Raw genomic sequence first — 57,076 nt, forward strand, 5'->3', positions numbered from 1 at the left:
ATTCACCACCGCATCGAGCGCCGTCGAGAACCCAGCGATTCATGCGGTGAGCGCGGTCGTCAATTCGCGCGCCGCGCTGCGTGTCGCATCCACGAATTCCTCGCGTTCCACGCGCGTCGTCGCGGCACGCAACGGTCCCAGCTGAACTTCGTAGGACGCGGTCCCCCGAGCGTCGAAAACCGGTGCCGCCAGGTAACTCAGCGGCAATACCTCGTCCGAATCCAGCTCCGCCCGAGTAAACGGCCGGGACGTGAGCGCCGCGAGCTGGCGCAGAGCGCGCGTACGCAGATGCGGTCGCAGCAGTTCGGATCCGACCGCGCCGAGGAGATCGGCGAGCAGATCCACCATGCCCGCGTCATCGGCCCGCGGACGGAAGACCGCGACCCCCCGCTCGCGCACGAGCGTGAGCAGCGCGCCTGCCATGCGCTGATCCGCGTCGGAGGCGGTACGCAGCCAGGTGTTCTGCTCCTGCGCGGGCCGCCACGGCATCACGCTCGCTCCGGCCGGGAACTGCAGCGGAATGCGATGTCCCACCGGAATTCCCGGTACGACCCGGTCGACGCCGTGCCGGACGTCGAGCACAGTGAGCCGGTCCGGTTCGATGCGGCTGAAGGTGGCGCCGTACCCGGTACGCGCGGCCAGGCCGGCGAGGAGGTCGCCCACCCCCTGCGGAAGCGCGGCGCCGTGCAGTCCGGCCAGCGCGGGCCCGATGCCGTAGCCACGAGCCGCATCGCGGACGACCCAACCGGCCCCGTCCAATTCGGTGAGTATCGCGGTCGCCGTCGCGCGGGCGATACCGAGCCGTTCGGCGACGCCTGCGACGCTGATCGGCTCCGGTGACGTCGCCAGCAGCGACACGATGTCGACGACCCGCCGCGTGGGCGGCGACGCGGATCGGTCCGGCATGGCGGCACCTCTTGTCCTGGCTCGGGTGAGCGACTTACGATGACGAATATTACATCAGACGCCGTCGAATATTCGACGGTCGACGGGTAGGGAGCGCGGATGATTCTGGATCGGTTCCGGATAGACGATCAGGTCGCGATAGTCACCGGCGCGGGGCGTGGCCTCGGCGCGGCCATCGCTGTCGCATTCGCGGAGGCGGGCGCCGACGTCGTCATCGCCGCGCGGACGAAGAGTCAGCTCGATGAGGTCGCCGAGCGCGTGGTCGCCGCCGGACGACAGGCGCACGTGGTGCCCGCCGACTTGAGCGACACCGAGGCGACGGCCGCGCTGGCCGCGGCGGCGGTCGACCGCTTCGGACGCCTCGACATCGTGGTCAACAATGTGGGTGGCGCACTGCCGTGCCCGCTGCTGGACACCACCCCGCAAGCGCTGCGGGACGCGTTCGACTTCAATGTCACCAACGCGCACGCGCTGGTCCGAGCCGCGGTGCCGCGCATGCTCGAAACCGCGGGTGGCGGATCGATTCTCAACATCACGTCCACGATGGGACGGCTGCCGGGGCGTGCATTCGCGGCATACGGCACCGCCAAGGCCGCTCTCGCCCACTACACGAAACTCGCCGCCCTCGATCTGAATCCGCGAATCCGCGTGAACGCGATCGCGCCCGGCTCCATCCTGACCTCCGCACTGGAGATCGTCGCTGGAAACGAGGCCATGCGTACCGAATTGGAAACGAAGACACCGCTGCACCGCATCGGGGAACCCGAGGACATCGCCGCGGCCGCGCTCTACCTGGTTTCGCCTGCGGGCAAATACCTCACCGGCAAGATCCTCGAGCCCGACGGCGGCTTGATCATCCCGAACCTCGACCTCCCGATCCCGGACCTGTGACATGACATATCGCGTAGTGCAATGGGGCACCGGCAATGTGGGCAGGCATGCCTTGGCCGGCGTCATCGCCCATCCCGAACTGGAACTGACCGGCGTATGGGTCTCGGGCCCGGCCAAAGAAGGAAAGGACGCGGGAACCCTCGCCGGACTCGATCATCCGGTCGGCGTCACGGCGACGACCGACGTGGACGCATTGCTCGCGGCGCGTCCGGACTGTGTCGTCTACTGCTCGATGACCGACAACCGCCTCTTCGAGGCCGTGCAGGACCTCCAGCGCATCCTCGCCGCCGGAATCAACGTCGTCGCCTGCGCGCCGGTGTTCTTCCAGTACCCCTACGGCGTGCTCCCCGACGAGCTGCTGAATCCGGTGCAGGAGGCGGCCGCGCAAGGCGATTCGTCGCTGTGGGTGAACGGCATCGACCCGGGCTTCGCCAACGACCTGCTGCCACTCGCGCTCGCGGGGACCTGTCTGCGCATCGACCAGCTGCGCTGCCTGGAGATCGTGGACTATGCCAGCTACGACAACCGAGAGGTCATGTTCGACATCATGGGTTTCGGCAAGCCCGTCGACGAGATCCCCATGCTGCTACAGCCGGGCGTGCTCTCGCTCGCTTGGGGCGGTACGGTCCGCCAGCTCGCTGCGGGCATCGGAGTCACTCTCGATGCGGTCACCGAGACCTACGAGCGCGTCCCGGCGCCGGAGTCGTTCGACATCGCCACCGGGCACATCGCCGAGGGAACCGCGGCGGCATTGCGTTTCGAAGTGCGCGGCATGGTCGGCGACGCACCCGTCACGGTGCTCGAGCACGTGACGCGGTTGCGCCCGGACCTGTGCCCGGAGTGGCCGCAGCCCGCGCACGCCGAGGGCTCCTACCGGGTCGAGATCACCGGCGAGCCCAGCTACGCGATGGACCTGGTGACCTCGAGCCGCAACGGTGACCACAACCACGCGACCTTGCTGGCGACCGGCATGCGCATCGTCAACGCCGTCCCCGCGGTGGTCGCCGCACCCGCCGGAATTCTCACCGCGCTCGATCTGCCGCTGATCACCGCACCCGCACAGCGGTCGGGGCGGTAGACCCGCCTCGCCCCACGGCTCGGTCCCCACGTCTTCCCTGTTCGGATACCGGCACAGGCGAGCACCCGGCGTCTGCGCGGGGGACTGGGCGCCCGGCGCGGATGGTGCCGTCGCCCTTCAGCGAGTTCCGGCGCTCCGGCCCGAGCCCTGGTCGGCGTGCGGCAAGAGGCTGCCGATGGCTGTTCGGCGCAGTGCCCCGCCTCGAGCGGGGATACCGACCGGCTTCCGGTGCCAGGGCTTTTCCCTGACCGGAGTGCGGTTGGCTCTGCGGCGTCCCGCGTGATCGGGCGCGTTGGTCCCTGACCGGTTGCGCGGCCTGCGGCCTTCAGGGAACTGCCCCGTTCGGATCGGTTGCCTGTCCCGATATGTCTGCGCCCTACCCACTCACTCGGCCGATCCTGCGGATCCCCGGCGGTACGCGGCCGCGGAAGGGCTATCCGGTTCGCAGCGCGGACAGCGCCCGTTCGACGTCCTCGGTGCTGTTGTAGAGGTGGAAGGCGAAGCGCAGACCGCCGCCGCGCGCCGAGGCGATCACCTCGGCCTGCTCGAGGCGGGGCGCGAGGTCGGCCGCGCCCGGGACGGAGACGATGGGGGAGCGCGCCGCGACGGGCGCGAAACCGAGTTCGCGCAGTCCGTCGCGGAATCGGTCGGCGAGTTCGAGGTCGTGTGCGCCGATCTTGTCGACCGTCAGTTCCTCGATCAGCGACAGTCCTTGCAGCGCCGCCACGACACCGAGCCAATCGGGTGTCGTGTCGAAGCGCCGGGCCGTGGCGGGCAGCGCGGTGGGGTGGTACAGCTCAGCCCAGCGGTCCTCGGCGGCGTACCAGCTGGACCCGATCGGACGCAGCTGTGGGACGAGCTCGCGCGGCGTGGCGAGGAAGGCGACGCTGCGCGCGCCGATGAGCCATTTGAAGGTGGCGCAGACCCAATAGTCCGCGTCGGCGAAGCGCAACGGCAGCCAGCCCGCGGCCTGGGTGGCGTCGACGAGCAGGCGCGCGCCGTTGGCCCGGGTGACCGCGCGCAGTTCGGCCAGATCGGTGACGCGGCCGTCCGCGGATTGGACCACGCTCACCGCCACCAGCGCGGTCTCCGGGCGTACCTGCGCGGCCAGCTCCGCCAAGGGGACGAAGCGCACGACGAGGTCGTCCCGGTAGACGAAAGGCATCGAGACCGAGGCGAATTCGCCTTCCGGCAGCAGGACTTCCGCACCGGGCGGCAGAGCGGTGGCCACGGGGGCGATCAGGCCCGCGACACCGCTGCCGAGCGCGATGTCGTCGGCGGTCGCGCCATCGAGCAGGCGGGCGAACCCGGCGCGCAGGCCGGGCGCCAGTCGATCGACCTCGGAGGTCGGCGCGCCGCGGCCGGACGCCCAGCTCGCACTCGCGTCGCGCACCGCGGCCGAGGCCCGGGCGGACGGCAGGCCGAAGGAGGCGGTGTTCAGGTAGGTGGTTTCGGGCGTGAATTCGTCAGGCGCTAGGGAGGGCATGGTCGCAGCATCCGCCGGACGGCGCCGCACCGTCCAGCGCCACCGGGCCGATAGTGGACCGATTTCGCCCGGCGGCGGACGATCACGTCTTCGGCGACCACATGTTGGACAGCAACTCGAAGCTGGGAGTGTCCGCCAGCGATTGCATGGACTCGTAGATGCGGCGGTAGCCCGTGGAGGCGATGCGCCATGTGCCGTCGGTGTCCCGGCGGTAGGTGTCGGTGTAGTACCCGGCCCCACGAATCAGCACCCCGTATTCGGTGGCGATCACGGTGTCCTCGAAGGCCCACGAGCCCGTGGCCGTTTCGCCCTCGACGCGTATCTCGGGGTGGTTGGCGATATGGACCGTGACGAGCGAGGGACCGAGATTCTCCCGCATGAACGCGGTGATGGCGTCGCGACCGTCCAGGTGCAGCGGCTCAGCCATGGCGTGGGTGCCGTAGCGTCCTTTCGCGTCGACGGCGAGGGTGTCGGCGAACTCGTCCCACTGTTTGAGGTCGAGGGTCCGGAAGTAGCGGTACTTGAGCTGGCGGACGGCTTCGATGGCGTCGAGATCCATCTGTAGAGCCTGGCACGCGCGAAGCCGTCGGACAAGAACGTGTTCTACTTTGGCTCGAGTTCGATGCTGTCGGTTTCCGAGGGGACGGAGCCCGGCATCCGGCGTGGTCGGCAAGTGCGGTACCCGCGAATGGCTGTTCGGCCTTGCGGATTCCGCGCACGGCTCCGCCTAGCGGCCTCTAAGCTCTACGCGAGCGCGCGTGGAGGTTGGAATTGACGGTCGAGGTGATGACCGAGCCCGAGCCCGGGGAGTTATCCACCGGATCCGGACAGGCGGTACGGCCGGGCCAGCCTCCGGTGTCCATGATCGAGCGGATGACGCTGATCCTCGAAGCGTTCGACGGCGCTACGCCGACGCTCACTCTCGTCGAACTGTCCGAGCGCACCGGGTTGCCGCGCTCCACCGTGCATCGCATCCTCGATCAGCTGATCCGACTGCGCTGGCTGGCGCACGCCCCCGGCGGTTACCGGCTCGGCCTGCGCACGCTGGAGCTGGGCGGGCTCGCCGCCGACCACAACGAGATCCGCGACGCGGTGAGCCCGCTGCTGCACGATGTGTGTCAGCAGACCGGGATGGTCGGCCATCTCGGCGTGCTGGACGGGCGCGACGTGCTGTATCTGGACAAGGTGGGCGGCCGGGTCGCCGCGAGCGTGCCCACGAGGCTCGGCGGCCGGATGCCCGCGCACAGCACGGCGCTCGGCAAGGCGCTGCTGGCGACGTTGGACCCGAGCATCGTGGAGGCGTCCTTCCGGGATCGCCTGCCGCAGCTGACCGCGCACACGCTCGCCGACCGCGTCGAGCTGCATCGTGAACTCGGCCGCATCCGCAATCGCCAGGGCGTCGCCGTCGACAACGAGGAGTCCGTGCCCGGCCTCGCGTGCGTGGCCGTGCCGATCCGCGGACGTGGCGCTGCGATCGCCGCGGTGTCGCTGTCGGGCCGAGCCGGTGCCGATCATGTGGGGCCGGACACCGCGCGGCTGGCCCGCGCGCTGGCCGAGGTCGCGCAGGAGGCGGGGCGAAACCTCTTTCCCCGGCACGCGCGCCGACGGTGACAGTTCCGCGCGGCTCCGGCGAGCGGCGGAGTGCCGGATCGTTTCGCGCCGCCGCGACCGGTGCGACGCGGGCCGATCGAAAATTAGCGGTGGCCTTGCTGAATCGCGTGACTTGCACAGTGAAGAATTTCCGTTCGCGCTGCGCGCGAGCGGCCGGGCTGCTTTCCTGAAGAGGTCAGGATGGACAGTCCGCGAGCAGGCGAGCCGGAGTCGGGGAAGCGATGCACCGGGTACCGATCCAAGAGCGGCCATTCCGTTCCGAATGGCTGTGGTTTGCGGCAGGCGTGCTGGCCACCGTCGCGGTGGTCGTCTGGCTGGTGCGGCCGTCCGCACCGACCTGTGCTGCGGCGAATCCGCCGCACGAGGCGTCCGCGCCGGCGCGATTCCCGGTGTCCGTAGTCACTTTCGCGCCGATCGGACCGGACACGTCGGCCGAGGCGCGCTACTTCGTGGTCGGCAATCACGTGTCGTGTTCGTTCCGTGAACAGGCGGCGGACGGCTACTATGCGGGGCTGTCCACTTCCGACTACGGGCGCGCCGACCTGTGCGGGGCGTATCTGGACATCACGGGTCCCCGCGGTTCGGTCCGGGCGCTGGTGGTCGACCACTGCCCGGCCTGCGCTCCGGGACAACTGGCTCTGAGCTCGGCGGCGTTCGAGCGGATCGCCGATCCGCGGGAAGGAGTGGCGCGGATCGGTTACCGCTTGGTCCGCGACCCGCAGCCGGTGCAGGAGCTGACCTACGAGGTTCAGCCGGATTCGTCCGCGTCCTGGTTCGGCATCCTGTTCGGCGGTACGGGTAACCCGTTGCGCGAGGTCGCGGTTCGTCCCACGGAGGGCGGGCAGTGGCGACAGCTCACGCGACGGGCCGACAACTATTGGACCCTCTCCGGCGTGGGCCGGGGCCCGTTCACGGCGCGCGTGACCGATGTCTTCGGCAACGAGGCCGAGATCACCGAGGTGATGCCCGAGCCGGGCCGGTACGCGGCGGGTGCCCGGCTCTACTCCGGCGCACCGTCGTTCACGTCGTCGCCGTCGCTCGGCACTTCGACGGGCCCCGCAACGGTCGCGTCGGGCTGCAGGCGCTGACGATCAGGCGGGTTTCGCGGCCAGCGCGCGCCCGGCCGCCCGGCCGGAGAAGATGCACCCGCCGAGGAAGGTGCCTTCCAGCGCGTTGTAGCCGTGCACGCCGCCGCCACCGAATCCGGCGACCTCGCCCGCGGCGTACAGACCCGGGAAGGCCGTCCCGTCCGGCCGGATCACCTGGGAATTCAGGTCGGTCTGCAGGCCGCCCAGAGTCTTGCGGGTGAGGATGTTGAGCCGCACGGCGATGAGCGGGCCCGCGTCCGGATCGAGGATCCGATGCGGTTTGGCGACCCGGCCCGCCTTGTCGCCGAAATACCGGCGCGCGTTGTCGATCGCCATCAGCTGGCTGTCCTTGCTGTATTTGTTCGCCAATTCCCGGTCGCGCGCGACGATCTGGCGTTCCAGGTCGTCGTAGTCCAGCTGGGGCCCGCGAGCGATCTTGTTCATGCCCGCGACGAGTTCACGCAGCGTGTCCGCCACGACGAAATCGACGCCGTGCTGTTTGAACGCCTCGACCGGCCCCGGCGCGCCTTTGGCCACGCGGCTTTTCAAGGTGAGCTTGAGGTCCTTGCCGGTGATGTCCGGGTTCTGTTCGGAGCCCGACAGCGCGAACTCCTTCTCGATGATCGACTGCGTGAGGACGAACCAGGAGTAGTCGTAGCCGGTCTTCAGGATCTCCTTCATCGTCGTGTTGGTGTCGAATCCGGGGAAACACGGTGCGGGCAAACGCTTTCCATTCGCGTCGAACCACAGCGAGGACGGCCCGGGGATGATCCGGATGGCATGGTCGGGCCAGATCGGATCCCAGTTCACGATGCCCTCGGTGTAATGCCACATGCGGTCCCGGTTGACGATGGCGCCGCCCGCGGCCTCGGTGATGGCGAGCATCCGGCCGTCGACGTGTGCGGGCACGCCGGAAATCATGGTCTGCGGGCACGGGCCCAGCCGTTCGGTCGGCCAGTTGCGCCGGATCAGCTCGTGATTGTGCCCGATGCCGCCGGACGCCACGATCACGGCCTCGGCGCGGTATTCGAACTCGCCCACGACGGTCCGGGATGACGCGCGGCCTCGGTCCAGGTCGGTGTCTTCGAGCACGACGCCGCGCACGCCGACCACCGCGCCGTCCTCCACGATCAGCTCGTCCACGCGATGGCGGAAGCCGAAACGGACCAGCCCGCGGCGTTCGCCCTCCAGAACCGGCTCGGCGAAGACCCGGACCACTTCGGGGCCGGTGCCCCAGGTGAGGTGGAAGCGCGGCACCGAGTTGCCGTGGCCGTCGGCGCGGTCGCCACCGCGCTCGGCCCAGCCGACCAGCGGCGTCACCCGCAGACCGAGGTCGCGCAGGTACTCGCGCTTCTCGGTGGCCGCGAACCGCACGTACGCCTGCGCCCACTGCCGGGCCCACTTGTCCTCGTCGTCACGGTCGAACCCGGCCGAGCCGAGCCAGTCCTGCAGGGCCAGATCGTAGGAATCCTTGATGCCGAGGCGCCGCTGCTCCGGGCTGTCGACGAAGAAGAGCCCGCCCAGCGACCAGAATGCCTGGCCGCCGAGGTTGTTGCGGTTCTCCTGGTCCAGCACGTGCACGGTGCGGCCTGCCTTGACCAGTTCGTGCGTGGCGACCAGGCCGGCCAGCCCGGCGCCGACGACGAGGACGTCCGCCTCGGGGGTGCTCTGGGACATGTTCATCCTTCGGTTGCGGTGCTGTAGGCCAGCACGACGTGGTGGAAGAGTTCGGTGCGGCGCTCGCGCACGGCGGGATCGTCGGGCTCCATGAGGACCTGCACACTGGTGCCGTCGTGGACGGCGATGAGCGCTTGGCCGAACGCCTCCGGGTCCGGCACGGTGCGGCCGCCGCGTGCGAGCGCCGCGACGATGGTGGGCATGAGCGCCGCGACGATGGCCTCCTCGCGGGCGGCCATCACCCGGCGCAGCGCGGGGGTGCGCAGCGCGTGGGCGGTGAATTCGGCGGTGATCCGGTACCAGGCCTCGTCGACCGGGACCGCCCGCTCCAGTCGCTGGACCGCGGCGCGCACGTCATCGGCGCCGTCGGCCGCGATGTCGTCGAGAATGGCGCTCGCCCGGCTGAGCATCGCCGTCGAACGTTGCTCCCACATGGCCAGGAACAGCTCGTCCAGGGAACTGAAGTTCGAGTAGAACGCGCCGCGGGTGAATCCGGCGCGCTCGCACACCCGCTCCACGGTGGCGCGCCCGAAGCCTTCTTCGGCGAACGCCTCGTAGGCGGCGGTCAGCAGCCGGTTTCTGGTCTCGGCGCGGCGGCGGGTGACCCGGGCGGGTGCGGTCTGTGCGGCATCGGACGCCATGGGGCACCTCCTCGGTTCGGCCTCGATCGTCCGGATACAGGAATGTACTCGATACAGAAACGTATCAGAACGTGTTGTCCGGTGTGGCCGAATTCGCCGAGTAGGGTGATTCCGGCACACCCGACGCGGTCGGGATGCCCGGTCCGTGTCGATCCGATCGGTGCGAGGTGATCCGGCGATGAGCGAGGTCCGCGGCGGTAGCGGCGCGATGCGGTGCTGGCGGGTGCGCAGGCCGGGGCCGATCGATGGCGGTCCACTGGACGCGGAGCGCGCACCTGTCCCGGAACCCGGCCCGGGCGAGTTGACGGTACGTGTCCTCGCCTGCGGAGTGTGCCGGACCGACCTGCATGTGGCCGAAGGTGATCTTCCGGTGCACCGCGCCGGAGTGGTGCCGGGACACGAGATCGTCGGGGAGGTCGTCGCGCTCGGCCGGGGCGCGGAGGCGGAGGGTTTCCGGGTGGGGGACCGGGCGGGCATCGCCTGGCTTCGGCACACATGCGGGCAGTGCAAATTCTGCCTGCGCGGAGCGGAGAACCTCTGCCCGGGGTCGGCTTACACCGGCTGGGACGCCGACGGCGGCTATGCCGAATTCGCTTGTGTTCCAGCCGCGTACGCGCTGCGCCTGCCTGCTGGTTATGCCGATGCCGACACCGCCCCGCTGCTGTGTGCGGGCATCATCGGGTACCGGGCGCTGCTGCGCGCTTCCGTGCCGCCGGGCGGGCGGCTGGGCATCTACGGGTTCGGCGGCAGCGCCCACATCGCCGCTCAGGTGGCCGCCGCCCGCGGTGCGCAAGTGCACGTGATGACACGGGATCCGGCGGCGCGCGAACTCGCGACCGCGCTCGGCGCCGCCTCGGTGCAGGGTGCGGCGGATCCGCCTCCGGTACTGCTGGATTCGGCGATCCTGTTCGCACCGGTGGGTGACCTGGTGCCGCCCGCCCTGGCGGCGCTCGACCGTGGCGGTATCCTCGCCATCGCCGGTATCCATCTCAGCGACATTCCCACGCTGAACTACCAGCGGCATGTGTTCCAGGAGCGGGAGATTCGCTCGGTGACCGCGAATACCCGCGCGGACGCCCGCGAATTCCTGGCGTTCGCCGGCGAACATCGGATACATCTGACCACGCACGGGTATTCCCTGGACATGGCCGATCGGGCGCTGGCCGATCTCGCTCACGGGCGATTTGCCGGTGCGGCGGTTCTGCTGCCGTAGAACACGATTCGGCGCTGACTCCGTATCGGTCGGGTGGAGTTGCTTGACGGCTCTCAGGGCCGTTCTTACCTTCGCGGATATAGCCGAGAATTGTCACTGACAAGTGTCGCTCGGCTGTCTCACAACGGCGTGAGTAGGTGAGCACGATGGCCAACCGGAAGGTAATTCACTTCGAAAAGTGGCGCGTAGTAAGGGCATTCGCCGTGCTACTGCTCGTCGCGGGATTCGGGGCTGCGACGGGGTTGAACGCATGGGCGACGTCCTGTGCGGCAGTCGATGTCGTCGTCGCCAGAGGCACCCACGAACCCGGATACCTGGGCTCCGTGGTGGGCGACCCGCTGTACGACGCACTGTGGCAGGCGCTTCCGGTCGATTCGCAGGCGTACCGGGTGGACTATCCGGCCGATCTGCTCGACCCGTCCTCGATCAGCCGCGGCACCCAGGACATGACCGCTCATGTGCTGTGGCAGGCGGCGAGGTGCCCGGACCAGCGGTTCATCCTGGTCGGCTTTTCGCAGGGCGCCATCGTGACGCACGGGGTGCTCGGCACCGGCATCGTGACCGTACTCGGTGGGATGCACACATTGCCCGCGGATCTGTCCTCGCGGGTGGCGGCGGTGCTGTTGTTCGGTGACCCGATCCGGCTGATCGGCTGGAACGTGCCGGACCAATATGCCTGGCGGACCGGAAACTACTGCGCGAGCGGTGATCCCGTCTGCGAAGGCGGCATCCGTCCGGCCGCGCATACGGACTACCGGTGGGCCATGTGGCCCGCCGTGGAGTTCACGGTGAACCGGGTGTGAGGTCGCGAGACCGGGACGACGCGGGGGTGGGTCGACGGAGGTCGGCCCACCCCTCAGCCCTGCACAGCTACCACTGCAAGCCCGGAACGACGCGGGCGACGCGCGCCGCGGGAGTTGGCAGCGCCATGAGCGGCATGATCACCGGGGCCAGGACGGACAAGGCGCCGCCGCCGGACGCCGGCTCCGCGGCGGAGGCCGGTTCGGCGGGACGGCGGTCCGAGTCGCCTCGCGCCGCATCGGATTCCCCGAACAACCGGAAGCCCTGGTGCATGATCTGACGCTTCACCGACGGCATCAGCAACTCCACCGCCTGCGCGAAGGTGCCGACCGGCGTGTCGATGCGATGTGGCCGGTCCTCGAGCGCGCGCACCACGATCGCGGCGGCCTGCTCCGGATCCGGCACCGGAAGCGAGCGGTACAGATCGGTCGGGGCGATCATGGGGGTCCGCACCAGCGGCATCCGCACCGAGGTGAAGGTGATTCCGGCATCCCGGTTCTCCACCGCCGCGATCTCGCTGAAGTTGTCCAGCGCCGACTTACTGGCCACATACGCGGCGAACCGGGGCACCTTCGTCTGCACCGCGATCGACGAGATGTTGACCACGTGCCCGAAGCGGCGCGCCCGCATCGACGGCAGCAGTCCGAGGATGAGCCGCACGGCGCCGAAGTAGTTCACCGCCATGGTGCGCTCGAAATCGTGCATCCGGTCGGTGGAGTTGAGCACGGAGCGGCGGATCGAACGGCCCGCGTTGTTCACCAGGTAGTCGACGCGGCCGTGGTCGTCGAGGACGCACTGCACGAGCTTCTCGACCGCTTCGGAATCGGTGATGTCGCACGGATAGGTATGCGCGGCACCGCCTTCCGCGCGCACGGCTTCGGCGGCGGCCGCCAGGTCGTCGTGCCCGCGGGCGACCATCAGGACCGTGGCGCCGCGCCGGGCGACGGCGTGCGCGGTGGCCAGCCCGATACCGGAGGACGCGCCGGTGATCAGCACGACCCGGCCGGCGAGCGGGTCGTCGGTGACGGACACGCGTCCGCGCTGCGGATCCAGGTGGTCGCGCCAGTACTGCCACAGCCGCTCGGCGTAGCTGTCGAACGACGGCACGGTCAGGCCGGTGCCGCGCAGCTGGGCGCGGGTGGAGTCGCTGATGAACTCCGCGGAGAACGAGGTGTGCGGAGCGACCTCGGCCGGGATGCCCACCTGATCGAGCAGGAAATCGCGCACGGAGGTGACCCCGGGGAGGTGCGCCAGGCCGCTGAGCGCCAGCCCGCTGCCGGGCACCGTGCCCACGCCGGTCGGCGCTCCCGCCGCTGTGGCGAGCGCGCGATACACCTCGCCGAACGGCTGCGGCTCCGGGTTGACCAGGTGGAAGGTGCGTCCGTTCAGGCCGGGGCGGCCGATCAGTTCCGCCATGGCGGCCGAGACGTAATCGACGGGAACGATATTCGTGGCGCCGAGATCGGGCAGCGGCAACGGCAGATCCGACGGCAGCGCGGCGAGCTTGGCGATCGCGCCGAAGAAGTAGTAGGGCCCGTCGATCTTGTCCATCTCGCCGGTGCGGGAATCGCCCACGATGATCGCGGGCCGATACACCCGCCAGCGCACGCCGTGCGCCTCGCGGACGAGCTTCTCGGCGGCGAACTTGGTGCGGTGATACGGCGAGGTCAGCCGCTGTCCGAGGTCGAAGTCCTCCTCGAAGAACTTGCCTTTGTGATCGCCCGCCACCGCCACGGAGGAGACATGATGCAGTACCGCTCCCAGCTCGCGGGCCAGGGCCAGCACCGAGCGGGTGCCGGTGACGTTCGCCGCGTGTGCGGTGTCCTCATCGGCCGTCATGTCGTAGACGGCGCCCAGATGGACGATGTGGTCGGCCCGCGGCGCCTCGCACGCCAGGCCGAGGCCCTCGGCGGTGAGATCGCCGATCAGCGCGTAGACCCGCTCGGCGCCGCGCCAGCCCGCAGCGATGTCGGTGAATTTCGCCAGCGACGTCTCGCGCACCAGCACGTGGATGATCGCGTCGGCGTCGCGATCCAGCAGGTCCTGCACGACCCGCCTGCCCAAGAATCCGGTTCCGCCCGTCACGATGTAAGTGGCCATCGCATTCTCCTGCTGTTCACTCGAACCCTGTTGTCGCACAAGTCATCCGGCATGCGGCAATGGATGCGGACAGCGTGATTCGGCCCCCAGCGACAGACGTCGGGCCGAAAGTAGGAACACCTTCGTCCTGACTTATTACTCAACAGTAATCGAGCGCGCGTGGGCCCGGCAAGCGATCATGAGCCGTTCGGCGTGTGGGGCTGGTCACCGTCTGTGCAGGTCAAACGGTATGTGTTACAGAGATTTCCAGTTACTCGCGTTTTGGTCGAGTGTCCAGCAACTTGGCAGCGTCCGATCCGGGCCCGGTCCGGCTACTTCTTCTCGACGCGAGCGGGCGGCGCCTGCAGCGGGGGCTTGCCGCGCAGGAACGTCTCGAACGCGTCGAGGTCGGTCGGGCCCACCGCGGTATCGGCGCCCTCGGTGAAGACGGTGAATCCGTCGCCCCCCGAAGCCAGGAAGTTGTTGGTCGTGACGCGATACGTGGCGACCGGGTTGATCGGCTGACCTGCGATGCGGACGCTGTCGGTGATCACCTTCGCACCCGTGGGAGCGGTGTCGGAGTAGGCATAGCCGACGCCTGCGAGAGACAGGATCGTCGGTTTGCCCGCGCTGTTGCTCCACTGCTGTTCCAGCAGGCGCAGGATCTGGCTGCCGGTCAGGGTGAGCGTGACGACCTGGTTGCCGAACGGTTGAACGGTGAACAGGTCGCCGTAGGTGATCGGCCCCTGTTTCAGATCGGCGCGCACGCCGCCGGGGTTCATGAAGGCGGCGACGGCGGCGGCCGGTCCCGCGGTGACCGACAGCATGGAATCGGCGATCACGTCACCCAGCGGTGAGGTGCCCGCCGGGCCGGGATCGTGCGGCAGGGCGTTCGCCGTCGCGCCGACGACGCGGCCCGCGCGGGGCCGTGATTGCTCGGTGTAGAAGTCGATCAGCGCGGTCGTCGGGGCGTCGGGTGTGACCTCGCGGGTCACGACGCGATTGACCGCCGACGCCTGCGCGCCCTCTCCGCCGAAACGCAGCGTGACGTCGGTGACGAGCCGTCCGTACGAGGCCGCCTGGGTGATCACCTTGCCCGCGACGGTGCACACGTAGGGCTGGTGGCTGTGGGCGGTGAACACCGCCCGGACCGCGGGGTCGATCCGCTCGGCCAGTCCGGTCACGTTCGGGCTGATGTTCGCGCATCCGTTGTAGTCCACCGGCGCGTCCCGCTCGGGCCGCTGGGAACCGCCGTCGTGCACCAGAGCCACGATCGCCTCCGCGCCCGCTGCCTTCAGTTCCGGCACGTAGCGGTTGATCGCGGCGGCTTGGTCACTGAAGCGGTACCCCCGGATGCCCTCGGGCAGCACGATATTCGCGGTTTCGGGTGTGACCGTGCCGACCACACCGATCCGGTGCCCGCCCACCTGTAACAGCGTCCACGGACGCAACGCCGGCGGCAGACCGCCCTGCGCATCGGTGACGTTCGCCGCCAGATACGGAAACTTCGCGCCCGTGAACGCGGCGCCGGGCGAACATCCGTCGACCGCGCATCCGCCTTGCTGCAGGCGCGCCAATTCCGATACGCCGTCGTCGAATTCGTGATTGCCGACCGCGGACGCGGCCACTCCGGCATTGTTGAGGAAGCCGATCGTCGGCTCGTCGTGGAACAGGCTGGAGATCAACGGGCTGGCCCCGATGTTGTCCCCGGCCGCCAGCACGGCGCTGGACGGATAAGCGGCCCTCAGCCGGGCCAGATGGGTGGCCAGATACGCGGCTCCGCCCGCGTCGTAAGTCGCGATCTTGCCGTTGGACCCGCTCGGCGGCTGCAGGTTTCCGTGCAGATCGTTGAAGCCGAACAGGTGCACCTCGTCCGGTTGCGCCGGACGCAGGTCGTCGGTCGAGATCAGGGGCACGATCCTGGCCGCTGTCGACGAGCCGGGACCGGCGCCGGGATCGGACGTCGTGCCGCAACCCCCCACCAGGCCGACACCGACCAGACCGGCAAGAACCACGGCGATGCGACGGCGCGCTCTCATACCACGACTGTCCCATGTCCACGGCGTTCGCGCACGACGGCCGAAAGGCCGCGTGCGGCAGGAGGATGCGCGTGCCTATCCGGCTACTGCGCGGCCGGGAATTCGTCGGCCAGTTCCTCGAAGACCGCGGTGTTCATCGCGAAGGCCCGCCGGCCTTCGTCGAGCACGCGGCGGCGCTCCAGATCGTCGAGCGGCAACCGGTCGAGCAGGCCACGGTATTCCCGCTTGAACGCCGCGGGGTTGCCGACGCCGTCGAAGACGTAGAAGCGGACGCCGTCGCCGCGATGCGGCAGGTTCCACAGCTTCTCCGCGGTGCCGCGGATGACCTGGCCGCCGGACAGGTCACCTAGGTAGCGGGTGTAGTGGTGGGCGATGTACCCGGCCGGCCAGTCGCGCGCGCACTCGTCGATGCGTTCGGCGTAGGCCGCGGTCGCGGGCAGCGGTTCCAGGCCGGCACGCCAGTCCGGACCGAGCAGATGTGCGAGATCGCGCTCGAGTTCGGCGGTGCGGGCGAGCTCGGGCCGGATGAACGGGCCTGCGACCGGGTCGTCGGACAGCGCACCCCAGCGCTGTTCGAGCGCGCGATAGATGAACCACAGCTGACCGGTGTAGCGGTGATACGAGTCGACACCGAGGGCTCCGCCGAGCATCTCGCTCATGAAGCGGGAGTTCTCCGCCTCCGCGTGCTGTTGCGCGGTGGCGCTGCGGATCTGCGTCGAGAACGGCACTGCTTCCGACATGTCCGAACCACCTCACCTCACACCGGGGCCGCCACCGGATCGCGGCGCCCTGACCAGTTCGATAAGAGGTTACCGGGCGGCCGTACGGCGCGCATGCACCTCGCGGCTCAGTGCGCGGGCGACGATCGGCGGCGACGCCGGACGATCGGGCGGCGCAGTGAGCCGAACCGGCGCAGAATCCGCGGCCTGCGCACGGTGCGGTCGCACCACTCGCCGAGGGTGACTCCGGCCGCGAGCGCGCAGCCGATGCCGAAGGCCGACAGCAGCTGGTTGCCCCCGATCAGCAGTTCGTCGTTGAGCAGGGCGTAGAGCCCGCGGTAGACCTTCAGTCCCGGCAGCAGCGGGGTGATGCCCGCGACGGCGACAACCAGTGGGGGAGTCAGCGCGCGGCGGGCCATGAGACCACCGGCCAGGCCGACCAGCGTCGCGGCGGCGCCGGAGGAGATCACCGGGCCGAAACCCGCCTCCTGGATGAGGACGAAGCAGATGATGCCCGCGGCGCCGCTGCCTGCGGCGGCGGCCAGGGCCCGGCGTTCGGCGTAGCAGGCGAGCGCGAACGCCAGCGCCGCCACCGCACCGGCCAGGATCTTCACCGGCAGGTCGGTGAGGTCGCGGGCGGAGGTCAGGTAGACCGGCGGCACCGTGGCGTCGAGGAGATCGGCGATACGCAGGGTGAGCGCGATGCCCGCGATGATGCCGCCGGTCATCATCATCACCTCGAGCATGCGGGCGGTGGCGGTGATGGGCGCGCCGGTGATCGCGTCCTGTACCGAGCCGACCAGTTGCAAGCCGCTGAGCAGCACTGTGATTCCGGCCGCGATGATCAGGGTGGGGTCGACGTCGATCCGCAGGCGCGCGGCCAGGCTCGCCAGCACGATGGCCGGGATCGCCGCGATGGCGCCGCCCACCATGTGCTGGAAGAAGAACGGCAGCCCGTAGCGATTGAGGACGCGATTGGTGCGGTCGATCGCCGCGGTGGTCGCGAAACTGACCGCGGCCACGAGGGCGCCCGCGCCGAGCAGCGCGGCGATCGCCGCCGCCATCAGCGACCACGCGGCGGTGGCGGTCCACCGGTGATACGGGTGCGGCGCCGAGGTGATCGCGTCCAGGGCGGCGCGGGCCTGGTCCGGCGGGACCACCTCGTTGCGGATTCGGCGGGTCAGCCGGTCGACGGCGGCGAGCCGGGTGAAGTCCAGGGCGCGGTAGTGCACGATCCGCATGGTGCTGGCCGGCGGCAGCGCGGGCCCGCGGTCGGCCCAGATGCGAATGGCGTCGTAGGTGACGTCGATGCTGCAGCGGGACAGTCCGTAGGTGGCGGCGATGAAGCGCACCGTCGTGGTGGTGTCCACCACGCCGGTGCCGGAGGCGAGCACCACCTCGCCGACTCGGACCGCGAGGTCGAGGACCTCGGCGACCCTGGCGTCGTCGGTCAGATCGATCGGCTGCAACGGTGTCGGCGCGGTGACGATGGTGTCCGCGGTCGCCTGCCGGTCCGCCACCAGCAGGCCGACGGCCTGGGTGACGACCGGAATCGGCCGGGCGCGCCGCAGGCGAAGCCCGCGACGCCAGCCGAGGTGATCCACCGGTTCGGTGATGACATCGCCTACGGAAGATGCGTCAGGACTCATGGACGCGAACCTAGTCATCCGACGACTGCTTGGCATCCGCGCGGGTCGCGGCGGGCGCGCCGGCTTGCATCGACCCTTGGTCATACGGGCGAATCGTGGTAGAACTTGTTCTAATTTCGGCGATGGGAGTGCGTGCCGTGCGGTACGGAATCGTGTTGTTCACCAGCGATCGGGGCATCACCCCCGCGGATGCGGCACTGGCCGCCGAGCGTGCCGGTTTCGACACGTTCTACGTCCCGGAGCACACCCACATCCCGGTGGTCCGCGCCGCGGCGCACCCGCGCACCGGCGATGCGAGCCTGCCCGACGACCGTTACCTGCGCACGCTCGACCCGTGGGTCGCGCTCGGCACCGCGGCGTCCGTGACCGAGCGCATCGGTTTGTCCACCGCGGTGGCGCTGCCCGCCGAACACCATCCGATCACCCTGGCCAAGACCATCGCCTCACTGGACCACCTGTCCGGCGGCAGGGTCAGCCTCGGCGTCGGATTCGGCTGGAACACCGACGAACTGGCCCACCATGGCGTGCCCGCGGGCAAGCGCAGGACGGTGCTGCGCGAACATCTCGAGGCCATGCGCGTGCTGTGGACCGAGGAGGAAGCCGTCTTCGACGGCGAGTTCGTCACCTTCGGCGCCAGCTGGTCGTGGCCGAAGCCGGTGCAGAAACGCATTCCGGTGCTGCTCGGCGCGGCGGGCACCGAGAAGAATTTCACCTGGCTGGCCGAGCACGCCGACGGATGGATCACCACACCGACCGAGGACGGTCTCGACGAGAAGATCGCGGCGCTGCGCCGGATCTGGCGCGAGCGCGGGCGCGCGGACAGCCCCGCGGTCGTCGCGCTCGCCGGTCGGCACGACGCGGCGCAACTGGCGCGCTGGGCCGAAGCCGGTGTCACCGAGGCGGTTTTCGGACTGCCCGATCGTCCCGCGGAGGACGTGCGGGCGTACCTCACGCGACTGGCCGGGAAGCTCGGGATCGAGCACACCGGCTGACCCGCCGAGTGGGAGGTGGCCCGCGCGAATGGGTTCGCGCGGGCCACGTCGGGCGGTGTCAGCGCAGGTCGCGTCTGCGGAAGGCGGTGACGCCGACGGCGAGCAGCAGTGCCGCGATCGCGAGCAGCCACAGCACCGGCCGAGCTTGGAATTCGGCGCCGGGCACCTTCGGTGGATGTACGAACGGCACCAGATCGACCACCCTTTGCGGCAGTCCGTCCAGTGAGCCGACGAAGAAGATCACCACCATGGCGCTGAGCACGCCCCAGGCGACCGGGGCGAACCGGGGCGCGAGGCCGTAGAGGGCGACCGCGATGCCCGTGACGACCCACACCGCGGGCACCTGGACAGCGGCGGCGCCGATCGACTGGCCGAGTTTCGTGCCGAGGTCGCCGCCGGTGGCGCCGTACACGAGCCCGATCGCGACGCCGGAGACCAGCAGGGCCGCGGCGGGGCCGAGCAGCGCGAAGCCGATGTGGCTGAGCGCGTAGCGGACGCGGCCGACGGCGCCGGACAGCGTGGCCTCGGCCCGGGCGGTGGTCTCCTCGTCGTGCAGCCGCAGGGCGGCGGAGATCGAGTAGGCCGACGCGGCCGCGGCCAGCATCGTGATCGCGTAGGTGATGAACGACTGCTGCAGCTGCTGTGAGCCGCCCATCCGGGTGACCATGTCCCGGATGGACGCGCTGCCGTCGAGCATGTCGCCGACGCTGTTCACCGCGCCGCCGATCAGCAGGCCGTACAGAGCGAAGCCCACCGTCCACGCCAGCAGGGTGCCGCGCTGCAACCGCCACGCCAAACCGAAGGGGCCGGACAGGGCCGCGGCCGCGGCGGAGGGCCCGGGACGCTCGGCGATGAGTCCCGAACCGATGTCGCGGTTGCCGAGCAACGCGTACGCCAGCGCGGTGCCCAGGATCGCGAGCGCGGCGAAGGGCAGCAGTACCCACCAGCGTTCCTCGGCGTACGGGCGGATCTGCAGTGACCATCCGATCGGGGAGAACCACGACAGCACACCGTTTCCGGCGTCACCGACCGCGCGCAGGGCGAACGCCGCGCCCAGGGCGCCGAACGCCACCCCGCGCGCCACTCGCGCACCGGCGCTGACCTGCGCGGCGACCGCGGCGACGGCCGCCCAGACGATGCCGGAGGCCGCCAGGGCGGCGCCGAAGGCCACCGATCCCGCGGCGGGCAGGTCGGCGCCGTAGAGCGACGCCGCGCACACGACTCCGGCGAGCAACGCGCCCGCGTAGGTCATGATCAGGGTGGCGGTGAGACCGGCGAAACGCCCGATGCTGGTGGCGCCCACCAGTTCCGCGCGCCCGGTCTCCTCTTCGACCCGGGTGTGCCGGATCACCGTGAGCACCGTGGCGATGGCGATCATGGTGTACATGGCGCCGGCTTTCCAGGTCCCGATCGAACCGAGCGCGGAACTGAACACCGGCCCGTACATTGCGATCAGCGCGGGGCTGCCGGCCGTCGTGCGCGCGAAGCTGTCCAGCGAAGCCTGGTTGTCGTACAGATCTTTGATGCTGACGACCTGCAAGGCGGGCATCAGGCCGATGAGTAGCGTCCACAGCGGCAGCACGATCCGGTCGCGCCGCAGGTACAGCCGCAGCAATTGCCCGGTGCCCGCGAAATCGCCGGATACGCCGAAGGCCGGCGCCGCCGCGGCGCGGCCGGCGAGGGCGGTGGTCATGCTCGCACCTTCTCCCCGGTGGCCGCGGTGGACTCGGCGTCGTGACCGTCGACGTGGTAGTGCCGCAGGAACAGTTCCTCGAGCGTCGGCGGCGTGCTGGTCAGGCTGCGCACGCCGGCGTCACCGAGCACCCGGATCAGCTCGCCCAAGTGCTCGTTGTCGACCTGGCAGCGCAGCGTGTGGTCGTCGAGTTCGATGTCCGCCACGCCCGGGATGCGGCTCAGATCGCCCGCGTCGCCGGTCAGTTCGGCGGTGATCGAGGTGCGCGACAGGTGGCGCAGGTCCGACAGCGACCCGCTCTCCACCGTCCGCCCGGCCCGGATGATGGTCACGCGCTCGCACAGCACCTCGACCTCCGAGAGGATGTGGCTCGACAGCAGGACGGTCGCGCCGCGCTCCTGCGCCTCGTGCACGCACTCTCGGAAGACCTGCTCCATCAGCGGGTCCAGGCCCGAGGTCGGCTCGTCGAGCAGCAGCAGCCGCGCGTCGGAGGCCAGCGCCGCGACCAGCGCGACCTTCTGGCGGTTGCCCTTGGAGTAGGTGCGCGCCTTCTTGCGCGGGTCGAGGTCGAAGCGCTCGATCAGCTCGTCGCGCCGTTTCTCGTCGAGGCCGCCCCGCATCCGCGACAGCAGATCGATGGTCTCCCCGCCCGACAGTGACGGCCACAGCGTGACATCGCCCGGCACATAAGCCAATTCGCGGTGCAAGGCGACCGCGTCGGCCCATGGGTCGCGGCCGAACAGCCGGGCCTGCCCGCCGGTGGCGCGCAGGATCCCCAGCAGGACCCGGATGGTGGTGGACTTGCCCGCCCCGTTGGGGCCGAGGAAGCCGTGGATCTCGCCCTCGGCGACGGTGAGGTCGAGGCCGTCCAGCGCGGTGACGTGACCGAAAGTCTTACGCAGATCGCGGACTTCGATGATGTCGGACATCACTTCTCCTTGGTGAATGTGTCCAAGATCGTGGGATCGGTGAGCAGCCCTTGGGTGTAGAACTCCAGGGCCGGTGGGGTCAGTTCTTCGGTGAGCTCGCGAATCGCCTTGCGATAGTCGATCGTCTCGTCGCGGTGCTGGCGCATCTGCATGTACAGCATGGTCGCGCCGACGTTCAGCATCATCAGGTAGCGAGCGCGTGCCGCCGGATCGCGGCTCGGCTTGATCCTGCCCGCCTCGACCGCCTTCTCGAGATAGCCCTCGGCATCGGCGGCCATGTGCTCGAACAGTGATTCCGCCATCGGTCCGCCCGCCTGCAGGCTGCGCACCATATAGGCGACCAGCGGCGCGTACGACTCGACCTCGGCCAGGGCGTCGAGCATGCCCGCCTTCACCGACGACGCGGTGATCGCCTTGACCTTCTCGTCGCGAATCAGCTGCAGGACTCGGTCGTCGCAGGCGGCGCGCAGGCCGTCCTTGGAACCGAAGTGATGGTTGACCAACCCGGGTGAGACGCCGGCGGCGGCGGCGATCTTGCGGACTCCGACCTGGAATCCGTGTTCGCCGAACACCTCGATCGCGGTATCGCGAATGCGGGCCGCGGTGGTCAGATCCTCGGCGGATCCTTGCGGAACGGGCTGTTGGTTAAACACATGTTCAGTATATTAAACAGTCGTTCAACGGTCTAGCAAGGCCTGCCGCGAACTTGTCGCGCGTCACGGTTTGCCCCCCGTGTACCGGGCTATCGTCGAGACATGACTAGCGGCACGGCAACGACGGCGGACCACCTACGCGCGGCACTCGACGGGCCCTGGGCGGCCGTCCGGGAGGAAGCCCGGACCCTGCTGGCCAGGGACGAGTTCACCGCCGATCCCTATCAGGACTACAAGGCCGCTCGGGCGCGGGTGCTCGAGCAGATGAAGGCGATCTCCACGATGGGATTCGCCGAGCGCGGCTTCCGCCGCGAGAACGGCGGTACCAGTGAGCCTGGCGCGGCGGTGGTCGGCCTGGAGATGCTGGCGTACGCCGACCTGTCGCTGTGGGTGAAATCGGGCGTGCAGTGGGGGCTGTTCGGGGGAGCCGTGGAGAACCTCGGCACCGAACGGCACCGGGAGTACATCGAGCGCTTGATCTCGCTGGATCTGCTCGGCTGCTTCGCCATGACCGAGTCGGGGCACGGCAGCGACGTCGCGAACCTGGAGACCACCGCGACCTACGACCCGGACACCGAGGAGTTCGTGGTGCACTCGCCGACGCCGTCGGCGCGCAAGGACTACATCGGTGGCGCGGCCGAGCACGCCCGGATGGCCGCGGTATTCGCGCAGCTGATCACGGGCGGGGAGAACAAGGGCGTGCACTGCCTGCTGGTGCCGATCCGCGATGAGAACGGCGCCGATCTGCCCGGCGTCACCACCTACGACGACGGCCTCAAAGGCGGTCTGCCCGGCGTGGACAACGGGCGCATCGTCTTCGATCACGTGCGGGTGCCGCGGGAGAACCTGCTGAATCGCTACGCCGACGTCGCGCCGGACGGCGCCTACAGCTCCGAGATCGAGAACCCCAGCCGCCGGTTCTTCACCACGCTGGGCACCCTGGTTCGCGGGCGGGTCAGTGTCGGCGGCGCCGCGGCGGCCGGTGCGCGCGTCGCCCTGAGCATCGCGGTGCGCTACGCGCTGCAGCGCCGCCAGTTCTCCGACCCGGACACCGGTGTGGAGACCGTGTTGCTGGACTACCGCAGCCATCAGCGCCGCCTGCTGCCGCTGGTCGCGAAGTCCTACGCGCTCGCGTTCGCGCAGAACGACCTGGTGCGCCGGATGCATCTGGTGCAGACCGGCCAGAATCTCGAGGCGGGCGCGCAGCGCGCGCTGGAGAAGCGCGCCGCGGGTTTGAAGGTCGCGCAGACGACGCACGCCACCCGCGCCATCCAGGAATGCCGCGAAGCGTGTGGCGGCGCGGGATATCTCACGGAGAACCGGCTGGTCACCTTGAAGGCCGACACCGACGTGTTCACCACCTTCGAAGGTGACAACGTCGTGCTGACCCAGCTGGTGGCCAAGGAGTTGCTCACCTCCTACGCCGACGAGGTGCGCGACCTGGACGCGCTGGGCTGGGTGCGTTTCGCCGCGACCATGGCCGGGGACGTGGTGCGCAAGCGGTCCGGCGTGCGTCAGCTGATCCAAACCCTGCGCGACCGCGGGGACGACTCCATCGACGAGGGCGACCTGTCCCGCCGGGTCGTGCAGCTGCAATTGTTCGCCGACCGCGAGGACTACCTGGTCCGCACCGCGGCGCACCGGCTGCGCGCCAGGGCCGAGGAGACCGGTCCGTTCGAGGCGTTCAACAACGCCCAGGACCACATTCTGGCGGCGGGCGCGGCGCACATCGACCGTCTGGTGCTCGAGGCGTTCATCGAGGGCATCGCCGACATCGAGGATCCCGACGCGCGCGAACTCGCCGACTGGATGTGCGACCTGTTCGTCTACACCACCATCGAGGAGAACCAGGCCTGGTACATCATGCACCGGTTCATGTCGGTGGATCGGGCGAAGGCCGTGCGCCGCGGCGTCAACGAGCTGGTCGACCGGCTGCGCCCGCACGCGCTGACGCTGGTCGAGGCCATGGGTGTGCCGGAAACGATGCTGCGCGCGGCCATGCTCGACGACGCGAGCGTCTTCGAGCGCACCCAGCCGCTCCCGGCCTCGTCGTAGGCCGGCCTGCGCACCTGTTCCCGGCGATCAGCCCGGTCCGTACGTCCCGAGCGCGGTGACCACGAACCACAGCACCCACACGAAGGCGACGACCATGCCGATGACCAGGACGGTGCGCATCACCGCGCGGCCGAAGTCCAGGTCGCCGGACTCTCGCGGATACAACTTCCACGGGCTGTACCACGGCGCGCGGATGGCGAAGCGGGACGCCTGCGCATCCCGCTCGGCCTGCGCGAGTTCCTCCGCGTAGGCCTCCGCCTGCGCCTGGTTCGGGCCGCCGTGCCAGAGCGTGATGTCGATCGGGCCGAGGAAGCCCTCGTTGAGCAGTTCTTGCGGCGCGGGCAGATAGGGCAGGATGCCCAGACCGCGGAACGCGGTGGCGACGTCGTTGGCCGTCCAGAGAAACTTCTCCTGGACGGCCAGCGCGTCGAAATAGTGCCGGAGCCGGCCCGGGTCGTCGCCGATGATCACGTCGAAACTCGGATCGGCCCACCGTTGTTCGAGCTGGAGCTGGGCGCCCGGCAGCGGGACGAGCAGCGCGACGCCGTGCACGACGCGCTGCCCGAGACCACGGGCGGCCAGCCATTCCTGCAACGCGAAGGTGTGCTCGCGCGACTTGTCCAGCGGTGTGCGGCGGTCGCGGCTCTCGGTGGCGACCGGCTCGCCGTTGATGGTCCACTCGCCGTTCAACGGAACCTCGAGGACACCGTCCTGCCGGGCGACCAGCGCGTCGGCTTCGATCACCACGCAGCTGGTCGGCGTCCAGATCACCGCGTCGAACTGATGGAGCCGGTCTTTGTGGAACAGGCTGCAGGTGATCGTCGCGACACCGTGCGGACTCGAGGAGTCCTTCCACGTGCGCAGCCAATCGATCAGCGCGCGCTCGGCATTGGTTCCCGCGGCGTTCTGGACTCGCACGAGCATTGGCGGCCACCCTTCACGTCGACACTCGACAGTGGACAGGATACGAGGTGCCGCAACGGATTCGCCGCGCCCGTGCCGAGCGGCGGCGTGTCGGACGTGCGTCGCGGGCGCGCTACTCCGGGTCCGCGGCGTCGATCCGGCCCGTCCGCACCGCCTCGACCAGTTCGGCATGATCGGCCTCGGTGCGGTCGGCGTAGCGCACCGCGAACGCCGCCACCGCGTCGTCGAAGCGCTCGTCCCCGTCCAGGTATCCCGCGAGCAGGCGCGGATCCAGCGAGCGGGAATGGGCCCGCGCCAGCAGTGCGCCCGCCAACCGGCCGTAGTCGTCGAGATCGTCGGCGGGCAGTTCGGCGGGATCGATGCTGCCCTTCATATTGCGGAATTGCCGGACGATGAACGGCAGCTCGGCGCCCTCGCCGGTCGGGTCGAGGGAGGTCCAGCCGAGCAGGATGTCCGACTCGGACTGGACGAGCCTGGCTCCTTGCACGATTCGTTCGCCCTCGTGCCGCACGACGGGCGTGGGCAGGAACGGGGCGAGTGCCGCCGCGGCCGCTTGCTTCACCTGCAGGACCAGTGCCTCGCCGTCGTTGCCGTGCAGCAGCGCGAGGTAGCTGTGCAAGCCGACGCTGCCGGTCCCGACGATCCGGAAGGCGATGTCGGACACCGCGAATCGAGTCAGCAGGGTGCGCCGCGACTCGGGCAGCGTGGCCGCGTAGCGCTCCAGCCCGCCGGTCACCGCCTCCGCGACGCGCTCGTCCACCGTGGTGAGAATCGGGGGATCGCTGACGAAGCGGTGCTTGCGGATACCGGTCTGGTGGTCCTCCAGGTGCTCGGTCCACTTGGCGACCACTTTGGCGCTGGTGTTCTTGCGCGCCTTCTTGGCCGCCTTCTTGAAGTCGTCGAGCAGGTCGTCGGCCTTGGCGCGGGCGATCACCGACTCGTCGGGCAGCGCGCACCAGGAACTCATGAACGGCATCGCGGCCAGCTCGTCCACGGCCAGGCGGTAGGAGCGGGCGGCGTCGCGCGCCGCCGTGCGGCACTCGTCCTCATCGGCGCCCGCCTCGCGCCCGGCCAGCACCAGGCTGGCCGCGAGGCGCTCCAGATCCCACTCCCACGGTCCGGGTACGGTCTCGTCGAAATCGTTGATGTCCATGATGATCTCGCCGCGCGCGGTGCCATACAGGCCGAAGTTCGCCGCGTGCGCGTCACCGCACAGCTGAGCGGCGAGCCCACTGTCCGGGCCACCCGCCAGATCGGCCGCCATGAGACCGGCCGCGCCCCGGTAGAAGGTGAACGGGGAGGCGATCATTCGCCCGATCCGCAGCGGTATCAGGTGCGGCAGCCGGCCGGCGTTGCTCGCGGCGACGAATTCGAGCACGCCGGGTCGCCGCACACTGGTGGCCTCCCGGTCCCTGGCGATGACCGGAACCCGCTGACGCAGGGCCCGTCCGCGAGCCCTGATCTCCTCCGCCGGCACGTAGGAGCGCAGGTCGATACCACTGTCTGACACAACGGCTCACGCTAGCCGGTGCGGCCGCTCCATGTGGTGTGGTGAAGCCCTCACTGCGCCGGGATACGGGGCGGCGCCGGCTCGATCGGCAGGCGCAGCGCGCCCGGCGCCGTCGCGGGCACCGCGGGATGCGCCGGGGCCACCGGAGCGATGCGCCGGTAGGGCGATCCCAGCTCAGGCCTGGAGTCGGGGTCGGCGCGGTTGGGCCAGAACGCCATCGCGCGCTCGGCTTGCGCGGTGATCGTCAGCGACGGGTTCACGCCGAGATTGGCGGTCACCGCCGAGCCGTCCGCGACGTGCAGGCCGGGATGACCGTAGACCCGCTGGTACGGGTCCACCACGCCGGTCTGCGGGCTGTCGCCGATCACGCATCCGCCGATGTAGTGGGCGGTGGCGGGAATGTCGAACACGTCCATGATCAGCCCGTGGGTGTCGCCGTCGACCTTCGCGCCGAACCGCCTGCCGATGTCGTGGGCCAGCGGGATCCAGGTCGGGTTCGGCTCGCCGGTGCCCTGTCTGGTGCGCAGCCGCCCGCGCTTGCGGAACGAGGTCAGCGAGTTGTCCAGCGACTGCATGATCAGCAGGATCACCGACTTCTCCGAGGCGTGCCGTGCGTTCAGGCTGCGCAGGAACACCAGCGGGTGCAGCAGGATCGCCAGCAGGAAGCGCAGGAAGCGGAACGCGCCGCCGTCCACGATGGGTACCGACATCGGGAACAGCGCGTTCTGGCCCTTGCCGTAGTGACACACCTCGACGTGGGTGTCGGGCTCCGGGTGGATGGAGGAGGTGATCGCGATGCCCTCGGCGAAGTCGCGGCGGGCGCGGCTGACCACATTGAGGATGGCCTCGGAGTTGCTCCTGGTCAGTTCGCCGAGCCGGGGCGACAGGTGCGGCAGCACGCCGTCGTCCCGCATCTTGTGCAGCAGCTTCTGGGTGCCGAGCGCGGCGCCCGCGAACACCACCTGCTCGGCGGTGAAGGTTCTGCGGTGCTTGCGGATCCAGCGGCCGGACCGCTCGGTGCCGACGGCGTATCCGCCGCCGGGCAGCGGCCGCACGGCGGTGGCCGTGGTCAGCGGGTGAACCTCCGCACCGGCCTGTTCGGCCAGGTGGAGATAGTTCGTGGTGGTGGTGTTCTTGGCGTTGTGCGGGCAGCCGGTGAAGCAGCGCGCGCAGTGCACGCAGCCGGTGCGGCGCGGACCCGCGCCGCCGAAGTAGGGGTCGTCGACCTCCGTGCCGGGATCGCTTTCGTTGAAGAACACACCGACCTCGGTCGGATGGTAGGTGTCGGCCACGCCCAGGTCCTCGGCGATCTCCCGGATCACCTCGTCGGCCGGGGTGGTGCGCGGATTCGGCGCGACCCCGAGCATGCGCTTGGCCTGGTCGTAGTACGGCGCCAGCTCCGCGCGCCAGTCGGTGATGTGCGCCCACTGCCGGTCGGTGTAGAAGTTGGGCAGGGGTTCGTAGAGCGTGTTCCCGTAGATCAGCGAGCCGCCGCCGACGCCCGCGCCGGAGAACACGGCGCACTTGCCGAGCAAGCTGATCCGCTGCGGACCGGTGAGGCCCAGGCGCGGCGCCCAGATCGACTTGCGCACATCCCAATTCGTGCGCGGGATGTCCTCGGCGTTCCATCGGCGGCCTGCCTCGAGCACGCCTACCCGGTAACCCTTCTCGGTGAGCCGCAGGGCGCTGACGCTGCCGCCGAAACCGGAGCCGATCACCACCACGTCGTAGTCGAATGCGGACATGACTTCCTCTCGCTCACCGGCCACTCGGTGAGAAATATTTCAAATCATTCTGTCACCGTCGCACTGTGGCGGAAACCATCCTCGCACGGGCATGCCGGGCCGAGATCCGGAAATTCGGCACCTGAAGATGGCGAGGAACCGGGTGCGTGGGGTATGCACGGGGCGTGACAACCGAATCGGGCACAACCCAACCGGAGGAGCGCGCCGCCGACGGCGGAGTGCGGGGCGTCTTCGCCGACCGCATCCTGACCGTGCCGAATGTGCTGAGCGTGTTGCGCCTGCTGGGCGTCCCGCTGTTCCTTTGGTTGCTGCTGATCGAGCGGGCCGATGGCTGGGCGTTCGCTCTGTTGGTCGTCAGCGGCGTCACCGACTTCCTGGACGGCAAGCTCGCCCGGCTGCTGGAGCAGTCCTCCCGGCTGGGAGCCCTGCTCGATCCGTTCGTCGACCGGCTCTATCTGGTCACCACGCTGGCGGCCTTCGTGATCCGCGGCCTGATCCCGTGGTGGGTGGCGGTGATCCTGGTCGGGCGCGACCTCGTGCTCACCGCGACACTGTCGGTGTACAAGCGCCGCGACCTGCCTCCTCCGGATGTGATCTACCTCGGCAAGGCGGCCACCTTCGCGCTGATGTCCGCGTTGCCCTGGCTGCTGGCCGGCCAGATGGACTGGGCTGCCGCCGGTTTCGGGCGGGCCTTCGGCGGGGCACTACTGATCTGGGGCACCGCGGTCTACGTCTGGACCGGCGTGCTCTATACCGGCAAGGCCATCGCGGTCGCAAGAGCGATACCGGCTGTGGGGCATCGGAGGGCGTAGCCGATAGAGTTTGCGTGCAACGTTCAAACGAAAGGACGGCCTGTGACCCAGACCCCCGAGGATCTGCGCTACACCGAGCAGCACGAATGGGTACGCCGGATCGGCCCGACTCGGGTTCTGGTCGGCATCACCGACTACGCCCAGTCTCAACTCGGTGACGTTGTGTTCGTGCAGCTGCCCGAGACGGGTGCGGACGTGGCCGCCGCGGACAGCATCGCGGAGGTGGAGTCGACCAAGAGCGTGTCCGACATCTACGCGCCGTTGAGCGCGAAAGTCGTTGCGGTGAACGACACGCTGACCGCGGAGCCGGAGATGTTGAACACCGATCCCTACGGTGACGGGTGGCTGTTCGAGTTGGAGGTGGGCGATGCGGAGAAACTCGACGCGACGCTCGGTGAACTGCTGGATGCCGCAGGTTATCAAGGAGTTATCGGGGGCTGAAGCAGCCTTCCCAGTTCTACCTGCACGGGTGCGGCCCGGCAGGGTACGGTCAATGCCAACAGATGCACCCGGCGGTCGCGCCGGGAATCTAGAGACTCGACGGCAGGTCGTGGTACCAGAGGTATCACCTGCTTGCAGGGATAATCAGGTTCGAGGAGGAGAGAAACGGTGAGCGAGAACAAAGACCCGGGTTACGGGGAGACCGCGGCCGAGACGACGTCGGTCTTCCGCGCGGATTTCCTGAACGAGGTCGACGCGTCGCGCTCCGGAGAGCCGACCGGCGAGCAGCCGGTCCAAGGGGTCGAGGGTCTGCCCGTTGGCGCGGCCCTCCTGGTCGTCAAGCGCGGCCCGAACGCGGGCTCGCGGTTCCTGCTGGATCAGCCGACCACGTCGGCGGGGCGCCACCCCGACAGTGACATCTTTCTCGACGACGTCACCGTCAGCCGTCGGCACGCCGAGTTCCGCCAGGACGACGATTCGTTCCAGGTCGTCGATGTGGGCAGCCTGAACGGCACCTACGTGAACCGGGAGCCGGTGGACTCCTCGGAACTGCAGAACGGTGACGAGGTACAGATCGGTAAGTTCCGGCTGGTGTTCCTCACCGGGCCGCGCGCCCAGGTGACCGACTCGTCGGCGGGTGCGGGGAGTCTGTGACAGCGTCGGCGCCGGGTCGCGCCCACTCATGAAAGGCTCGGAGTCATGAAGGACCCAGCGCTGTGACCGGTGCGGCGCAGTGGGCACGCGGAGGAATGTCGATCGGCTCCGTGCTAGACCTGCTGCGCCCCGACTTTCCCGACGTCACCATCTCCAAGATCCGCTTCCTGGAAGCGGAGGGCCTGATCCGGCCGGAGCGGACGCCTTCGGGCTACCGCAGGTTCTCCGTCGCGGATGTGGAACGGCTGCGATTCGTACTGACCGCGCAACGCGACCAGTACCTGCCGTTGAAGGTGATCAAGGAACAGCTCGAGGCAATCGACAGCGGTGCGGCGACGCTCGGCGTGCGGGAAGCCCGCGCCCGAGCGCACTCCGCCCGGCCCGGAACGCCGGAGTCCGGGCGGCGCACACCGGAGGCCGGACCGGCCGTACCGGATTCCGATCGTGGCGTGCGCCCGGCGGCGGCGCCTCGCAGGCTCGGCGTCGTGCCGAGCGAGATCTCCCCGGATGATCTGCGCTTCGATCACGAAATCCGGATCACCCGGGCCGATCTGCTCGACCAGGCCGGGATCGAGGACAAGTTCCTCAACGACCTCATCCGGGCGAACCTGATCACGCCCGGCCCGGCGGGGTACTTCGACGCGGACGCGGTCACGCTGGCCAAGACCGCGCGGGCGATGGCCGAATTCGGTTTGGAGGCACGGCATCTGCGTGCGTTCAAGCTGGCCGCCGACCGGGAGGCCGCGCTAGTGGCGCAGATCGTCGCCCCGATCGCGAAGAGCCGGGACGCGGGTGCGCGCGCCCGAGCGGAGGAGACGGTGCGCGAACTGGCCGCGCTGTCGCTGACCCTGCACACCTGTCTGGTGAAGTCCTCGGTCCGGGGCTCGCTCGGGGGATGACCCCCGGCGGGCCCTGTTCCGTAGGTTTCGGCGACCCAACACGGTGATTTCGGCTGTGCAGACGGATCGCTGGACCGGTGCGGGTTCGCCTAGACTCGTGGTACGGCTAGCTCTGCAGCGGTCATGCCGGGCCGGCGGCGAGTATGGGAGGCAGTGCGATGAGCGAAATGCGCGTGATCGGCATCCGTGTCGAGCAGCCACAGAACCAGCCCGTGCTGTTGCTCCGCGAAGTGGCGGGTGACCGGTATCTGCCGATCTGGATCGGGCAGGCCGAGGCGACGGCGATCGTGCTCGAACAGGAGGGGGTGACCCCGATCCGCCCGCTGACGCACGACTTGATCAAGATCCTGATCACCGAGCTGGGGCACACCCTCAAGGAGGTGCGGATCGTGGATCTGCAGGAGGGCACCTTCTACGCCGATCTGGTCTTCGAGAACGATCTGCGGATTTCGGCGCGGCCGTCGGATTCGATTGCGATCGCCTTGCGGGTGGGTTGCCCGATCCATGCCGAGGAGTCGGTTCTCGAGGAAGCCGGCCTCGTGATGCCGGACGAGCGCGAGGACGAAGTGGAGAAGTTCAAGGAGTTTCTGGAGTCGGTCTCCCCCGACGACTTCAAGGCGACCGATAGCTGAAGTAGAGGTCGAGACTTTTCCCGCGCGTCGCGTTTGGCTCGATGACGCCGCTCCCTGGACAATCGGTGGGGAGTAATCTCGACAGTTGGGCCACGACCGTTTCGGCCGAATCCGCACCGATTCGGTCGGTGACGGAGCCGGGTCATCGATGAGGCTGGGAATGCGTCGGCGAAGCAAGGGAGTGGTCAGTGGCAGAGCAATCGCAGGATGTGGTACAGCCAGGCCTGTTCCCCGACGACTCGGTACCTGACGATCTGGTCGGCTATCGCGTTCCCAGTGCGTGCCAGGTCGCCGGAATCACCTACCGGCAGCTCGACTACTGGGCGCGCACCGGTTTGGTGGTGCCTTCCATCCGGAGCGCCGCGGGTTCGGGAAGTCAGCGGCTGTACTCGTTCAAGGACATTTTGGTCCTGAAGATCGTCAAGCGGTTGCTCGACGCGGGCATCTCGCTGCAGAACATCCGGATCGCGGTCGATCATCTGCGCAGCCGCGGTGTGCAGGATCTGGCGGGGATCACCCTGTTCTCCGACGGCACTTCGGTGTACGAGTGCACCTCGGCCGAGGAGGTCGTCGATTTACTGCAGGGCGGGCAGGGGGTCTTCGGGATCGCCGTCAGCGGCGCCATGCGCGAGCTGACGGGCGCCATCGCCAATTTCCCCGCGGAGCGCGCGTCGGCGATCACCGAACGCCCGGAGGACGAGCTGTCGTTCCGTCGGAAGGCGCGGATGAACCGCAAGACGGGCTAGAATTCGCCCAGTTCAGCGCGGAACATCAGGAACGAACGCTTCCCACGGCCGGGTAAGGCGCGCAGCCTCCCCGGCCGTGGTGTGTGACAGCGCCGCCGGCGGGGACAAGGGGCCGCGGCGGCCAGCGAGGAGGGGGCGCCGTGCAGGCAGGCGACATCACCGGGTTGGTCGGGCCGATCGGCCGGATCGACGCGTTTCCGACCGTCGACGAACTCGACGCGTTCGCCGACGCGGTCGCGGCCGCGCATCCCGACCGGGTCTCGGTCACCGAACTCGGGCGGTCCCGCGGCGGTGATCCTATTCGCGCGGTGACGGTCGGATCGGGCGAACGGCACATCCTGGTCTTCGGCAATCCGCATCCGAACGAACCCATCGGCATGGCCACGATTCGCCACCTGCTGGGCCGGATGGCCGCCGACGAGTCGGCAACCGTCGGCGCCACCTGGCATTTCCTGCTGTGCGTCGACCCGGACGGCACCCGGTTGAACGAAGGGTGGTTCGCGGGACCGCACACCAGGACCGGCGTCGCGCGCGGCTTCTATCGGCCACCCGCCGTCGAGCAACCCGAATGGTGCTTCCCGACCGAGTGGCACGGCCGGCGCGTCGGCGTGCCGCTCCCGGAGACGAAAGCGATGATGTCGCTGATCGACCGGACCCGGCCCGCGTTGATCGCCTCCCTGCACAACGCGGAATTCGGTGGCGGTTTCTTCTACACCTCCGGCGGCGAGCCCGGATACTGGTCAGCGCTGACGACCCGCCTTTCCGCCGCTGGTGTGCCGATCTACCAGGGCGAACCTGATGCGCCGGGCGCCCGCATGCTGGCTCCCGGGGTCTTCGAGCTGCCGCTGTTCGAGGCGATGGCCGATCTGCTCGCGGCGCAGGGCCTGGACGCGGTCACCGCGCTGGGCGGGGGCGGCTGCCGGGACTACGCGGCGCGCTACGGCACGGCGATCCTGGTGTGTGAACTGCCGCTCTGGGCCGACGCGCGGATCGGTGACGGCTCGGCGGGCGACCGTGTACTGGGTGACCTGCTCGACGCCACGGCCGCGGACTATCGGGCCATGGCCGAGGTCGCCTCGGAGGTGCTCGCGCGGGTCGAGGGCCGGTTGAGCGGGCGCAGCCCGTTCGAGCGGTCGGTGCGCGCACTGGTCGCCGGGCTGCCCGGTCTGGCGGTGAGCAGACAGGCTGTGCCGGAACGGGATCGGATCGCGACCCGGGGCGAGATCTTCGTCGGACAATACGACTGGACCGCGATGCTGCGCCTCCGGCTGGGCGGCATGCTGCTGCGCCTGCTGGAGGACGAATACGCCCGCGGCGGGGCGCCGGTGCTGGCCGCCGAACGCGAGCGGTTCGCCGCGGTCTTCGAGCGATGGTGCAAGGATGTGGAGCAGAACGCGCCGGGCGTCGCGGTGCCGCTGGATCGTCTGGTGGGCATCCAGGCGGAATCGATCATGCTGGCCGCGACGAGGCTGCGTGCGGGGCTGCCCATCTGACCGGGGCCGCTCACCGGAGTGACCAGGACAACACGGTGCGGGCGGGGTCCCATGGCGCGCTCCGGCGTGGCGTCGGCATAAACTGACGGTGCGTCGCCGCCGTGCGGGAGAGCCTCGGTCTCGAAAAGAGTCCGAGCGCCGAAGGAGCAGCACCTCCCCGTCAATCTCTCAGGCAAAAGGACCGTGCGGGCTTCGGCGCCTCTGGAAAGCGGTGGCTTCGAGCTGCCCGCCCATGGGGAAAGGGTCTCGGCCACCGGTCGCGGCACCCGAATCTCTCAGGCGCCACGACAGAGGGGGAGGGCCGGTACCCGTCGACCGCCTGGCCGACCCCGCCCGACCTTGGGAGCTGTTGTGACTCGCTCATTCGCCGACCGCCATATCGGACCCGACCGGGAGGAACTGGCCCGGATCCTGGACGTCGTCGGCGTGCCGTCGCTGGACGCTCTGGCCGCAGCGGCGCTGCCCGCCAGCATCCTCGACGGCGAGGGCCTGGCCGGGCTGCCCGCGGCGGGCTCGGAGCACGAGGTGCTCGCCGAGCTCGCGGAACTGGCGCAATCCAACACCGTGGCCACCTCGATGATCGGGCTGGGCTACTACGACACCCTGACCCCGCCGGTACTGGTGCGCAACCTGCTGGAGAATCCGGCCTGGTACACCGCCTACACGCCCTATCAGCCCGAGATCAGCCAGGGCAGGCTCGAGGCGCTGCTGAATTTCCAGACGATGGTCTCGGAGCTGACCGGCATGGACGTCGCCAACGCGTCCATGCTGGACGAGGCGACCGCCGCCGCCGAGGCGATGACGCTGCTGCGGCGCGCGAGCAAGGTGAAGTCCGGGCGGCTGCTGATCGACACGGACCTGTTCCCGCAGACCAGGGCGGTGCTCTACACCAGGGCCGAGCCGCTGGGGCTGGAGATCGTCGAGGCGGACCTGTCCACCGGCGAGCTGCCCGCAGGCGAGTTCTTCGGTGTCCTGGCGCAGACGCCCGGAGCCTCGGGTCGCGTCGTGGACCGGACCGGCCTGATCGCGGCGGCGCACGATCGCGGAGCGCTCGTGGCGATCGGTGCGGACCTGCTGGCCATGACCCTGATCACGCCGCCCGGTGAGCAGGGCGCCGACGTGTGCTTCGGTACCACCCAGCGCTTCGGCGTCCCGCTCGGCTTCGGTGGGCCGCACGCCGGATACCTCGCGGTGCGGCAGCCGCAAGCCCGCCAGCTGCCCGGTCGCCTGGTCGGCGTCTCGGTGGACGCGGACGGCGCTGTCGCCTACCGGCTGGCCCTGCAGACCCGCGAGCAGCACATCCGCCGGGAGAAGGCGACCTCCAACATCTGCACCGCGCAGGTGCTGCTGGCCATCGTGGCCGCGATGTACGCCTCCTACCACGGCGCCGACGGATTGCGGGCGATCGCCCGCCGGGTGCACGGGCACGCCGCGGCGATCGCGGCCGGGCTGGACGGCGCGGTCGTGCACGACAGTTTCTTCGACACGGTGCTCGCACACGTGCCGGGAGGCGCGGAAGCCGTTGTGGCGAAAGCGAAGTCGCGCGGGATCAATCTGCGCCCGGTCGACGCCGACCACGTCGGCATCGCGTGCGACGAGGCGACCACCGACGCGCATGTCGCGGCCGTGCTCGAGTCCTTCGGCACCGCGGTGTCGTCCGAGCCGGGTGCGTCCGCGCCGGTCGCGGGGATCGAGAACCGCACCTCGGAATTCCTCACCCACCCCGCGTTCACGAAGTACCACACCGAGACGGCGATGCTGCGGTACCTGCGCACGCTGTCCGACAAGGACATCGCGCTGGATCGCAGCATGATCCCGCTGGGCTCGTGCACGATGAAGCTCAACGCCACCGCGGAGATGGAGGCCATCACCTGGCCGGGCTTCGCGCGCGTGCATCCCTACGCGCCGGTCGAGGACGCGCCCGGGCTGCTGAAGGTGATCGCGGACCTGGAACGCTGGCTGTCGGACATCACCGGCTACGACTCGGTGAGTCTGCAGCCGAACGCGGGCAGCCAGGGCGAGTACGCCGGTCTGCTGGCCATCCGCCGCTACCACCTCGACCGCGGTGACACCCATCGCGATACCTGCCTCATCCCGTCCAGCGCGCACGGCACCAACGCGGCGTCGGCGGCCATGGCCGGGCTGCGCGTGGAGGTGGTCAAGTGCCGCGCCAACGGCGACGTCGACCTCGACGACCTGCGCGCCAAGATCGCCGATCACGCCGATCGCCTGGCCTGCATCATGATCACCTACCCGTCCACGCACGGCGTCTACGAGCACGAGGTGGCCGAGTTGTGCGCGCTGGTGCACGACGCGGGCGGTCAGGTCTATGTGGACGGCGCCAATCTGAACGCCCTGGTCGGCCTCGCCCGGCCGGGCCGGTTCGGCGGCGACGTGAGCCACTTGAACCTGCACAAGACGTTCTGCATTCCGCACGGCGGCGGCGGTCCCGGCGTCGGGCCGGTCGCGGTGCGCGCGCACCTGGCGCGCTACCTGCCCGGCGACCCACTGGAAGCGGGGTCGCACGCGGTGTCGGCGGCGAAGTACGGCTCGGCCTCGATTCTGCCGATCACCTGGGCTTACATCCGCATGATGGGCGCGGGCGGGCTGCGCCGCGCCTCACTGGCGGCGATCGCCTCGGCCAATTACATCGCGCGGCGGCTGGACGAGTACTTCCCGGTGCTCTACACCGGCGAGCACGGCATGGTTGCCCACGAGTGCATCCTGGACCTGCGCGAGATCACCAAGCAGACGGGCGTCACCGTCGACGACGTGGCGAAACGTCTCGCGGACTACGGTTTCCACGCGCCGACCATGAGCTTCCCGGTGGCCGGGACCTTGATGGTCGAGCCCACCGAGAGCGAGAACCTCGCCGAGCTGGACGATTTCATCGAGGCGATGATCGCCATCCGCGCCGAGATCGACCAGGTCGCCGCGGGCGTGTGGCCGGTGACCGACAATCCGCTGCGCGGCGCGCCGCATACGGCGGCGTCGCTGGTAGGAGAGTGGGAGCACCCCTACAGCCGGGAGGTGGCCGTGTATCCCCGAGGGCTCGCGCATGCCAGGGCGAAGGTGTGGCCGCCGGTGCGCCGGATCGACGGCGCCTACGGCGACCGGAACCTCGTGTGCGCCTGCCCGCCGCTGGAGGCGTACGCGGGCTGAACCGTGGGCCCGCCGGAGTCATCCCGCGGCCGCCACCTTCGCGTACGTGTTCACCAGGTCCGGCCAACCGCCCGCGCCGCCGACCGCGTCGTGCATGGATGCCCAGCCGGAGCCGTGCTTCTCGAAATCGGAGTGCACCAGCGTGACGGCGGTGCGATCGGCAGCGACGGTCGCGAAAGTGACATCGATCCGGCTGGCGCGCTCCGGATCGGGCTGGTGCTGCCAGTCCAATCCGATCTGCCAGGAGAACGCGAAGTGGGTGGGCGGCTGCCAGACGAGCACGGTCCCCACGGGCATTCGGTGCCGTCCTCCTCCCAGCCGAGGCAGCGGCCGCCAACGCGCGGCTCGATCACCTCCTCGGCGAGCCGGCCGGCGCCGATGTGGTGCGCGCGTGGCCACCAGCTGTCGATGCCGGTGGGATTCGGTGTCTACGATTCGGCGAGGTGACCAGGCGTGAATTCCGGCGGGAGGCGCCGAACGGTCCCGGCTACGGCGTGGTGAGCGCTTGGACGACGGCGTTGCCGAAGCCGATGTCGTCGGAGGTGGCCAGCCGGGTGTAGCGGCCGCCGGTCTGTTGCGCGACGGCCTGAAGCGTCTGGGTGCCACTACCACCGAGCACGATCACGTCGACGCGCACAGGGCGGGCGCTGTCGGTCGCGGCGGTGATGCCGGCCGCCAGTTGGGTGCCGGTGACCGAGGAATCGTCGTCGGGTCCGTCGGTGATCAGCAGCACCGAATTGGTGCGGCCGCGCGTGTACCCCGCCACCGCGCTCTTGTAGGCCGCGATCAGGGAAGGGTAGGCCTGGTCGGTCTTGGTCTCACTCGGACGCAGCGAGGTCAATGCGGTACCGATCTTCGTCCGCTGGTCGGTGCCGAGCGCAGCGGTGGCGGCCGCCACCCGGTATGGGGTGACGCCGTCGAGGTTCTTGCCGAAAGTCCACACGCCGAGACCGAAGTCGGGCGGCATCACCGTCATCGTGGAGTTCAGGGCGGCGAGAACGTTCGCCAGGCGCGTCGTCGCACCCTCGGCGGTGCCCATCGATGCGGACACGTCGACCAGGACGGTCGATTGCACGCCGAGCACGGGGTTGGCCAGCGTGGCGCGCACTTTGTCGAGTGCGCCGCGCGCCGGGACCGCGGCCGCGGCCGGCGGCGGACTGCCGAAGCCCGCCGCGAGGAAGGCCTGCGCCTGCTCGGGCTTGCGCAGGTAGTCGGTGAACCGTCCGGCAATGAGATTCTGTGTCTTGTCCACCCAGGCGCCGGACATCAGCGCGGCAGGGTAGTCGGCCACGGGTGCCGACCCGGCGGGGCGGAAGGCGGCGACTCCGGCGACACCCTTCAGTTGCTGTTCTGTAGCTGCGATCGCGTGCACCGGCGCGTCCTGCGCCGTGAGCTCTGCCAGCGCGGCCGCGGTGTCGGCGGCCTCGGGCGCGTCCGCGGCGAGCCCGGAGATCGCGGCGATCACCTGGCCCGACTGCGCGTCCTGCGCACTGAGCGGCTCGGCACCCGAGACGGCGGACCCCACCGCCGCGGCCGCGGCCAGCGTGGCGTCACCCGAGGGGAGCGCCATCCGCAGCCCGCCCCACCCGCTCAGCCCGATCTCGCCGAGCGAACCCTGCTGTAATTGCGGCAGATCGGCCCAGGACACGTCGGCCTGCTCCAGCGCACGCCGCAGCTCGTCCGGAACCGCGAGCACGATCGGGCTGGCAGCGATGGGCACCGGCGCGCCCTCGATCAGACCGGGGACCCGCATGGACTCGATGGAACGGGTCGAATCGGCGATCCACAGCGCCGGCTGCGGGCCGAGTGCCTGGTCCCAGGGCTTACCGCTGGTGAACCCCGCGACGATCGCCGCGGAGGGCCGCGCGGTCACCTCGACCCGCGCGCAGTGGTCGCGCACTTTCGGCCGGGTGGCGTTATAGCCGTCCGCCGCGGCCCGCACTTGCGCCGCGATGCTGGGATCGGCTGTCACGTAGAGCGTCGCGGGCCCTTCCACGCATTCGGCCGCCGCCGCGCTGTCCTGATCCGCCGCGCGATCACGCAGCTGGAACCAGGCGACGACGATCGCGGCCAGTAACGCAATGGCAACCACCGCGATAACCGGACCTTTGCTAACGCCCCGGGACCGGGTTCCGCTGCGATGAGTGCCCACGCGCTCAGTGTATGGTCACCCGCCCCGCGCGAATTCGCCGAGGCTTCCCCCGACCGGCACGAGCGGGAAGCATCCGCTGTCCCGCCGTCGCCACCCGAGGAGGCGCGACGGCGGGATCTCAGTGGCGGATCACTCGTCCGCGGTCGAACTCGTGCCCGCCCCAGACGCCCGACTGTCCGGTGCGCGCGGCGAAATCACCGCACGCGTCCCGGATGGGGCAGCGCGCGCAGACTTCGCGTGCGTAATCGAAGTCTTGCGATGGGTACGGGAACCAGGCTTCGTGGTTGGGATCGCCGCGGCAGGCCGCCCGGTGCCACCCTCGGGAATCCGAGAGCGGGAGCAAATCGGCCAGGGTCAGCTCCGCGACGGCGGTGGTCTCGGTGCGCGTCATCGCGATCTTCTCCTTTCTCGGGTCGTGGTCAGGTCGCGGCGAGTTGCTTCCAGATCCGGCGTTGCTGCCGGACCTGATGGGTGGGTGCCTTCGGCTCCCAGAGCAGGCGCATGCCCGCCTCCTGCGGCGTGCGGTCGGCCTTGGCCGCGTTGCACGGCGCGCAGCAGGCCACGAGGTTGCTCCAGGTGTTCGGGCCACCCCGCGACCGCGGCCGGATGTGGTCCACGGTGCGTGCCCAGCCGGCGCAGTAGCCGCACCGGTTCCGGTCGCGGCGCAGCACGCCCGCCAGCGTGGCCCTGCTCTCGTCGTGCACCAGCACGGTGTGCTCCAGGTAGACATAGCGCAGCAGCCGAATGGTCTGCGGCAGTAAGAGTTCCACGTGCCGCGATCGGATGGGAAAGTGCGGTTCCCGGTCGGCCACCGACTCCGCGGCTCCGGCCACCAGCAGCACCACCGCCCGGTCGGCCTTGACCTCGTCGAGCGCCTCGTAGGAGGCGTTGAGGACGAGGACCCCGGTGTGTATCCAGTTGTCGGCGGTTATCGCCGCCTGGTCGGCGGCACGACGGAACGTCATGGGAATCACCATGTTTCGTGCGGAATCGAGCGAAGGGGAGCGGAGTGCGGCGATCAGCCGAGGATCTGGAGGCGGCTGTGGTCGGGTTCGCCGCGCTGTGCGCGCATCGGCCTGCCGAGCGTGCCGCCAACAGCCGACGATTGCGCCGCCCGGGTCACCAATCGCTTGGTCGTCTCCGAATTCACTGCCGCCCCTCCTCTCCACTGCTCGGGGCCACCTCGAGGCGGTGGCCGGTGTCGAAACACATGGTGGCACAGCGCACCCGCCGTTGTCGGGTCATTTTCCGGCGGGTGCCGCGGGGGCGGGCGCGGGGTGTCAGGCCGGTCGCAGCTCGGCCGCGCCGAAGGAGACGTCGAACCGGTCGCACCAGATCGCGACGCTGGTCAGCCGGGCCAGGTCGGCGTCGGCGGGGACGGGATAGTTCTGGTCGCCATGGTTGCCTTTGAGCTTGCCCAGGTCGGTATGGAGGCCGTCGTCGAAGACGAACCAACCGTCGCGGCCCGCGCGCACCGGCGCGTCGGTGAGCCAGACGTGCAGGTCGGGTCCGTCGGAGGTATCGAGGTCCTCCACTCGTAGCACCCGGCTGCCGTCGGGCAGCCCCAGGATCACGACGGTGCCGGAGGTGGCGTGCTCGTGGGAGATGAACGTGCCCCGGGCGAGGGCGCGTGGCTGCGCATCCGCGCCGCCCGGCCCCGACGGTGCGGCGGCCGACGGCGCGGCCTCCTGGACGGTGGTATCGGTGAACAGCCGCCAGGGCTGGAACGCGGCAAGCCCCACGCCCAGACCTATCACCAGCAGCACCGCGACGGCCCAGGCGATCGGCGATCGAGCGATTCCGCGTGTGGACGCCATGGCTTCTCCTCGGAGCGTCGTCGCGTGACCGGAACAAGGCCGGTGCACCGCGCAGGGGCGCTCGCCCCCATCCGATTATGGGGGCGAAGCGGTGGCGGCGTTAACGGAGCGGATCGGCGTCATCCGATCGGTGACTGCCCGAGCAGGACGCGACCGGTGAAATGGGTCTGCTTGGCCCGGGGCAACGGGTGGAACAGGCAGCCGTGCACGTCGCGATAGCGCATCTCGAGTTCGCAGTCGCGGGAATAGCCCAGGCCGCCAGCGGTTTCGATGGCCAGGCGCACGGTGTGCACGAGCGCGTCCGCCGCGGCGGTCTTCCGGCTGAGCGTCCGGCTGGCGTACTGATCGGTGTTGGCGAAGTGCAGGTTCTCCGAGGCGGCGAACATGGCGTCGACGAGGTCGCCCGCGGTGGTGTGCGCGGTGGCCATCTCACCGGCCAGCTGGACGGTCGGTGCGTCCGACCGCCCCGCCGCCGATGCGGTCGCGAGATCCACCGCGCCGTCGGCGATGCCGAGATAGGCCGCCATCACCAGCGGCATCGCGGCGCCGAGCACGACATTCAGCAGCGGCGGCCACACTGTGGCGGGCCGGGCCAGTGACACCGCCGCGTCGGGCACGAACACGTCCTCCAGCACGACGGTGTGCGAACCGGTCGCCCGCAGACCCATGGTGTCCCAGGTGCGCTCGATCCGCACGCCCTCGGCGGCGAACGGTATGGCGCAGTGCAGCACCTGCGGGCCGTCCGGTGCGTCGTCCCAGCGCACGCTGGTCACCAGGACGGTGCCCACCTCGCAGCCGCTGGCCGGGGCTTTGCGCGCGTGCACCCGGTAGCCGCCCTCGACCCGCTCGGCGCGGCCGTTGGAGCCGACCCAGTCCGAGGCGCCGGTGCTGACCAGGATCGCGCCCGCGACCACCTTGGCGAACAGTGGCGCGGCGTCGATGCCGTGGTTGTGCCGCCACACCTGGGCTGCGACCAAGTGGGTGTGCATCGCGAAGGCGACCGCGGTGGAGGGGTCGTGGCGGCCCAGTTCGCGCAGGATCTCGCCCATCTCGCGGTGGCTGACCCCGCCGCCGCCGAACTCGGCGGGCACGAGGGCCGCGGACAGTCCGCTCTCGCGCAGCAGGTCGAACGCGGCGAGGGAGATCTCCCCGGAGCGGTCCCGGTCGGCGACCTCCGGACGGAGGGTCTCGCCGACGCGGCGTGCGCGGGCGATCCAGTCGATGGTGGTGGTGTCGGTGATGGCAGGAGCTGTAGTGGTCATGTTTCGAAACTAGGAACGGCCGCGATAACCGGATAGTGCAGAAAGTGGACCTCGCCGGTCCACAAACGAGACCCCGTCCGCGAGGTGCCATGACGACTCCGACGCCGAGTTACGGCCAGTATTGCCCGATCTCCCGGGCGCTCGATCTGGTGGGCGAGCGCTGGTCGCTGCTGATCCTGCGCGACCTGCTGCTGGGCACCACCCGGTTCAACGACCTCGCGCGCGGCCTGCCCGGTCTGTCGCGCAGCCTGCTCGCCAAACGCCTGCGGCAGTTCGAACGGGCCGGGCTGGTGGAGCGACTGGTCGGGGAATACCTGCTCACCGACGCGGGCCGGGAACTGGAGCCGATCCTGTTCGGCCTCGGCGAATGGGGCGCGCGCTGGACTTTCGGCGCGCCGCGTGACGACGAGCGCGACCCTGCCCTGCTGGTGTGGTGGATGCACAGGCGGGTGGACACCTCGTCGTTCCCGGGCCGTCGCCACGTCCTGCTGGTGCGCTTCACCGACGACCCGCGGCGCTTCTGGATCGTGATCGAGGCGGGCGTGCCGTCGGTGTGCGAGTCCGATCCCGGCTATCCGGTGGACGTCACGGTCAGCTCCGACGTCGCCTCGCTGTATCAGGTGTGGCTGGGACGGCTGCCGCTGACGCACGCGCTACGGACGGGCCGGGTGGCGTTCACCGGCCCGCCCGCGCTCACCCGCCGGATGCCGTCGGTCCTGCGGCTCAGCCCCGTGGCCGGGTACGCGGACACCTCGCACCTCGACGCCGCCACCCAGCGCGCCTCCTGAACTCGGGCGACGATCCGGGCTCCGGCCTCAGAGATTCCCGACGACGTGCTCGAGGCGCCGGGCGACCAGCTCGCGCGCCTTCTCCCGCAGCGCGGGCCGGTATCCGCTCGGATACACCGGGTCGGCCGGGGCGTAGTCCTTCAGCACTTCTTTCGCGAGCGTGATCTTGTGCACCTCGGTGGGGCCGTCGGCGATGGCCATCACCTCGGCATAGGTGAGCATGTCGACGAACGGCAGATCCTGGCTGACGCCGAGCGCGCCGTGCAGGTGCAGCGCGCGCTGGGCGATGTCGTGCATCACCTTGGGCATGGCGACCTTGATGGCGGCGATGTCCTTGCGCACCTTCTTGTAGTCCCGCTCCTTGTCGATGCGCCACGCCGTCCGCAGGACCAGCAGCCGGAACTGCTCCATCTCGATCCAGCTGTCGGCGATGCGTTCCTGGGTCATCTGCAATCCGGCCAGCGGCCCGCCGCGCATCGGACGAGACACCGCTCGCTCGGCCATCATGTCGAACGCTCTGCGGACCATGGCGACCGTGCGCATCGCGTGGTGCACGCGGCCGCCGCCCAGCCGTGTCTGCGCTACGACGAAGGCGTCGCCTTCCGTGCCGAGGAGGTGATCGGCGGGGACGCGGACGTCGGTGAATCGCAGATGGCCCTCGTGCTCGCTGAATCCGGCGACGTGATAGTTCTTCACGATCTCCAGGCCGGGGGCGTCGGCGGGCACGATGAACATCGACATGCCTCGATACGGACTCACCTCGGGGTCGGTCACCACCATGACGATGTGGAAGGCGGCGAACTGCGCATTGGAGTTGAACCACTTCTCGCCGTTGATCACCCAGTGGTCACCGTCACGCACTGCGCGGGTCCGGAACAGCGTCGGGTCCGAACCGCCGGTGGGCTCGGTCATCACGTAGCAAGAACCGATCTCACCGGCCAGCAGCGGCTCGAGATAGGTCTTCTTCTGCTCCGGCGTGCCGTAGTGGGCGAGGATCTCCGCGTTGCCGGAATCCGGCGCCTGGCAGCCGAATACCGACGGCGCCCACACCGAGGTGCCGAGCACCTCGTTGAGCAGGGCCAGCTTCATCTGACCGTAGCCGGGACCACCCAGTTCGGGTCCGAGGTGGCAGGCCCACAGGCCCTGATCCTTGACCTGCTCCTGCAGCGGTCGCAGCAGTGCCATGGCCTCGCGATCGGTGCGGTCGTACGGATTGGGATACAGCAGGTCCAGCGGTTCCACCTCGGTGCGGACGAATTCCGCCGCCCAGTCCAGTTTCCGCTGGTACTCCGGGTCGGTCTCGAAATCCCAAGCCATGGTCAGCCTTTCGTGTCCCGCGCGGTGCCGGTCACCACGCCGTCGAGCAAAGTGGTCGCGAGGATGTCGGCGATCTCGCCGGGGGAGCGGTCGCCGTGCGGGCGGTACCAGAACGAGACCATGTTCACCATGCCGAGCGCGCTGTTGGTCACCACGTGGTCGGCGGTGCGCAGCAGGCCCTCGGCGTGACCGGCGTCGATGACGCGTTGCCAGCAGTGCTGCACCCGGTCGCGCAGCTCCTGCAGCTGCGCGGCGCGCTCGCCGGTGAGCGCGCCGACGTCGCGCAGCTGGATGGCCACCTCGCGCTGATGCCGGATGATCAGCCGGACGTGACTGTGAATCATCTCGCGCAGCTTGGTGACCGGATCGCCGGAGCCGTCGGCGATCGCTTCGGCCTCGGCCAGCATCGGCTGGATGTAGTCGCGCAGGATCTGCCAGAGCAGTTCCTCTTTGGAACCGATGTGGTAGTAGAGGGCGCCGCGCTGCACGTCGGCGCGCTCGCCGATCTCGGCCACGCCGGTGCCGTGGAAGCCCTGTTCGGCGAACAGGTCGATCGCCGCCCGCACGATGCGCGCCCTGGTGTCGCTCGCCGTCGACTCGGCGGCGGGCGGGCGGCCGCGCCTGCGGGACGGCGCGCTCATCGCGACGGGTCCAAGACGATCTTGCCCACCCCGTCGGCGCGCTCGGCGAACATCCGGTAGGCCGCGGGCCCTTCGGACATCGGAAGATGGTGGGTGACCACCGCCTCGGGCCGCAGCCTGCCGCCCGCGGTGAGTTTCAGCAGGGCCGGTAGCTCGTACTGGATCGAGCACAGCCCGATGTGGAATTCGAGGTCCTTCACCTGCGCCGCCATCAGATGGAACGGATAGGCGCGGTTGTGACTCACGCCGATCACGCTGACCCGGCCGCCGTGGCCGACGGCGCTGATCGCCAGCTTGATGGTCTCGTCGGCGCCGACCGCCTCGATCGCGACATCCGCACCGCCGCGCAGCATGTCGCGGATCGCCTGCTTCGGGTCGTCCGAGTCGACCGGCTCGGCGCCCAGCCCGGCGGCGCGTTCGCGGCGTTCGGCGAGCAGGTCGACGCCGAGCACGCGTGCCGCGCCCATCGCGAAAGCGGACTGCACCGCCATGAGACCGACCGGACCGAGCCCGATCACCACCACGGTGTCGCCCGGCGCGATCCGCGCGCGCCGGGCGCCGTACCACCCGGTGGGCGCGTTGTCGGTGAGCACGACGGCGGCGGTGTCGCTCACCTCGTCGGGCAGCTTCGCCAGATTGCCCGCGGCGTGCGGGACGGCGAGCACCTGGGCCTGGCATCCGGCCAGCGAGCCGCCGAGCCCATAGCAGGCGTCGACCGGCAGCGGATGGCGCTCGCACGCGGTGACGATCCCGGCGCGGCACTGCGCGCAGCTGTCGCACCCCGCGGAGGCGGCGACCAGCACGCGGTCACCGACGGCGAGCCCGCGCGCGTGCGGCCCGAGGTCCACGATCTCGCCGACCGCTTCGTGTCCGACGCCGTAGCCCGCGCCCGCGACGAATCCGTGCCCGGCGTAGATGTGCAGATCGCTGCCGCAGATGCCCGCCGCGGTGACCCGGACGAGCGCGCCGTCCGGTCCGGGCAGGGCCGGGTCGGGCCGGTGTCGGTACGAGATCTGCTGAGGGCCTTCGTAAGTCAGCGCCTTCATCGCCAGCCTCCGTCGACCGCGAGGGTGGCGCCGGTGCAGAACGCGGAGGCGTCGGTGGCGAAGAACAGCGCCGCCCCGACGATCTCCGCCGGCTTGCCGACTCGGCGCAGCGCGTTGTGCTCGGTGAGTTCCGCGCGCAGTTCGTCGGGCCACGCCGTGGCGATATCGGTGTCGAAGGGGCCGCACTGGATGGTGTTGACCCGCACGTTCGGCGCGAACGTCTGGGCCAGCCCGCCGGTCAGGGCGTTGAGTCCGGCCTTGGCCGCCGAATACGGGACCGCGAAGGGCTCCGGTCTGGTCGCCTCGATCGAGGAGACGTTGATGATCGAGCCGCCGCCGTCGGACGCCATGCGGCTGCCGATCAAGGCGGACAAGCGGAACGGTCCCTTCAGGTTCACCCCGATGACCTTGTCGAACAACGCCTCGCTGACCTGGTCCAAGCTCGGGTAGAGCGGCGAGAGGCCCGCGTTGTTGACCAGCACGTCCACCCGGCCGAACGTGTCGTAGACGGTCTCCACCAAGGCGTCGCACTGCGACCAGTCGCTGACGTTGCAGGCCACCGGCAAGGCGCGGCGGCCGAACCGCTCGGTCACCTCATCGGCGAGGGCTGCGCAGCCCTCCAGCTTGCGGCTGGCTATCACCACGTCCGCGCCGGCCTCGGCGAACGCCAGCACCATCTGCTTGCCCAGCCCCCGGCTTCCCCCGGTGACGACGGCGACCTTGTCGGTGAGTGACACCTGAACTCCTGCAAGTCATGAAATGTTCCGATCAGTACATTAAATCGGCCGCGGGTTAGGATCAAGGGGCTGTCCGGCCGACCGTCGACGGCGCTAGGACCCGCCGGGTGAAAGACCAGCTCATACCGGCGTGGCGGACGGATTCGGGCACAGTGCCTGGGCGACCCGGCGCGCGGCGACCCCACTACCCACGGGTAACATGGCACTGTTTTCCCACTCGGCTTTCTCGGAAGTGAGGCAGTAGATGACAGAGCGGATTCAGGTCGGCGGGCTCCAGGTGGCACGCGTTCTCCACGAGTTCGTCGAGAACGAGGCGCTCCCCGGTTCCGGCGTGGACTCCGCCGCGTTCTGGGCCGGCGCCGAGCAGGTCATCAACGATCTCGCTCCGCGCAACCGCGCTCTGCTGGCCGAACGCGACGAGATCCAGGGCAAGGTCGACGCCTGGCACGCGGAGCACCCCGGCGTGAACTACGACAAGGCCGCCTACAAGAACTTCCTGACCGAGATCGGCTACCTGCGGCCGGAGCCCGCCGATTTCCAGATCACCACCCAGAACGTGGACGAGGAGATCGCCGCCACCGCGGGCCCGCAGCTCGTGGTGCCCGTGATGAACGCACGCTTCGCGATCAACGCCGCCAACGCGCGCTGGGGCTCGCTGTACGACGCGCTCTACGGCACCGACGCCATCTCCGAGGCGGGCGGCGCGGAGAAGGGCGCCGGCTACAACAAGGTGCGTGGCGACAAGGTCATCGAGTGGGCGCGCAACTTCCTCGACGACTCGGTCACCCTGATCACCGGTTCGCACATCGGCTCGACCTCCTACAAGATCATCGACGGCGAGCTGGAGGTCGGCCTGGAGGACGGCACCAGCATCGGCCTGGCGGATGCCTCCCAGCTGGTCGGCTACCTGGGTGACCCGGAGTCGCCGACCTCGGTGCTGCTGAAGCACAACGGCCTGCACATCGAGATCCAGATCGACCCGCAGTCCCCGATCGGCAGCACCGACACCGCGGGCGTCAAGGACGTGGTGCTGGAGTCCGCGGTCACCACGATCATGGACTTCGAGGACTCGGTCGCCGCGGTCGACGCCGAGGACAAGGTGCTCTGCTACCACAACTGGCTCGGCCTGATGAAGGGCGACCTCGCGGAGAAGGTCAGCAAGGGCGAGAAGACCTTCACCCGCACCATGAACCCCGATCGCGTGTACACCGCGCTGGACGGCGGCGAGCTGGTGCTGCACGGCCGTTCGCTGCTGTTCGTGCGCAACGTCGGTCACCTGATGACCTCCGACGCGATCCTCGACGCTCAGGGCAACGAGGTGCCCGAGGGCATCCTGGACGGGCTGATCACCTCGCTGATCGCCAAGCACAGCCTGGCCGACGACGTGCAGCTGAAGAACAGCCGCACCGGCTCGGTCTACATCGTGAAGCCGAAGATGCACGGCCCCGACGAGGTCGCCTTCACCAACGAGCTGTTCGGCCGGATCGAGGACGTGCTCGGGCTGGAGCGCAACACGCTCAAGGTCGGCATCATGGACGAGGAGCGCCGGACCACGGTGAACCTGAAGGCCTGCATCCAGGCCGCCGCCGAGCGGGTGGTGTTCATCAACACCGGCTTCCTGGACCGCACCGGCGACGAGATCCACACCTCCATGGAGGCGGGGCCGATGGTCCGCAAGGCCGACATGAAGTCCCAGCAGTGGATCCTGTCCTACGAGGACTGGAACGTCGACACCGGTCTCGCGGCGGGCCTGCCCGGCAAGGCGCAGATCGGCAAGGGTATGTGGGCCATGCCGGACCTGATGGCCGACATGCTCACCCAGAAGATCGGTCACCCGCGCGCGGGCGCCAACACCGCGTGGGTGCCCTCGCCGACCGCCGCCACCTTGCATGCGACGCACTACCACCTCGTCGACGTGTTCAAGCGGCAGCAGGAGATCGCCAAGGGCGGTCGCCGTGCCACCGTCGACGAGATCCTCGAGATCCCGCTGGCCGCCGCGCCGAATTGGACCGACGAGGAGAAGCGCCAGGAGCTGGACAACAACTCGCAGTCCATCCTGGGGTACGTGGTGCGCTGGATCGACCAGGGCGTCGGCTGCTCCAAGGTGCCGGACATCAAGGACGTCGCGCTCATGGAAGACCGGGCGACCCTGCGCATCTCCAGCCAGCTGATGGCCAACTGGCTGCGCCACGGCATCGTCACCGCCGACGAGGTGGTGGCCAGCCTGGAGCGGATGGCCCCGGTCGTGGACCGGCAGAACGACGGCGACCCGAACTACCGGGCGATGGCGCCGGACTTCGCGGGCAGCATCGCGTTCCAGGCGGCGAAGGAGCTGATCCTGGAGGGCACCAAGCAGCCCAATGGATACACCGAGCCGATCCTGCACCGCCGTCGCCGTGAGGCGAAGGCGCTGGCCTGCGTCTAGTCTGCGCGTGTCGCGAATCCCCCGGTCCGGTCGGCCGGGGGATTCGCGCTTTCGGGGCGCCGGGAGTTTCGACTCCCTTTTATCGGTCCGTTACCCTGGGTGCCGCACGAGATCGGTCGATTTGTGAGGAAGATTCATGGGAAGCGTTGTGCTCGACATCGTGGCATTGCTCGCCAATCGCGCGGCGATGTTCTGGAATTGGATGGCCACCGGATCGGCGGGCTTCCCGCCGCTGTGAGCGTGCGGTGCACGAGCTGTGTCGAGTAGCGAAATCCCCTGGTCAGGTCTACTGGCCGGGGGATTTTTCGATTCGGGACGGAATCGAAAAACGTTCCGAAATGTTTGTTTTCACACCGGTGGACCGCACGCCCGGGCGCGTACGCGCGCCTGGCGCGCCGGGAATTCCGACATCCGCGGCGGATTCGGCGTATGGGAACTGTGGAGCGCGGCTTGTGAAATTGGCCGTGTGCCGCTTACGGGGCCTCCAGCCGCGGTTCGCGGGGCTTCCGCGCGTTGTCGTGATGGCCCGGGGGCAGGGCGATTTCGCCGCCGATCCCGCGCGCGAAGCTCCTGCTCCTCGTATCTTGAACACGTGAACTCCGGAGGGTCCTCGCGCACACGGTCTCGTGTTCCTCGTTGGTTCGTACTGTGGATGGGGCTGGTGACCGCCCTGGTGGCGATCTGCTGCGCGGCGCTGTTCTGGCAACTCGCCGCCGAGGGCACGTTTCCGACTCTCGTCGTGCTCTGGGTCGTCCTTGGTGTGCTGGGCGGCATCGCCGTCCTGTTCGGGCTGCTCGGCCTGCTGCGCTACCGCGCCTTCTTCTACAGTCTCGCCTCGCCGGTGCTCATCGGCGTCCTGGTGGCGCTGACACTCTACGACGTCCCGGAGGACACCGGCTGGCGCCTGTCCCGCGGCATCCTCGAAGACCAAGCCGCCGAATGCGCCCACCCCGGCCAGCGCCACCGGCTCGGCGTCTACACCATCACCTTCGTCACGCCCCGCGACGGCGGCTGCCTGTTCTACACCCAGGCGGGCGACTCGGATTCGGAGGGCTTCGCCTTCTTCCGCGACCCGGCCACCCCACCCCACCTCGGCCCACCCGCCACCAACGGCATCGAATACGCCGCCTTCGACGGCCAGTGGTACCGCTTCGTCGACACCCACTGACCACGCTCGCGGACGGCTGCGGTCACCGAGACCCGGTACCGAATACCTCGTCGAGTGCGGTCGCCGTGGCGGCGCGGGTATCCATTCCGTCAGGCGCGCATGATCGGTGCACGCCTCGATCTCGGCGGCGAGTACCGCGGGGACATCGAACCCGCGGGCATCGAGCATGGTGAGCAACGCCTTTGGCTTCGCCCTCGGCCATGCCGGGTGAGGTTGATCACCACTCGAACGGCAGGGGTTGGCGGGGCTCGATCCAGAGGGCTTCGGCGAGGGCGCAGAGGGTTCCGTCGGGGCGGGCCAAGGCCACGCCGACCGTGTGTTTGCGGCCGTTCGCGGAGACCGGCCAGCCGTAGGAGAGATAGGAGTCGCCGGCGCGGACCGGTTCGAACTGCGTGGCGGTGAGGGCGGCGGTGACCGCTCCGGGCCGCAGATCGCGCAGGGCCATCGCGGCCCAGCCGCCGGGACAATCCAGAGCGGCCCAGACGTTTTCGGTGGTGAGGAAGCCGTCGGGTCCGGCGAGGAGCGGATCCGGTGTCCACGCGGCGACGACCATGTCATGGACGGGCATGGCCCATGGCGACAAGCGCAGGCCGCGACCGGGCGCACACGCCGCTCCGCAGCCGTAGCAGTGGCTCATCTTGCGCAGCACGCCGGCGGTCGCACTCGCCGCGCGCGCCTCCGCCCACGGGGGCGCGGGCCGCGGCGTCACCGCGAGCGTCGACGTGGACGCTTCGGCGAGCACCGCACCGCCCAGGTCGGTGAGTGACGCGCCGCCGGAACCGTCGGTGGCGAGCACCACCGGCGTGTCCACGGAAACCCCGCGCCGAAAGTCGACGCGCACCTGCGCGGCACCGCTTGCTGCGGCCAGCAGCCCCGCCACGTACCCGCCGAAAGCCACTCCCGGATAACCACGCACGTGTGCGGGCACCGTGAACGCATCGGTCCGAAGCATCTGTTGCCCAACCTCTCCCGGCCGACGAGCACGACCCGGCTCAGCCGACCATACCGTTGTGTGGGCGACGGCCGACCAGCAGGGCGGCCATCTGCCGTGGCACGTCCGCGCAGGTCGAGGGCCTGGCGGAATATCCGTCGCGGCGGACGCTGTTGCGCCGAGATGTGACGAAAGCAGGAATGAACGTACTGGTCGTGTACGCCCACCCGAAGCCGGACTCACTCACCGGCGCCTTGAAAGACGTGGCCGTGCGGCAATTGCGGGCGGACGGGCACGAGGTGCGGATCACCGATCTCTACGCGATGGGATGGAAGGCCGCTGCCGACACCGACGATTTCGGCCCGGTCGAGGAAACCAACTTCATGCTGGCCTCGGGCGTGGCCTACCGTGACGGGATGCTGAGTCCGGACATCCGTGCCGAGCAGGAGAAACTGCTGTGGGCCGACGCTGTCGTCCTGCATTTCCCGCTCTGGTGGTTCGGTATGCCCGCGATCATGAAGGGCTGGGTGGACCGAGTTCTCACCTGCGATTTCGCCTACGGGGCCGGAGGTAAGGCGCTGCCCAGATACGGTGCGGGCGCGCTGGCCGGGCGGCGCGCGATGCTCGTGGTCTCCGTCGGGGGCAAGCAGCCGTCCTATTCCGATCGCGGGATCAACGGCCCGGTCGATGATCTGCTGTTCCCCATTCAGCACGGCATCCTGTACTACACCGGCATGGACGTGCTGCCCCCGTTCGTGGTGCACGACACGATCCGGCTCGGCGCCGAGCGCTTCGACGACGTCGCGCACGACCTGCGGCGGCGGATGTCGGAGCTGGCGGAAGTGGAGCCGATCCGATATCGACCGCAAGGCGGCGGCGACTACGACCGCAGCCTGCGTCTGGCGCCGGGTCGCGAAGAGGCGGGAGCGAGCGGATTCGGGTTGCACGTGGCGTCGTGACCGAGTGGTTCAGGGCAACGGCGCGGCTCCGCGCTGTGTGAGCAACACGCCCATCACCCCTGCTTCCTGGCCCTGCCCGTGGATCATGGCGCGGGCGATCTCCTTGACCGGTCCGGATTGCAGGAGACCGTCGGCCGTCCGGGCCATCGCGATTCCGCCCTGGTGGTGGCGGAACATCAACTGCAGGAACAAGATCTCCGCGTCCCGGCCGCGGGCCGCCGCCAGGTTGTCCAGTTCCGCCGTGCTCGCCATCCCGGGCATCGAGGGGGCCGCTTGCGTGACCGCGTCCGGATGCCGATGCGTCGCCGCGTCCGCGGTGTGCATCCACGTCATCGGGTCTGTGGAGCTGGGCGGCGCGTCCGCCAGGCGCAGCCAGCCGAGCATGGTGCCGATCTCCAGCCGCTGCGTGCGGTCGAGCTGCTCGGCCAGCCGGGCGATCGCCGGGTCGATCGAGCGGTCGAGCCGCTGCACCATGAGCAGTGCTTGCTGGTGATGGGTGGTCATGTCCTGAACGAAAGCGACCTCCAGTTCGGTGAGCACGGTTGCGGCGGAACGGTTTTCCGGAAACGCCAATGGACGCAGCGCCGCACCGAGCACGAGTAGCGCGAAGGCCGCCGACGCCAGGGCCGCGACGCGCATCCAGGGCCGCACGGCTACGACCCGACGATCGATCGCTGATCGGCCGGCGGTGAGTACACCTCGTCGTCCAGCCGCAGCACCATGAATCCGTTGTCCGAGCACGCGACGTAGAGCTGCGAGCCGCGCCATTCCGGCGGCGAGAGACACCAATCGGTCGACACGTCGCCGAAAGCGAGCCTGCCGGTGCGCGGGGTGGTGGCATCCAGCGGGTCGAACTGCCCTTCCAGCACGGCGCGCACCGCGGGGGGCGTGCTCATCAGCGGAACGCCGATGAGGGAGGCGAGCGCGTGCGGCGAGTTCCACAGGGTCAGGTTCTGCCCGGTGCGCGCGGGCGGGTTGTAGTAGGCGATCTCACGAATGGCGAAGGGGTCGCGGATGTCGAACACCCGGATGCCCGAGGAGATCCATCCGCAGGCCAGGGCGGTCGGGTTCACCTGGCGGTCGGCGGCGCAGTAGTGCGACTCGTAGGCGAAGGCGGAACCGCCCATGGACGAGCCGATATTGCTGTCGATGTGCTGGGGCAGGTTGATCTCGAGTTTGATCTTGTTGGCCACCTTGGGCGCGGTCTCGTCGGAGACGTCGATGAGCTTGACGCCGCCGGAACCGCCCTCGTCGACCGTGTAGAGATAGGGCTTGCCGTCGTAACTGACCGGGACGCTGTGCTGGGTTGCCCAGCCGTCCGTCCAGAACACCCGGCCGAGATGGTGCACCTGCGGGTTCGGGTCGCGGCGCTGCACCGCGCTGATGTCGAGGACGGTGAATCCGCCGAGTGCGGAGATGTACATCCGGTTGCCGTCGGGGCTGATGCCGAAGCCGTGCGCCTCGATGCCGGTCAGTCCCTGCCAGATCACGTGCGGGTTCGCCGGATCGGTCAGGTCGATCGCGCTGACGAAACCGGGCGCGATACCCGAGGCCCAATATGTATTGCCGTCCGGCGAGAAGCCGCCCTCGTGGGTCGTGATCGGCAGCGGCATCAGCAGATTCGTCCCCGGGCCTGGATTGAGCAGTCGCGGATGCGCGCAATCGGAGACGTCGTAGACCGACAGGTAGCCCACGCCTTCACCGACCGGGACGCCGGTGCCGACGAGCAGCTTGCGCTCGGTGTTGACCTTGAGGCTCTCCCACGTCCCCGCGAGCATGGCGGGCTCGGTCAAGGTCACCGTCGGGCGCGGGCGCGCCGGATCGGACACGTCGAGCACTTGGACGCCGCGCCCCTCGCTGATCAGATCGCCGGGAAAGAACGAGCCGAGGTAGGCGCAGTGCTCGAAGCTGGTGGAGGTGATGCCCGCCCCGCGCCCGGCGTAGCCGCCGACGAAGGAGATATTGCACCGATAGCCCAGGGCGCTGCGCCCGCTGTCGCGGTCGGCGGCCGTGACATCGCCTTGCAGACCGTTCTCGGGCGCGGCGCCGGGTCCGCAGTCGGCGCGCGGGACCGACGTGCGCCCGACGTCGAGGAACTCCTGCACGGCGCTCGGCGGATCCGATGACTGATCGGCCGAGGCGCTCGCGGGAAGCGACATGGCCGTGACCACGCCGATGGTGAGCAGGGCCAGTGGTTTGGTGCGGCACAGTCCGGCCAGTGGGCGCATCGTCGCGACCCCCCCAACTTCGTCGTCGAGCGTGGCTACCCAGGGTGACTGGGACAGTCACCGCTGAACTGTCTGAATGGTAATGATTCTCGGCGGCGAGAGGGCGAGTTTCGCCGGATCCCGGACGGATTCGCGAAGTTTTCCTCGGCGGTGTCAGCGTGGATGGGTCGGTTCGGTGCAGACCGGGTGCTCGGCCAGCAGTCCGTCACAGACGTCGAGGAACGTCCGTCGCAATTCGGCGGCGCGCTGGGCCAGCTCGGACTGGGCGCGCACGTACTCCGCGCGTCCGGCGGGCGTCTCGATGCGCACCGGCTCGTAGCCCAGCGCGGACAGATCGTAGGGGCTGGCGCGCATGTCGAGTTCGCGTGCGGCGCAGGCCATTTCGAAACAATCCAGCAGCAGATCCGAGGAGATCAGCGGCACGAGCTTGAAGCCCCACTTGTACAGATCCATGTTCGCGTGCAGACAGCCCGGCTGCTCGCGGTGGAGCTGGCCCGCGCGGGTGAGCGGCTCGGCATTGCGGTCGACGGCATCCGGGGTGAAGAAGCGATAGGCGTCGAAATGGGTGCAGCGCAGCGACATCGAGTCGACCACGGCGTCGGTGCCCGCTCGTCCGAGCCGCAGCGGCACCTTCTGGTGGCGGATATCGTCGGTGCGGTACACCATGGCCCATTCGTGCAGACCGAAGCAGGACAGCTGGGCGGGCCGGGAAGCGGTGGCACGCAACAGCTCCCCGACGAACTGGAGGGTGTCGCGGCGTTTCTCCAGGTAGGCGGGATCGGCGGTATAGACCTCCGCTGCGCTTTCCTCGACCTTCGACGCGGAGGCCGGACTGCCGCCGACGCGGTGATACCCACGGGCGCCCTGGTACTCGGCGGCGTCCGTCAGCCCGATGCCGTATCCCGGATGCCAGCGCCGCAACTGAGCGGGTTTGTGCCCGTAGTAGGTGAACAAGAAGTCGATCACCGGGTGGGACGAACCTTGTGCCCGCCGTTCGAGATAGGGCCCGACCAGGTCGTCCAGCCGGGCCCGGTGCGCGGCGGCGGCCGACCGCCACTGCGCACCGGACAACACCCGCATGCTCACCACACTCCGGCGTCTGCCGCTGTCCGAGTCGTCATTCGCCCACCCGATGTGTTCCGTCTCGGACGGTGCCGACGAACTCCTCCACCAAGTCCTCCAGCGCGACGATGCCGGTGGTGTTGCCCCGGTCGTCGACCACACGGCCGAGGTGGCTGTTCGTGCGCCGCAGCCGTGCGAGCGCCTCGTAGAGCGTGGTGTTCATGCCGACCGTGGGCAGCGGGCGGATATCGGTGCGCGGGATCGGCGTCCCGGGTCCGGCGCTCTCGTCGGCAACCTTGTCGAGCACGTCCTTGACATGCAGGTAGCCGACCAGTGAGCCGTCGTTCGCGTGCACCGGGAACCGGGAGAAGCCGGTCTCGGCGACGGCGGACTCGATGTCGCCGAGCGTCGTCCCGTTGCCGCGCAGGGGGATCGATCGGGTCGCGTCCCGCGGCACCATCACGTCGGCGACCACCCGGTCGCTGGTGCCGAGCGCCTGCGTCAGGCGGCGGTGCTCTTCCTCGTCGAGCAGCCCCTCGGAGCGGGACTCACCGATCATCTCGGCCAGCTCGACCGTCGAGACGGTGGCCTCGAGTTCGTCCTTCGGCTCGATCCGCAGCATGCGCAGCGACAGATTGGCGGCCAGGTTGTAGAAGGCGATGAGTGGACGGGCCAGCCGCAACCACATCAGGTGCACCGGCACCAGCAGCAGCGCGCTGCGCTCCGGCCCGGCCAGCGCGATGTTCTTCGGGATCATCTCGCCGAACAGGATGTGCAGGATGACCACGATGGTCAGCGCGAGGGCGAACGCCACCGGGTGCAGCAGCTGTTCGGGCAGGCCGATCAGATCGAACGGACCTTCCAGCAGGTGCGCGACGGCCGGCTCGCCGACGCGGCCGAGCAGGATCGAGCAGATGGTGATGCCCAGCTGTGCGGCGGCGAGCATCATCGAGAGGTTCTCGCCCGCCCGGATGACGGTGTTCGCGTTGCGCTTGCCTTGCGCGGCGAGCGCTTCGAGCCGGTCGCGGCGGGCGGAGATGAGCGCGAACTCGGCGGCGACGAAGAAGGCGTTGCCGCCCAGCAGCACGACGGTGAGCAGGACGCCGAACAGGTCACCCATGGCTGTGCTCCTTGGTCGCGAGGGCGTCGGCGTCTACCGGGATCAGCCGGACCCGGTCGATGCGCCGCCCGTCCATGCGCTCCACCCGGGCGATCCAGCCGCCCGTGCCATGGCTTTCGGCTGCCGTCCACTGCTGCGAACGGGGATTCGGCAGCACGACCTCGTCGCCCGTCACCGGGATGCGGCCGAGCCTGGTCAGCACGAG

At 69.5% G+C, this 57,076-nt stretch carries 52 protein-coding genes and 1 riboswitch (1 of these 53 cut by a window edge); of the genes, 20 read left to right on the forward strand and 32 right to left on the reverse strand.

From position 1 onward, the window contains the following. Positions 1-39: 39 nt before the first annotated feature. Positions 40-906, reverse strand: a complete 867-nt coding sequence (locus NNI01S_RS10680; protein WP_063019903.1) for a helix-turn-helix domain-containing protein — start codon at positions 904-906, stop codon at positions 40-42. A 99-nt stretch (positions 907-1,005) separates the two neighbouring features. Between NNI01S_RS10680 and NNI01S_RS10685 the strand changes: the two genes are divergently transcribed. Both NNI01S_RS10685 and NNI01S_RS10690 read left to right on the forward strand, forming a co-directional pair. Beyond that, on the forward strand, positions 1,006-1,797 hold the full coding sequence (locus NNI01S_RS10685; protein ID WP_063019904.1) for an SDR family oxidoreductase: 792 nt from the start codon (positions 1,006-1,008) through the stop codon (positions 1,795-1,797). Between the two features lies 1 nt (position 1,798). Continuing rightward, positions 1,799-2,875: an NAD(P)H-dependent amine dehydrogenase family protein gene (locus NNI01S_RS10690; RefSeq protein ID WP_063019905.1), complete on the forward strand. Its 1,077-nt coding sequence runs from the start codon at positions 1,799-1,801 to the stop codon at positions 2,873-2,875. Between the two features lie 433 nt (positions 2,876-3,308). On the opposite strand, the gene NNI01S_RS10695 is transcribed toward NNI01S_RS10690, so the two are convergent. Then, positions 3,309-4,361: an aminotransferase class V-fold PLP-dependent enzyme gene (locus NNI01S_RS10695; RefSeq protein WP_063020088.1), complete on the reverse strand. Its 1,053-nt coding sequence runs from the start codon at positions 4,359-4,361 to the stop codon at positions 3,309-3,311. 82 nt (positions 4,362-4,443) lie between these two features. Continuing rightward, the gene (locus tag NNI01S_RS10700) at positions 4,444-4,920 is read right to left on the reverse strand and encodes a nuclear transport factor 2 family protein (protein WP_063019906.1); all 477 of its coding nucleotides are present in this window, start codon (positions 4,918-4,920) and stop codon (positions 4,444-4,446) included. Positions 4,921-5,147: 227 nt separating this feature from the next. Here NNI01S_RS10700 and NNI01S_RS10705 point away from each other — a divergent pair, with 227 nt between their 5' ends. Beyond that, complete coding sequence (locus NNI01S_RS10705) at positions 5,148-5,972, forward strand: IclR family transcriptional regulator (protein WP_357803222.1); 825 nt, start codon at positions 5,148-5,150, stop codon at positions 5,970-5,972. 221 nt (positions 5,973-6,193) lie between these two features. Next, complete coding sequence (locus tag NNI01S_RS10710) at positions 6,194-7,060, forward strand: expansin EXLX1 family cellulose-binding protein (protein WP_084488700.1); 867 nt, start codon at positions 6,194-6,196, stop codon at positions 7,058-7,060. Between the two features lie 3 nt (positions 7,061-7,063). Here NNI01S_RS10710 and NNI01S_RS10715 read toward each other — a convergent pair whose 3' ends face one another. Together NNI01S_RS10715 and NNI01S_RS10720 are read right to left on the reverse strand one after the other, a co-directional pair. Further along, the gene (locus NNI01S_RS10715; RefSeq protein WP_174554389.1) at positions 7,064-8,743 is read right to left on the reverse strand and encodes an FAD-binding dehydrogenase; all 1,680 of its coding nucleotides are present in this window, start codon (positions 8,741-8,743) and stop codon (positions 7,064-7,066) included. Beyond that, positions 8,740-9,378, reverse strand: a complete 639-nt coding sequence (locus tag NNI01S_RS10720; protein ID WP_063019908.1) for a TetR/AcrR family transcriptional regulator — start codon at positions 9,376-9,378, stop codon at positions 8,740-8,742. Before NNI01S_RS10720 ends, NNI01S_RS10715 begins: the two co-directional genes overlap by 4 nt. A gap of 208 nt (positions 9,379-9,586) precedes the next feature. Between NNI01S_RS10720 and NNI01S_RS10725 the strand changes: the two genes are divergently transcribed. Further along, entirely contained in the window at positions 9,587-10,591 is a 1,005-nt protein-coding gene (locus tag NNI01S_RS10725) for a zinc-binding alcohol dehydrogenase family protein (protein WP_063020091.1), read from the forward strand. 146 nt (positions 10,592-10,737) lie between these two features. Next, positions 10,738-11,394: a cutinase family protein gene (locus NNI01S_RS10730; RefSeq protein ID WP_063019909.1), complete on the forward strand. Its 657-nt coding sequence runs from the start codon at positions 10,738-10,740 to the stop codon at positions 11,392-11,394. A 67-nt stretch (positions 11,395-11,461) separates the two neighbouring features. On the opposite strand, the gene NNI01S_RS10735 is transcribed toward NNI01S_RS10730, so the two are convergent. From NNI01S_RS10735 to NNI01S_RS10750, 4 genes are all read right to left on the reverse strand, one after another. Continuing rightward, positions 11,462-13,492, reverse strand: coding sequence for an SDR family oxidoreductase (locus NNI01S_RS10735; RefSeq protein ID WP_063019910.1), 2,031 nt, complete (start codon positions 13,490-13,492; stop codon positions 11,462-11,464). Positions 13,493-13,803: 311 nt separating this feature from the next. Beyond that, a complete protein-coding gene (locus NNI01S_RS10740) occupies positions 13,804-15,510 on the reverse strand; it encodes a bifunctional metallophosphatase/5'-nucleotidase (protein ID WP_063019911.1) in 1,707 nt (568 codons plus the stop codon). A gap of 83 nt (positions 15,511-15,593) precedes the next feature. Next, complete coding sequence (locus NNI01S_RS10745; RefSeq protein ID WP_063019912.1) at positions 15,594-16,250, reverse strand: biliverdin-producing heme oxygenase; 657 nt, start codon at positions 16,248-16,250, stop codon at positions 15,594-15,596. Positions 16,251-16,357: 107 nt separating this feature from the next. Next, positions 16,358-17,878, reverse strand: coding sequence for a threonine/serine exporter family protein (locus NNI01S_RS10750; protein ID WP_084488701.1), 1,521 nt, complete (start codon positions 17,876-17,878; stop codon positions 16,358-16,360). A gap of 137 nt (positions 17,879-18,015) precedes the next feature. Here NNI01S_RS10750 and NNI01S_RS10755 point away from each other — a divergent pair, with 137 nt between their 5' ends. Then, a complete protein-coding gene (locus NNI01S_RS10755) occupies positions 18,016-18,870 on the forward strand; it encodes an LLM class F420-dependent oxidoreductase (RefSeq protein ID WP_063020093.1) in 855 nt (284 codons plus the stop codon). A 58-nt stretch (positions 18,871-18,928) separates the two neighbouring features. Here NNI01S_RS10755 and NNI01S_RS10760 read toward each other — a convergent pair whose 3' ends face one another. The 3 genes from NNI01S_RS10760 to NNI01S_RS10770 are packed head-to-tail and all read right to left on the reverse strand — an operon-like array spanning position 18,929 to position 22,145. After that, complete coding sequence (locus NNI01S_RS10760) at positions 18,929-20,563, reverse strand: ABC transporter permease (RefSeq protein WP_063019913.1); 1,635 nt, start codon at positions 20,561-20,563, stop codon at positions 18,929-18,931. Next, complete coding sequence (locus NNI01S_RS10765) at positions 20,560-21,492, reverse strand: ABC transporter ATP-binding protein (RefSeq protein ID WP_063020094.1); 933 nt, start codon at positions 21,490-21,492, stop codon at positions 20,560-20,562. The genes NNI01S_RS10760 and NNI01S_RS10765 overlap by 4 nt, the downstream gene beginning before the upstream one ends. After that, complete coding sequence (locus NNI01S_RS10770) at positions 21,492-22,145, reverse strand: TetR/AcrR family transcriptional regulator (protein WP_063019914.1); 654 nt, start codon at positions 22,143-22,145, stop codon at positions 21,492-21,494. The genes NNI01S_RS10765 and NNI01S_RS10770 overlap by 1 nt, the downstream gene beginning before the upstream one ends. A gap of 102 nt (positions 22,146-22,247) precedes the next feature. Between NNI01S_RS10770 and NNI01S_RS10775 the strand changes: the two genes are divergently transcribed. Continuing rightward, positions 22,248-24,200, forward strand: a complete 1,953-nt coding sequence (locus NNI01S_RS10775) for an acyl-CoA dehydrogenase family protein (protein WP_063019915.1) — start codon at positions 22,248-22,250, stop codon at positions 24,198-24,200. Positions 24,201-24,227: 27 nt separating this feature from the next. Here NNI01S_RS10775 and NNI01S_RS10780 read toward each other — a convergent pair whose 3' ends face one another. From NNI01S_RS10780 to NNI01S_RS10790, 3 genes are all read right to left on the reverse strand, one after another. Next, on the reverse strand, positions 24,228-25,124 hold the full coding sequence (locus tag NNI01S_RS10780) for a nuclease-related domain-containing protein (RefSeq protein WP_063019916.1): 897 nt from the start codon (positions 25,122-25,124) through the stop codon (positions 24,228-24,230). 112 nt (positions 25,125-25,236) lie between these two features. Beyond that, positions 25,237-26,634, reverse strand: coding sequence for a DUF2252 domain-containing protein (locus tag NNI01S_RS10785; protein ID WP_063019917.1), 1,398 nt, complete (start codon positions 26,632-26,634; stop codon positions 25,237-25,239). A 50-nt stretch (positions 26,635-26,684) separates the two neighbouring features. Then, the gene (locus NNI01S_RS10790; protein ID WP_063020095.1) at positions 26,685-28,379 is read right to left on the reverse strand and encodes a GMC oxidoreductase; all 1,695 of its coding nucleotides are present in this window, start codon (positions 28,377-28,379) and stop codon (positions 26,685-26,687) included. 218 nt (positions 28,380-28,597) lie between these two features. Here NNI01S_RS10790 and NNI01S_RS10795 point away from each other — a divergent pair, with 218 nt between their 5' ends. The 8 genes from NNI01S_RS10795 (at position 28,598) to gcvP (ending at position 37,218) form a co-directional block, all read left to right on the forward strand. After that, on the forward strand, positions 28,598-29,191 hold the full coding sequence (locus NNI01S_RS10795; protein WP_063020096.1) for a CDP-alcohol phosphatidyltransferase family protein: 594 nt from the start codon (positions 28,598-28,600) through the stop codon (positions 29,189-29,191). A 42-nt stretch (positions 29,192-29,233) separates the two neighbouring features. Continuing rightward, positions 29,234-29,632, forward strand: a complete 399-nt coding sequence (gene gcvH, locus NNI01S_RS10800; protein ID WP_063019918.1) for a glycine cleavage system protein GcvH — start codon at positions 29,234-29,236, stop codon at positions 29,630-29,632. 168 nt (positions 29,633-29,800) lie between these two features. Further along, positions 29,801-30,286, forward strand: coding sequence for an oxoglutarate dehydrogenase inhibitor Odhl (odhI, locus tag NNI01S_RS10805; RefSeq protein WP_043690204.1), 486 nt, complete (start codon positions 29,801-29,803; stop codon positions 30,284-30,286). A gap of 95 nt (positions 30,287-30,381) precedes the next feature. After that, on the forward strand, positions 30,382-31,185 hold the full coding sequence (ftsR, locus tag NNI01S_RS10810) for a transcriptional regulator FtsR (RefSeq protein ID WP_063019919.1): 804 nt from the start codon (positions 30,382-30,384) through the stop codon (positions 31,183-31,185). 158 nt (positions 31,186-31,343) lie between these two features. Further along, positions 31,344-31,817 (forward strand): bifunctional nuclease family protein, encoded by a 474-nt coding sequence (locus tag NNI01S_RS10815; protein ID WP_039797829.1) that lies wholly within the window; start codon positions 31,344-31,346, stop codon positions 31,815-31,817. 188 nt (positions 31,818-32,005) lie between these two features. Beyond that, positions 32,006-32,563: a MerR family transcriptional regulator gene (locus NNI01S_RS10820; protein WP_039797830.1), complete on the forward strand. Its 558-nt coding sequence runs from the start codon at positions 32,006-32,008 to the stop codon at positions 32,561-32,563. Between the two features lie 140 nt (positions 32,564-32,703). After that, a complete protein-coding gene (locus tag NNI01S_RS10825; RefSeq protein WP_063019920.1) occupies positions 32,704-34,056 on the forward strand; it encodes a M14 family zinc carboxypeptidase in 1,353 nt (450 codons plus the stop codon). A 94-nt stretch (positions 34,057-34,150) separates the two neighbouring features. Further along, positions 34,151-34,250, forward strand: a riboswitch (glycine riboswitch). 157 nt (positions 34,251-34,407) lie between these two features. Continuing rightward, positions 34,408-37,218 carry an aminomethyl-transferring glycine dehydrogenase gene (gcvP, locus tag NNI01S_RS10830; protein WP_063019921.1) on the forward strand — a complete coding sequence of 937 codons (2,811 nt, stop codon included), beginning with the start codon at positions 34,408-34,410 and terminating at the stop codon, positions 37,216-37,218. An 18-nt stretch (positions 37,219-37,236) separates the two neighbouring features. Here the strand turns inward: gcvP and NNI01S_RS10835 are convergent, their stop codons facing one another. The 7 genes from NNI01S_RS10835 to NNI01S_RS10860 form a co-directional block, all read right to left on the reverse strand. Continuing rightward, positions 37,237-37,515, reverse strand: a complete 279-nt coding sequence (locus NNI01S_RS10835; protein ID WP_084488705.1) for an SRPBCC domain-containing protein — start codon at positions 37,513-37,515, stop codon at positions 37,237-37,239. A 190-nt stretch (positions 37,516-37,705) separates the two neighbouring features. Next, on the reverse strand, positions 37,706-39,310 hold the full coding sequence (locus NNI01S_RS10840) for a VWA domain-containing protein (protein ID WP_063019923.1): 1,605 nt from the start codon (positions 39,308-39,310) through the stop codon (positions 37,706-37,708). Positions 39,311-39,488: 178 nt separating this feature from the next. After that, positions 39,489-39,761, reverse strand: a complete 273-nt coding sequence (locus NNI01S_RS10845; protein ID WP_063019924.1) for a WhiB family transcriptional regulator — start codon at positions 39,759-39,761, stop codon at positions 39,489-39,491. Positions 39,762-39,789: 28 nt separating this feature from the next. Beyond that, positions 39,790-40,335: an HNH endonuclease gene (locus NNI01S_RS10850; RefSeq protein ID WP_063020097.1), complete on the reverse strand. Its 546-nt coding sequence runs from the start codon at positions 40,333-40,335 to the stop codon at positions 39,790-39,792. A 53-nt stretch (positions 40,336-40,388) separates the two neighbouring features. Beyond that, positions 40,389-40,520 (reverse strand): hypothetical protein, encoded by a 132-nt coding sequence (locus tag NNI01S_RS36330; protein ID WP_281180615.1) that lies wholly within the window; start codon positions 40,518-40,520, stop codon positions 40,389-40,391. A 130-nt stretch (positions 40,521-40,650) separates the two neighbouring features. Beyond that, on the reverse strand, positions 40,651-41,187 hold the full coding sequence (locus NNI01S_RS10855) for a DM13 domain-containing protein (protein WP_063019925.1): 537 nt from the start codon (positions 41,185-41,187) through the stop codon (positions 40,651-40,653). A gap of 119 nt (positions 41,188-41,306) precedes the next feature. Then, positions 41,307-42,449: an acyl-CoA dehydrogenase family protein gene (locus NNI01S_RS10860; RefSeq protein ID WP_063019926.1), complete on the reverse strand. Its 1,143-nt coding sequence runs from the start codon at positions 42,447-42,449 to the stop codon at positions 41,307-41,309. An 89-nt stretch (positions 42,450-42,538) separates the two neighbouring features. Between NNI01S_RS10860 and NNI01S_RS10865 the strand changes: the two genes are divergently transcribed. After that, positions 42,539-43,237 carry a winged helix-turn-helix transcriptional regulator gene (locus tag NNI01S_RS10865; RefSeq protein ID WP_063019927.1) on the forward strand — a complete coding sequence of 233 codons (699 nt, stop codon included), beginning with the start codon at positions 42,539-42,541 and terminating at the stop codon, positions 43,235-43,237. Between the two features lie 27 nt (positions 43,238-43,264). On the opposite strand, the gene NNI01S_RS10870 is transcribed toward NNI01S_RS10865, so the two are convergent. Genes NNI01S_RS10870 through NNI01S_RS10885 form a run of 4 tightly spaced genes read right to left on the reverse strand, consistent with a single transcriptional unit; the run spans position 43,265 to position 46,978 of the window. Next, positions 43,265-44,554: an acyl-CoA dehydrogenase family protein gene (locus NNI01S_RS10870; RefSeq protein WP_063019928.1), complete on the reverse strand. Its 1,290-nt coding sequence runs from the start codon at positions 44,552-44,554 to the stop codon at positions 43,265-43,267. Between the two features lie 2 nt (positions 44,555-44,556). Further along, positions 44,557-45,195 carry a TetR/AcrR family transcriptional regulator gene (locus tag NNI01S_RS10875; RefSeq protein ID WP_063019929.1) on the reverse strand — a complete coding sequence of 213 codons (639 nt, stop codon included), beginning with the start codon at positions 45,193-45,195 and terminating at the stop codon, positions 44,557-44,559. Next, positions 45,192-46,241: a zinc-binding dehydrogenase gene (locus NNI01S_RS10880; RefSeq protein WP_063019930.1), complete on the reverse strand. Its 1,050-nt coding sequence runs from the start codon at positions 46,239-46,241 to the stop codon at positions 45,192-45,194. The genes NNI01S_RS10875 and NNI01S_RS10880 overlap by 4 nt, the downstream gene beginning before the upstream one ends. Further along, positions 46,238-46,978 (reverse strand): SDR family NAD(P)-dependent oxidoreductase, encoded by a 741-nt coding sequence (locus NNI01S_RS10885; RefSeq protein WP_084488706.1) that lies wholly within the window; start codon positions 46,976-46,978, stop codon positions 46,238-46,240. Before NNI01S_RS10885 ends, NNI01S_RS10880 begins: the two co-directional genes overlap by 4 nt. Before the next feature lie 244 nt (positions 46,979-47,222). On the opposite strand from NNI01S_RS10885, the gene NNI01S_RS10890 reads away from it, so the two are divergent. Both NNI01S_RS10890 and NNI01S_RS10895 read left to right on the forward strand, forming a co-directional pair. After that, the gene (locus NNI01S_RS10890) at positions 47,223-49,403 is read left to right on the forward strand and encodes a malate synthase G (RefSeq protein WP_063019931.1); all 2,181 of its coding nucleotides are present in this window, start codon (positions 47,223-47,225) and stop codon (positions 49,401-49,403) included. 661 nt (positions 49,404-50,064) lie between these two features. Next, positions 50,065-50,571, forward strand: coding sequence for a hypothetical protein (locus NNI01S_RS10895; protein ID WP_157114700.1), 507 nt, complete (start codon positions 50,065-50,067; stop codon positions 50,569-50,571). Positions 50,572-50,788: 217 nt separating this feature from the next. On the opposite strand, the gene NNI01S_RS10900 is transcribed toward NNI01S_RS10895, so the two are convergent. Further along, a complete protein-coding gene (locus NNI01S_RS10900) occupies positions 50,789-51,523 on the reverse strand; it encodes a PaaI family thioesterase (RefSeq protein WP_063019933.1) in 735 nt (244 codons plus the stop codon). Positions 51,524-51,702: 179 nt separating this feature from the next. Here NNI01S_RS10900 and NNI01S_RS10905 point away from each other — a divergent pair, with 179 nt between their 5' ends. Continuing rightward, on the forward strand, positions 51,703-52,461 hold the full coding sequence (locus NNI01S_RS10905) for an NAD(P)H-dependent oxidoreductase (RefSeq protein WP_063019934.1): 759 nt from the start codon (positions 51,703-51,705) through the stop codon (positions 52,459-52,461). A gap of 9 nt (positions 52,462-52,470) precedes the next feature. On the opposite strand, the gene NNI01S_RS10910 is transcribed toward NNI01S_RS10905, so the two are convergent. The 5 genes from NNI01S_RS10910 to NNI01S_RS10930 form a co-directional block, all read right to left on the reverse strand. Beyond that, entirely contained in the window at positions 52,471-53,100 is a 630-nt protein-coding gene (locus NNI01S_RS10910; RefSeq protein WP_063019935.1) for a DUF305 domain-containing protein, read from the reverse strand. A 14-nt stretch (positions 53,101-53,114) separates the two neighbouring features. Continuing rightward, positions 53,115-54,689: an LVIVD repeat-containing protein gene (locus tag NNI01S_RS10915; protein WP_063019936.1), complete on the reverse strand. Its 1,575-nt coding sequence runs from the start codon at positions 54,687-54,689 to the stop codon at positions 53,115-53,117. A gap of 153 nt (positions 54,690-54,842) precedes the next feature. After that, positions 54,843-55,769 (reverse strand): hypothetical protein, encoded by a 927-nt coding sequence (locus NNI01S_RS10920; protein ID WP_063019937.1) that lies wholly within the window; start codon positions 55,767-55,769, stop codon positions 54,843-54,845. Positions 55,770-55,806: 37 nt separating this feature from the next. Then, positions 55,807-56,871 carry a hemolysin family protein gene (locus tag NNI01S_RS10925; protein WP_063019938.1) on the reverse strand — a complete coding sequence of 355 codons (1,065 nt, stop codon included), beginning with the start codon at positions 56,869-56,871 and terminating at the stop codon, positions 55,807-55,809. After that, positions 56,864-57,076 carry the 3' end of a hemolysin family protein gene (locus NNI01S_RS10930; protein WP_063020099.1) on the reverse strand. The gene runs 1,170 nt beyond the window's last position, so 213 of the gene's 1,383 nt are visible here — the last part of the coding sequence; its start codon lies beyond the right edge, outside the window — the gene reads right to left on this strand; it ends in the stop codon at positions 56,864-56,866. Before NNI01S_RS10930 ends, NNI01S_RS10925 begins: the two co-directional genes overlap by 8 nt.

Source organism: Nocardia niwae NBRC 108934 = DSM 45340, assembly GCF_001613465.1.
GTDB lineage: Bacteria > Actinomycetota > Actinomycetes > Mycobacteriales > Mycobacteriaceae > Nocardia > Nocardia niwae.

Coding starts and splice junctions, on each gene's coding strand:
- NNI01S_RS10680 (WP_063019903.1), bottom strand. CDS start 906: ATGCCGGACCGATCCGCGTCGCCGCCCACGCGGCGGGTCGTCGACATC.
- NNI01S_RS10685 (WP_063019904.1), top strand. CDS start 1,006: ATGATTCTGGATCGGTTCCGGATAGACGATCAGGTCGCGATAGTCACC.
- NNI01S_RS10690 (WP_063019905.1), top strand. CDS start 1,799: ATGACATATCGCGTAGTGCAATGGGGCACCGGCAATGTGGGCAGGCAT.
- NNI01S_RS10695 (WP_063020088.1), bottom strand. CDS start 4,361: ATGCCCTCCCTAGCGCCTGACGAATTCACGCCCGAAACCACCTACCTG.
- NNI01S_RS10700 (WP_063019906.1), bottom strand. CDS start 4,920: ATGGATCTCGACGCCATCGAAGCCGTCCGCCAGCTCAAGTACCGCTAC.
- NNI01S_RS10705 (WP_357803222.1), top strand. CDS start 5,148: ATGACCGAGCCCGAGCCCGGGGAGTTATCCACCGGATCCGGACAGGCG.
- NNI01S_RS10710 (WP_084488700.1), top strand. CDS start 6,194: ATGCACCGGGTACCGATCCAAGAGCGGCCATTCCGTTCCGAATGGCTG.
- NNI01S_RS10715 (WP_174554389.1), bottom strand. CDS start 8,743: ATGAACATGTCCCAGAGCACCCCCGAGGCGGACGTCCTCGTCGTCGGC.
- NNI01S_RS10720 (WP_063019908.1), bottom strand. CDS start 9,378: ATGGCGTCCGATGCCGCACAGACCGCACCCGCCCGGGTCACCCGCCGC.
- NNI01S_RS10725 (WP_063020091.1), top strand. CDS start 9,587: ATGCGGTGCTGGCGGGTGCGCAGGCCGGGGCCGATCGATGGCGGTCCA.
- NNI01S_RS10730 (WP_063019909.1), top strand. CDS start 10,738: ATGGCCAACCGGAAGGTAATTCACTTCGAAAAGTGGCGCGTAGTAAGG.
- NNI01S_RS10735 (WP_063019910.1), bottom strand. CDS start 13,492: ATGGCCACTTACATCGTGACGGGCGGAACCGGATTCTTGGGCAGGCGG.
- NNI01S_RS10740 (WP_063019911.1), bottom strand. CDS start 15,510: ATGAGAGCGCGCCGTCGCATCGCCGTGGTTCTTGCCGGTCTGGTCGGT.
- NNI01S_RS10745 (WP_063019912.1), bottom strand. CDS start 16,250: ATGTCGGAAGCAGTGCCGTTCTCGACGCAGATCCGCAGCGCCACCGCG.
- NNI01S_RS10750 (WP_084488701.1), bottom strand. CDS start 17,878: ATGAGTCCTGACGCATCTTCCGTAGGCGATGTCATCACCGAACCGGTG.
- NNI01S_RS10760 (WP_063019913.1), bottom strand. CDS start 20,563: ATGACCACCGCCCTCGCCGGCCGCGCCGCGGCGGCGCCGGCCTTCGGC.
- NNI01S_RS10765 (WP_063020094.1), bottom strand. CDS start 21,492: ATGTCCGACATCATCGAAGTCCGCGATCTGCGTAAGACTTTCGGTCAC.
- NNI01S_RS10775 (WP_063019915.1), top strand. CDS start 22,248: ATGACTAGCGGCACGGCAACGACGGCGGACCACCTACGCGCGGCACTC.
- NNI01S_RS10780 (WP_063019916.1), bottom strand. CDS start 25,124: ATGCTCGTGCGAGTCCAGAACGCCGCGGGAACCAATGCCGAGCGCGCG.
- NNI01S_RS10790 (WP_063020095.1), bottom strand. CDS start 28,379: ATGTCCGCATTCGACTACGACGTGGTGGTGATCGGCTCCGGTTTCGGC.
- ftsR (WP_063019919.1), top strand. CDS start 30,382: ATGTCGATCGGCTCCGTGCTAGACCTGCTGCGCCCCGACTTTCCCGAC.
- NNI01S_RS10815 (WP_039797829.1), top strand. CDS start 31,344: ATGAGCGAAATGCGCGTGATCGGCATCCGTGTCGAGCAGCCACAGAAC.
- NNI01S_RS10835 (WP_084488705.1), bottom strand. CDS start 37,515: ATGCCCGTGGGGACCGTGCTCGTCTGGCAGCCGCCCACCCACTTCGCG.
- NNI01S_RS10845 (WP_063019924.1), bottom strand. CDS start 39,761: ATGACGCGCACCGAGACCACCGCCGTCGCGGAGCTGACCCTGGCCGAT.
- NNI01S_RS10850 (WP_063020097.1), bottom strand. CDS start 40,335: ATGACGTTCCGTCGTGCCGCCGACCAGGCGGCGATAACCGCCGACAAC.
- NNI01S_RS10855 (WP_063019925.1), bottom strand. CDS start 41,187: ATGGCGTCCACACGCGGAATCGCTCGATCGCCGATCGCCTGGGCCGTC.
- NNI01S_RS10860 (WP_063019926.1), bottom strand. CDS start 42,449: ATGACCACTACAGCTCCTGCCATCACCGACACCACCACCATCGACTGG.
- NNI01S_RS10865 (WP_063019927.1), top strand. CDS start 42,539: ATGACGACTCCGACGCCGAGTTACGGCCAGTATTGCCCGATCTCCCGG.
- NNI01S_RS10870 (WP_063019928.1), bottom strand. CDS start 44,554: ATGGCTTGGGATTTCGAGACCGACCCGGAGTACCAGCGGAAACTGGAC.
- NNI01S_RS10875 (WP_063019929.1), bottom strand. CDS start 45,195: ATGAGCGCGCCGTCCCGCAGGCGCGGCCGCCCGCCCGCCGCCGAGTCG.
- NNI01S_RS10880 (WP_063019930.1), bottom strand. CDS start 46,241: ATGAAGGCGCTGACTTACGAAGGCCCTCAGCAGATCTCGTACCGACAC.
- NNI01S_RS10890 (WP_063019931.1), top strand. CDS start 47,223: ATGACAGAGCGGATTCAGGTCGGCGGGCTCCAGGTGGCACGCGTTCTC.
- NNI01S_RS10900 (WP_063019933.1), bottom strand. CDS start 51,523: ATGCTTCGGACCGATGCGTTCACGGTGCCCGCACACGTGCGTGGTTAT.
- NNI01S_RS10905 (WP_063019934.1), top strand. CDS start 51,703: ATGAACGTACTGGTCGTGTACGCCCACCCGAAGCCGGACTCACTCACC.
- NNI01S_RS10910 (WP_063019935.1), bottom strand. CDS start 53,100: ATGCGCGTCGCGGCCCTGGCGTCGGCGGCCTTCGCGCTACTCGTGCTC.
- NNI01S_RS10915 (WP_063019936.1), bottom strand. CDS start 54,689: ATGCGCCCACTGGCCGGACTGTGCCGCACCAAACCACTGGCCCTGCTC.
- NNI01S_RS10920 (WP_063019937.1), bottom strand. CDS start 55,769: ATGCGGGTGTTGTCCGGTGCGCAGTGGCGGTCGGCCGCCGCCGCGCAC.
- NNI01S_RS10925 (WP_063019938.1), bottom strand. CDS start 56,871: ATGGGTGACCTGTTCGGCGTCCTGCTCACCGTCGTGCTGCTGGGCGGC.